The organism is Phyllobacterium sp. 01N428, from assembly GCF_056399405.1.
Genome location: NZ_JBFTRH010000007.1, coordinates 224824 through 279643, shown reverse-complemented (window position 1 = coordinate 279643; position 54820 = coordinate 224824). Strand labels below are relative to the sequence as shown.

The 54820-nt window shown below is 59.6% G+C and carries 58 protein-coding genes (2 of these 58 running past the window's edge); 33 read left to right on the top strand and 25 right to left on the bottom strand.

Translation table 11 applies throughout. The features are described from left to right. Positions 1-545 carry the final stretch of a hypothetical protein gene (locus tag AC1DNI_RS18330; RefSeq protein WP_477692871.1) on the top strand. 679 nt of this gene lie to the left of the window's left edge, so the window shows 545 of its 1224 coding nt (coding positions 680-1224); its start codon lies beyond the left edge, outside the window; the stop codon is at positions 543-545. 10 nt (positions 546-555) lie between these two features. On the opposite strand, the gene AC1DNI_RS18325 is transcribed toward AC1DNI_RS18330, so the two are convergent. Further along, the gene (locus tag AC1DNI_RS18325) at positions 556-1602 is read right to left on the bottom strand and encodes an LLM class flavin-dependent oxidoreductase (RefSeq protein WP_477692870.1); all 1047 of its coding nucleotides are present in this window, start codon (positions 1600-1602) and stop codon (positions 556-558) included. Between the two features lie 145 nt (positions 1603-1747). Continuing rightward, complete coding sequence (locus tag AC1DNI_RS18320) at positions 1748-2389, bottom strand: NAD(P)-dependent oxidoreductase (protein WP_477692869.1); 642 nt, start codon at positions 2387-2389, stop codon at positions 1748-1750. 147 nt (positions 2390-2536) lie between these two features. Here AC1DNI_RS18320 and AC1DNI_RS18315 point away from each other — a divergent pair, with 147 nt between their 5' ends. The 3 genes from AC1DNI_RS18315 (at position 2537) to AC1DNI_RS18305 (ending at position 3974) form a co-directional block, all read left to right on the top strand. Further along, positions 2537-2953, top strand: coding sequence for a winged helix-turn-helix transcriptional regulator (locus tag AC1DNI_RS18315; RefSeq protein ID WP_477692868.1), 417 nt, complete (start codon positions 2537-2539; stop codon positions 2951-2953). A 153-nt stretch (positions 2954-3106) separates the two neighbouring features. Continuing rightward, entirely contained in the window at positions 3107-3649 is a 543-nt protein-coding gene (locus AC1DNI_RS18310) for a DUF992 domain-containing protein (RefSeq protein WP_477692867.1), read from the top strand. A gap of 136 nt (positions 3650-3785) precedes the next feature. Then, the gene (locus tag AC1DNI_RS18305) at positions 3786-3974 is read left to right on the top strand and encodes a DUF3008 family protein (RefSeq protein WP_027231638.1); all 189 of its coding nucleotides are present in this window, start codon (positions 3786-3788) and stop codon (positions 3972-3974) included. 18 nt (positions 3975-3992) lie between these two features. On the opposite strand, the gene AC1DNI_RS18300 is transcribed toward AC1DNI_RS18305, so the two are convergent. Beyond that, the gene (locus tag AC1DNI_RS18300) at positions 3993-4922 is read right to left on the bottom strand and encodes an extensin-like domain-containing protein (protein WP_477692866.1); all 930 of its coding nucleotides are present in this window, start codon (positions 4920-4922) and stop codon (positions 3993-3995) included. 367 nt (positions 4923-5289) lie between these two features. Between AC1DNI_RS18300 and rpsD the strand changes: the two genes are divergently transcribed. From rpsD to ttcA, 3 genes are all read left to right on the top strand, one after another. Beyond that, positions 5290-5907: a 30S ribosomal protein S4 gene (rpsD, locus tag AC1DNI_RS18295; RefSeq protein WP_027231636.1), complete on the top strand. Its 618-nt coding sequence runs from the start codon at positions 5290-5292 to the stop codon at positions 5905-5907. 70 nt (positions 5908-5977) lie between these two features. Beyond that, positions 5978-6907, top strand: a complete 930-nt coding sequence (locus tag AC1DNI_RS18290) for a glutaminase (protein ID WP_477692865.1) — start codon at positions 5978-5980, stop codon at positions 6905-6907. Positions 6908-6974: 67 nt separating this feature from the next. Next, positions 6975-7817 carry a tRNA 2-thiocytidine(32) synthetase TtcA gene (gene ttcA / locus AC1DNI_RS18285; RefSeq protein WP_477692864.1) on the top strand — a complete coding sequence of 281 codons (843 nt, stop codon included), beginning with the start codon at positions 6975-6977 and terminating at the stop codon, positions 7815-7817. Between the two features lie 197 nt (positions 7818-8014). Here ttcA and AC1DNI_RS18280 read toward each other — a convergent pair whose 3' ends face one another. Continuing rightward, the gene (locus tag AC1DNI_RS18280; protein ID WP_477692863.1) at positions 8015-9430 is read right to left on the bottom strand and encodes an aminotransferase-like domain-containing protein; all 1416 of its coding nucleotides are present in this window, start codon (positions 9428-9430) and stop codon (positions 8015-8017) included. Positions 9431-9523: 93 nt separating this feature from the next. Between AC1DNI_RS18280 and AC1DNI_RS18275 the strand changes: the two genes are divergently transcribed. Both AC1DNI_RS18275 and AC1DNI_RS18270 read left to right on the top strand, forming a co-directional pair. Then, positions 9524-9757: a DUF1127 domain-containing protein gene (locus AC1DNI_RS18275; RefSeq protein WP_477692862.1), complete on the top strand. Its 234-nt coding sequence runs from the start codon at positions 9524-9526 to the stop codon at positions 9755-9757. 65 nt (positions 9758-9822) lie between these two features. Further along, a complete protein-coding gene (locus AC1DNI_RS18270; RefSeq protein ID WP_477692896.1) occupies positions 9823-10062 on the top strand; it encodes a DUF1127 domain-containing protein in 240 nt (79 codons plus the stop codon). A 255-nt stretch (positions 10063-10317) separates the two neighbouring features. On the opposite strand, the gene AC1DNI_RS18265 is transcribed toward AC1DNI_RS18270, so the two are convergent. The 7 genes from AC1DNI_RS18265 to purC all read right to left on the bottom strand — a co-directional run bounded on the left by AC1DNI_RS18265 (position 10318) and on the right by purC (position 14241). Then, positions 10318-10734: a hypothetical protein gene (locus AC1DNI_RS18265; RefSeq protein WP_228018147.1), complete on the bottom strand. Its 417-nt coding sequence runs from the start codon at positions 10732-10734 to the stop codon at positions 10318-10320. A gap of 104 nt (positions 10735-10838) precedes the next feature. After that, on the bottom strand, positions 10839-11498 hold the full coding sequence (locus AC1DNI_RS18260; RefSeq protein ID WP_477692861.1) for a glutathione S-transferase family protein: 660 nt from the start codon (positions 11496-11498) through the stop codon (positions 10839-10841). Between the two features lie 469 nt (positions 11499-11967). After that, positions 11968-12198 (bottom strand): AbrB/MazE/SpoVT family DNA-binding domain-containing protein, encoded by a 231-nt coding sequence (locus AC1DNI_RS18255; RefSeq protein WP_477692860.1) that lies wholly within the window; start codon positions 12196-12198, stop codon positions 11968-11970. Between the two features lie 62 nt (positions 12199-12260). After that, positions 12261-12929, bottom strand: a complete 669-nt coding sequence (gene purQ / locus AC1DNI_RS18250) for a phosphoribosylformylglycinamidine synthase subunit PurQ (RefSeq protein WP_477692859.1) — start codon at positions 12927-12929, stop codon at positions 12261-12263. Beyond that, positions 12926-13183, bottom strand: coding sequence for a hypothetical protein (locus AC1DNI_RS18245; RefSeq protein WP_091921908.1), 258 nt, complete (start codon positions 13181-13183; stop codon positions 12926-12928). Before AC1DNI_RS18245 ends, purQ begins: the two co-directional genes overlap by 4 nt. 19 nt (positions 13184-13202) lie before the next feature. Next, positions 13203-13442 carry a phosphoribosylformylglycinamidine synthase subunit PurS gene (gene purS, locus AC1DNI_RS18240; protein ID WP_027231627.1) on the bottom strand — a complete coding sequence of 80 codons (240 nt, stop codon included), beginning with the start codon at positions 13440-13442 and terminating at the stop codon, positions 13203-13205. A gap of 34 nt (positions 13443-13476) precedes the next feature. Next, positions 13477-14241, bottom strand: coding sequence for a phosphoribosylaminoimidazolesuccinocarboxamide synthase (purC, locus tag AC1DNI_RS18235; RefSeq protein WP_027231626.1), 765 nt, complete (start codon positions 14239-14241; stop codon positions 13477-13479). 315 nt (positions 14242-14556) lie between these two features. Between purC and AC1DNI_RS18230 the strand changes: the two genes are divergently transcribed. Both AC1DNI_RS18230 and AC1DNI_RS18225 read left to right on the top strand, forming a co-directional pair. Then, entirely contained in the window at positions 14557-14874 is a 318-nt protein-coding gene (locus AC1DNI_RS18230) for a DUF1476 domain-containing protein (protein ID WP_027231625.1), read from the top strand. 119 nt (positions 14875-14993) lie between these two features. Further along, positions 14994-15761: an HpcH/HpaI aldolase family protein gene (locus AC1DNI_RS18225; protein WP_477692858.1), complete on the top strand. Its 768-nt coding sequence runs from the start codon at positions 14994-14996 to the stop codon at positions 15759-15761. Here AC1DNI_RS18225 and AC1DNI_RS18220 read toward each other — a convergent pair. Next, on the bottom strand, positions 15758-16306 hold the full coding sequence (locus AC1DNI_RS18220) for an RBBP9/YdeN family alpha/beta hydrolase (RefSeq protein ID WP_027231623.1): 549 nt from the start codon (positions 16304-16306) through the stop codon (positions 15758-15760). The genes AC1DNI_RS18225 and AC1DNI_RS18220 overlap by 4 nt on opposite strands. A 231-nt stretch (positions 16307-16537) precedes the next feature. Here AC1DNI_RS18220 and AC1DNI_RS18215 point away from each other — a divergent pair, with 231 nt between their 5' ends. Continuing rightward, positions 16538-17431: a VOC family protein gene (locus AC1DNI_RS18215; RefSeq protein WP_477692895.1), complete on the top strand. Its 894-nt coding sequence runs from the start codon at positions 16538-16540 to the stop codon at positions 17429-17431. Positions 17432-17480: 49 nt separating this feature from the next. Here the strand turns inward: AC1DNI_RS18215 and purB are convergent, their stop codons facing one another. From purB to AC1DNI_RS18190, 5 genes are all read right to left on the bottom strand, one after another. Further along, positions 17481-18785: an adenylosuccinate lyase gene (gene purB / locus AC1DNI_RS18210; RefSeq protein WP_477692857.1), complete on the bottom strand. Its 1305-nt coding sequence runs from the start codon at positions 18783-18785 to the stop codon at positions 17481-17483. 90 nt (positions 18786-18875) lie between these two features. Beyond that, positions 18876-19613, bottom strand: a complete 738-nt coding sequence (locus AC1DNI_RS18205; RefSeq protein WP_477692856.1) for a DUF2259 domain-containing protein — start codon at positions 19611-19613, stop codon at positions 18876-18878. Next, the gene (gene rpe / locus AC1DNI_RS18200) at positions 19610-20275 is read right to left on the bottom strand and encodes a ribulose-phosphate 3-epimerase (protein ID WP_477692855.1); all 666 of its coding nucleotides are present in this window, start codon (positions 20273-20275) and stop codon (positions 19610-19612) included. Before rpe ends, AC1DNI_RS18205 begins: the two co-directional genes overlap by 4 nt. 70 nt (positions 20276-20345) lie before the next feature. Further along, the gene (locus tag AC1DNI_RS18195) at positions 20346-21353 is read right to left on the bottom strand and encodes a P1 family peptidase (protein ID WP_477692854.1); all 1008 of its coding nucleotides are present in this window, start codon (positions 21351-21353) and stop codon (positions 20346-20348) included. Further along, positions 21353-22432 carry a branched-chain amino acid ABC transporter substrate-binding protein gene (locus tag AC1DNI_RS18190; RefSeq protein ID WP_477692853.1) on the bottom strand — a complete coding sequence of 360 codons (1080 nt, stop codon included), beginning with the start codon at positions 22430-22432 and terminating at the stop codon, positions 21353-21355. The genes AC1DNI_RS18195 and AC1DNI_RS18190 overlap by 1 nt, the downstream gene beginning before the upstream one ends. Positions 22433-22657: 225 nt before the next feature. Here AC1DNI_RS18190 and AC1DNI_RS18185 point away from each other — a divergent pair, with 225 nt between their 5' ends. From AC1DNI_RS18185 to AC1DNI_RS18150, 8 genes are all read left to right on the top strand, one after another. Continuing rightward, complete coding sequence (locus AC1DNI_RS18185; protein ID WP_477692894.1) at positions 22658-23113, top strand: flavin reductase; 456 nt, start codon at positions 22658-22660, stop codon at positions 23111-23113. Between the two features lie 7 nt (positions 23114-23120). Continuing rightward, the gene (locus tag AC1DNI_RS18180) at positions 23121-24068 is read left to right on the top strand and encodes an AAA family ATPase (protein WP_477692852.1); all 948 of its coding nucleotides are present in this window, start codon (positions 23121-23123) and stop codon (positions 24066-24068) included. Continuing rightward, on the top strand, positions 24058-25335 hold the full coding sequence (locus AC1DNI_RS18175; RefSeq protein ID WP_477692851.1) for a vWA domain-containing protein: 1278 nt from the start codon (positions 24058-24060) through the stop codon (positions 25333-25335). Before AC1DNI_RS18180 ends, AC1DNI_RS18175 begins: the two co-directional genes overlap by 11 nt. A 20-nt stretch (positions 25336-25355) precedes the next feature. Continuing rightward, positions 25356-25688 carry an XdhC family protein gene (locus AC1DNI_RS18170; RefSeq protein ID WP_027231614.1) on the top strand — a complete coding sequence of 111 codons (333 nt, stop codon included), beginning with the start codon at positions 25356-25358 and terminating at the stop codon, positions 25686-25688. A gap of 2 nt (positions 25689-25690) precedes the next feature. Further along, the gene (locus AC1DNI_RS18165; protein ID WP_477692850.1) at positions 25691-26404 is read left to right on the top strand and encodes an XdhC family protein; all 714 of its coding nucleotides are present in this window, start codon (positions 25691-25693) and stop codon (positions 26402-26404) included. Then, on the top strand, positions 26401-28020 hold the full coding sequence (locus tag AC1DNI_RS18160; protein WP_477692849.1) for an NTP transferase domain-containing protein: 1620 nt from the start codon (positions 26401-26403) through the stop codon (positions 28018-28020). Before AC1DNI_RS18165 ends, AC1DNI_RS18160 begins: the two co-directional genes overlap by 4 nt. 8 nt (positions 28021-28028) lie before the next feature. Then, entirely contained in the window at positions 28029-28904 is an 876-nt protein-coding gene (locus AC1DNI_RS18155; protein ID WP_477692848.1) for an alpha/beta hydrolase, read from the top strand. 120 nt (positions 28905-29024) lie between these two features. Further along, complete coding sequence (locus AC1DNI_RS18150; RefSeq protein ID WP_036814356.1) at positions 29025-29468, top strand: hypothetical protein; 444 nt, start codon at positions 29025-29027, stop codon at positions 29466-29468. A gap of 54 nt (positions 29469-29522) precedes the next feature. Here AC1DNI_RS18150 and AC1DNI_RS18145 read toward each other — a convergent pair whose 3' ends face one another. Both AC1DNI_RS18145 and AC1DNI_RS18140 read right to left on the bottom strand, forming a co-directional pair. Further along, positions 29523-30425, bottom strand: coding sequence for a diacylglycerol/lipid kinase family protein (locus tag AC1DNI_RS18145; protein ID WP_477692847.1), 903 nt, complete (start codon positions 30423-30425; stop codon positions 29523-29525). Positions 30426-30553: 128 nt separating this feature from the next. Then, entirely contained in the window at positions 30554-31819 is a 1266-nt protein-coding gene (locus AC1DNI_RS18140) for a glucoamylase family protein (protein WP_477692846.1), read from the bottom strand. A 136-nt stretch (positions 31820-31955) separates the two neighbouring features. On the opposite strand from AC1DNI_RS18140, the gene AC1DNI_RS18135 reads away from it, so the two are divergent. From AC1DNI_RS18135 to AC1DNI_RS18120, 4 genes are all read left to right on the top strand, one after another. Continuing rightward, positions 31956-32651, top strand: a complete 696-nt coding sequence (locus AC1DNI_RS18135) for a fumarylacetoacetate hydrolase family protein (RefSeq protein WP_477692845.1) — start codon at positions 31956-31958, stop codon at positions 32649-32651. 263 nt (positions 32652-32914) lie between these two features. Then, the gene (locus tag AC1DNI_RS18130; RefSeq protein ID WP_477692844.1) at positions 32915-33394 is read left to right on the top strand and encodes a hypothetical protein; all 480 of its coding nucleotides are present in this window, start codon (positions 32915-32917) and stop codon (positions 33392-33394) included. A gap of 186 nt (positions 33395-33580) precedes the next feature. Next, a complete protein-coding gene (gene mprF, locus AC1DNI_RS18125; RefSeq protein WP_477692843.1) occupies positions 33581-36211 on the top strand; it encodes a bifunctional lysylphosphatidylglycerol flippase/synthetase MprF in 2631 nt (876 codons plus the stop codon). A 5-nt stretch (positions 36212-36216) separates the two neighbouring features. Next, positions 36217-37590 (top strand): virulence factor family protein, encoded by a 1374-nt coding sequence (locus AC1DNI_RS18120; RefSeq protein WP_477692842.1) that lies wholly within the window; start codon positions 36217-36219, stop codon positions 37588-37590. A gap of 14 nt (positions 37591-37604) precedes the next feature. Here AC1DNI_RS18120 and AC1DNI_RS18115 read toward each other — a convergent pair whose 3' ends face one another. Then, a complete protein-coding gene (locus AC1DNI_RS18115) occupies positions 37605-38606 on the bottom strand; it encodes a bile acid:sodium symporter family protein (RefSeq protein ID WP_477692841.1) in 1002 nt (333 codons plus the stop codon). A 217-nt stretch (positions 38607-38823) separates the two neighbouring features. Here AC1DNI_RS18115 and AC1DNI_RS18110 point away from each other — a divergent pair, with 217 nt between their 5' ends. The 4 genes from AC1DNI_RS18110 to AC1DNI_RS18095 all read left to right on the top strand — a co-directional run bounded on the left by AC1DNI_RS18110 (position 38824) and on the right by AC1DNI_RS18095 (position 43167). Then, positions 38824-39840, top strand: coding sequence for an iron ABC transporter substrate-binding protein (locus tag AC1DNI_RS18110; protein WP_477692840.1), 1017 nt, complete (start codon positions 38824-38826; stop codon positions 39838-39840). Between the two features lie 200 nt (positions 39841-40040). After that, entirely contained in the window at positions 40041-41546 is a 1506-nt protein-coding gene (locus tag AC1DNI_RS18105; RefSeq protein WP_477692839.1) for an ABC transporter permease, read from the top strand. Next, on the top strand, positions 41543-42574 hold the full coding sequence (locus tag AC1DNI_RS18100; protein ID WP_477692838.1) for an ABC transporter ATP-binding protein: 1032 nt from the start codon (positions 41543-41545) through the stop codon (positions 42572-42574). The genes AC1DNI_RS18105 and AC1DNI_RS18100 overlap by 4 nt, the downstream gene beginning before the upstream one ends. Before the next feature lie 20 nt (positions 42575-42594). Then, positions 42595-43167 (top strand): DUF1349 domain-containing protein, encoded by a 573-nt coding sequence (locus AC1DNI_RS18095; RefSeq protein WP_477692837.1) that lies wholly within the window; start codon positions 42595-42597, stop codon positions 43165-43167. A gap of 27 nt (positions 43168-43194) precedes the next feature. Here the strand turns inward: AC1DNI_RS18095 and AC1DNI_RS18090 are convergent, their stop codons facing one another. Then, entirely contained in the window at positions 43195-43899 is a 705-nt protein-coding gene (locus tag AC1DNI_RS18090; RefSeq protein WP_175498983.1) for a GntR family transcriptional regulator, read from the bottom strand. Positions 43900-44010: 111 nt separating this feature from the next. On the opposite strand from AC1DNI_RS18090, the gene AC1DNI_RS18085 reads away from it, so the two are divergent. The 4 genes from AC1DNI_RS18085 to AC1DNI_RS18070 all read left to right on the top strand — a co-directional run bounded on the left by AC1DNI_RS18085 (position 44011) and on the right by AC1DNI_RS18070 (position 48404). Then, positions 44011-45567 carry a sugar ABC transporter ATP-binding protein gene (locus AC1DNI_RS18085; protein ID WP_477692836.1) on the top strand — a complete coding sequence of 519 codons (1557 nt, stop codon included), beginning with the start codon at positions 44011-44013 and terminating at the stop codon, positions 45565-45567. Positions 45568-45605: 38 nt separating this feature from the next. Next, the gene (locus AC1DNI_RS18080; RefSeq protein ID WP_477692893.1) at positions 45606-46880 is read left to right on the top strand and encodes an ABC transporter permease; all 1275 of its coding nucleotides are present in this window, start codon (positions 45606-45608) and stop codon (positions 46878-46880) included. A 28-nt stretch (positions 46881-46908) separates the two neighbouring features. Beyond that, on the top strand, positions 46909-47874 hold the full coding sequence (locus AC1DNI_RS18075; RefSeq protein ID WP_091921865.1) for a substrate-binding domain-containing protein: 966 nt from the start codon (positions 46909-46911) through the stop codon (positions 47872-47874). Positions 47875-48005: 131 nt separating this feature from the next. Further along, the gene (locus AC1DNI_RS18070) at positions 48006-48404 is read left to right on the top strand and encodes a hypothetical protein (RefSeq protein WP_477692835.1); all 399 of its coding nucleotides are present in this window, start codon (positions 48006-48008) and stop codon (positions 48402-48404) included. A gap of 6 nt (positions 48405-48410) precedes the next feature. Here the strand turns inward: AC1DNI_RS18070 and trhA are convergent, their stop codons facing one another. Then, on the bottom strand, positions 48411-49067 hold the full coding sequence (gene trhA, locus AC1DNI_RS18065) for a PAQR family membrane homeostasis protein TrhA (RefSeq protein WP_477692834.1): 657 nt from the start codon (positions 49065-49067) through the stop codon (positions 48411-48413). 240 nt (positions 49068-49307) lie between these two features. Between trhA and AC1DNI_RS18060 the strand changes: the two genes are divergently transcribed. Continuing rightward, complete coding sequence (locus AC1DNI_RS18060) at positions 49308-51017, top strand: cache domain-containing sensor histidine kinase (RefSeq protein WP_477692833.1); 1710 nt, start codon at positions 49308-49310, stop codon at positions 51015-51017. Positions 51018-51077: 60 nt separating this feature from the next. Here the strand turns inward: AC1DNI_RS18060 and AC1DNI_RS18055 are convergent, their stop codons facing one another. The 3 genes in view from AC1DNI_RS18055 to AC1DNI_RS18045 are tightly spaced (at most 46 nt apart) and all read right to left on the bottom strand, a layout consistent with a single transcriptional unit that may run on beyond the window. Further along, complete coding sequence (locus tag AC1DNI_RS18055) at positions 51078-52676, bottom strand: bifunctional aspartate transaminase/aspartate 4-decarboxylase (RefSeq protein ID WP_113280655.1); 1599 nt, start codon at positions 52674-52676, stop codon at positions 51078-51080. A gap of 10 nt (positions 52677-52686) precedes the next feature. Beyond that, on the bottom strand, positions 52687-54378 hold the full coding sequence (aspT, locus tag AC1DNI_RS18050; protein WP_113280656.1) for an aspartate-alanine antiporter: 1692 nt from the start codon (positions 54376-54378) through the stop codon (positions 52687-52689). Positions 54379-54424: 46 nt separating this feature from the next. Then, positions 54425-54820: the end of a formylglycine-generating enzyme family protein gene (locus AC1DNI_RS18045; RefSeq protein ID WP_113280657.1), read on the bottom strand. The gene runs 594 nt beyond the window's last position; the window shows 396 of its 990 coding nt (coding positions 595-990); its start codon lies off the right edge, out of view; it ends in the stop codon at positions 54425-54427.

Here is a 54820-nt window from a genome sequence, read left to right as displayed (position 1 = left end):
TCGACCAGTATGAAGCGCTTTTCATTCAAGTGCTCTCCGAACTCATCAAGATCGCAAGGGAAGAACCACGCCTCGAGACAAACAAGAAGTTGAATGTCGCCGCATTTGAGACTGCGAGCCGGTCGAAGACGTGGCCGAGGCCGCCCGGCATGGGCTATCTGCGCTATCCACGGCCGCAAGCCTTTGGCGATAATTGGTGGATAACGCTGCCCGGACATTTCATTCTGGGCTGGGACAATCGTTTCAAACAGAATGTGTTCAAGAGTATCGGCTGCATCGTCGTGCCGGCCGCGACGACCATCGAACATGATGACCGCCGCCCGCCGGAAGGTTTTACCGGCAAGCTCGACATTTCAGTCGTCAAGGACACGCTCAGCTTTTACGGCATATGGAACCACAAGAAACAGGAAAACGGTAAGACCGATCAATGGCTCGAGGGCTGCGCCGTCGCGACCGACGGTGTGACCTACCTTTTTATCCTGATGGACGACCTCGGTTTAAAGCAATGGGCGGTTGAAACGCTACTGTCGATCGAGCATCGCTAAAGCAACCTCCTCAAGATGGCTTCGCGCCGCCAAGCTCCTTGCGGATGACCGGTGCGACTTCGGTCCCGTAAAGTTCGATGGCCTTCAGGGTGTTTATGTGCGGCAGGCTGCCGAGATCGATCTGCAGCATGAAACGGTCATGCTTGAAATAGGTATGCTGCAGCATGATCTTGTCGATCACCTCCTGAGGCGAGCCGACAAGCAAGGCACCACGCATTGTGCGGCCGGCTTCATACTGGGCGCGATTGCTCGGCGGCCAGCCGCGTTCGCGGCCGATCTTGTTCATCACGACTTCATAGGACGGCCAGTACTCGTCGGAGGCAGCCTGCGATGTCGCAGCAACATAACCGTGCGAGTTGATGCTGACTTTGAGCTTATCCGGGGAATGGCCGGCCTTGGCTCCCGCCTCGCGGTAGAGCTCGACCAGCGGCGCAAAACGATGCGGCTCGCCGCCGATGATAGCGACGGCAAGCGGGAGACCGAGCGTTCCCGCGCGGATCACCGATTGCGGCGTCCCGCCCACGGCAATCCACACGGGCAGGGGATTTTGCAATGGGCGCGGATAGACGCCGAGATCGTTCAGAGAAGCGCGCAAATTGCCCTTCCAGGTCATACGCTCGCTTTCCCGCAGCTTGAGCAGAAGGTCGAGTTTCTCCGCAAAGAGTTCATCGTAGTCATTGAGATCATAACCGAAGAGCGGAAAGGATTCGATGAAGGAGCCCCGGCCGGCCATGATCTCGGCGCGCCCGGAGGAAATCAGATCAAGCGTCGCATACTCCTGAAATACCCGGACCGGGTCGTCGGAACTCAGCACCGTGACGGCACTCGTCAGGCGGATGTTCCGGGTGCGCGCCGCACCGGCGGCGAGAGCAACCGCCGGTGTCGAGATGACGAAGTCCGGCCGATGATGTTCGCCGATGCCGAAGACGTCGAGCCCCACCTGGTCGGCCACTTCCATCTCCTCGAGGAGATTCTGCATGCGCTGGTGCGCGCTGATGGCGACGCCGGTTGCAGGGTCGGGACTCATCCCGGCAAATGTATAAAGACCAAGTTCCATTTTTGACGCCTCGTTCAAACCTTGTCGCACAGGTAAGCACAGAAAGTGGTTCTGTGAAGAACGCACATCACGGTGTCCGAGGCACAAAAAGGATACTGGCGGGCCGCGTGGCGCCTGAAAGCAACGCCACGCACCTCGCGTGCGGTCAATAGCCGACGGTAAAGCGCTCCCGCGCGTGCGCCGGCTTTTCAGCCTCGTCGAGAATTGCCACCGCCAGGTCGCTGGTGCTGATCGTGCTCTTGCCGTCGGCACCAAAGACAGGCTCGTCCTTGCCTTGGCGGTATTTGCCCGTCCGCTCGCCGGGAACAAGCGCGAAGGGCGGCGAGACAAAGGTCCAGTCAAGTGCGGTTTCGCTGCGAAGATCCTCGAGTGCCTGGCGTGCACCCAAAGCGCCTTCCTTGTACTCTGCCGGGAACGCGGCGCCATCGACAAACTGGGAACCATCTGGCGCACGCAGGCTACCGGCACCACCGACCACGATCAGGCGCTTGATGCCGGCCTTTTTCGTGGCTTCCGTGATCGATTTGCTGCCAGCGATATGAACAGCCTTGATATCGGGATTGCCCCAGCCGGGATTATAGGCTGATATGACGATGTCGTTTCCCTTCAGCTTGGCTGCGAGATCGGCGGTGTTGAGCGCGTCCGCTTCCACAGCGGTGATGCCATCGCGCTTCTCTACCTTATCGACGTTGCGTACCAGCGCCGTCACGTCATGACCGCGCGACGAAGCCTCGTTCAGTATCTGCGTGCCGACGAAACCGGTGGCGCCAATCAATGCGATTTTCATGGGATGCTCCTTTGATGCGGGTACGCATCGTTTTGTAGTTACGATTGATAACTACCTATGCTAGGAAAGGTGTCTTGGGAAGAACGCACTTTTTCCGTTTCAGGGCACATCCAGGTAACCGCCTGCCACAGCAAGGACATCGAGCGCATGAGCATTCACGCGAAAACCGAAGGCAAGACGCCGCTTCTCGCTTCCATGGCGGCAATGGAATCGGACGGCAGTGGCTCATGTCCGATGCGCGAGGTGCTCGATATTATCGGCGATTCGTGGAGCCTGCTTACAATCATCAATCTCCAGGGGGGACCGCGTCGCTTCAATGTGCTGCGGCGAATGATCGAGGGTATTTCGCAGCGCATGCTGACGGTGACGTTGCGTTCGCTCGAGCGCGAAGGGCTTGTGTTGCGGACGGTCAAGCCGACCTCGCCGCCGGAAGTTACCTACGCGCTTACCCCGATGGGCCATTCGATTGCGGTGCCGATCGGCTCGCTTGGCGAATGGGCGGTAAAAAACCGTGACAATCTTAGGGACGCGCGCAAGGTGTTCGACGCGGCGCCAATGGGCTGACACACGGCAATTGCGAAATTGGTTGCACACCCGCCGGAACCATCCAAACATTTGAACGTTTAAAGCAGCCCTCGGGATTTTCCGGGGAATGGTTCATTGAGGCGCGTCATGTGCCGATAGTGATTTCATTAAGATCAACGGAGAAAGACAATTATGGTACGATTCATTCCGGCGCTCATTGTGGCGGCGACCGCCCTTACCGGTGGCACGATGGCAGCAACTGCCAAGACGACGAAAGCCGAAACACCAGCGAAAGCAACCCATATCGGAATCCTGTCGTGCCAGGTCGATGGCGGCGTCGGGCTGGTTTTCGGGTCGAACAAGGCGATCAACTGTGCCTACAAGCATCGCGACGGTTCGGTTGAAAATTACAGGGGCCGCCTCGGTAAACTCGGCCTTGACCTGGGTATAACGCAAAAAACGTATCTGAGTTGGACCGTTGTGACGACAGCCGACAACAAGCCGGGCGCCGATGCGCTTGCCGGCAAGTATGTTGGCGTGTCGGCGGGTGCTTCCGTCGGGCTCGGCCTTGGCGCCAACGCCCTTATCGGCGGATCCAACAAGAATATCGGCCTGCAGCCGTTCAGCACCGAAGGCACGCAAGGTTTTAATGTCGCCGTCGGTGTCAGCAGTCTGTCGCTGGAGCCTGTAGAAGCGGCCAAGCCGGTTAAGAAGCAGCATAAGCATCGCAGCTAACAGATTAGCCAGAGGTGAACGAAGGGGGCCAGCGTGCCCCCTTCATACTTTCCAAGTCAGCGGAAATGTGAACGTGGAACCGAGCCATAGCGCTTGCGTTTCTTTCCTTGTGCAACCACCCACAGGGAGAAATCCAATGCCCGCAAAATCCCAAGCCCAGCAAAAGGCCGCTGGTGCTGCACTTTCGGCCAAGCGCGGAGAAACCAAGAAGAGCGAACTCCAGGGTGCCTCGAAGAGCATGTATGACTCGATGAGCGAAAAGCAGCTGGAAGAATTTGCCGAAACCAAGCGCAAAGGCCTGCCGAAGAAGAAAACCAGCGAGTAATAGATCGAGGCGCGTTTCTTACTGACAGATGCGCGCCTCGCACTTCTTTCCGTGACAGCCCTGATCGAGGTGCAGGTTGCCTTGGTGTGCGGCATCGCCGTCGGGGCCGATGACGGTCATGAAGCGGTCGCAGCTTGCCTTGTGCAAGGCGCGCCAGAAGGTCTGTTCCTCAGGCGAACCTTTCCAGCCTGAACCGAGTTCCGTCTTCTTGCCATTCTTGAATTTGAACGCAACGATATCGAGGGCGTTGGCAAAGGCATGCTCCGAAACACGGCCCTTGTGCCCGTTGTTTACCTTGCGGCACTGGTAGTCCGAGCCGGTGGTGATGCTTTCGATTTCCGCTCCGAAATCCTTTTGGGCTTCCGCCTGCACCTCGACGATCCAATTGGCCAGTGAACCCGCCATGGCGCAGTTGGTGGTGATCGCGGCCGCAAATTTCACCGGATTGTCCTTGCCGATCGCCGTAATCTTCAAAGGCGAACGTTCGCCGCAGATGCCCTCCGACAATGGCGCAATGAGCGAGCCCTCGACTTCCCCGTTCATCAACGCTGGACAGGCGTTCTGGTAGACACGGTCCGGCGAGATCGAAGGATCGACTTTTTCGACATTCTCTTCCTGATCGCCTTTCTCGGTGTTTTTGCCGTCTTCTTCCGGTTTTGGCAGCGGATTGGGCCCCAGTTGCTCGCCAGCCTTCACGTCGGGGTTCGACGCTGGTTCGGGCTTGCTTTCTCCTGCAGCAGGTTTTTGCGAAGGAACCGGCGTTTCAGGATCCGCTTTCTGGATTTCCTCCTTGGGCTTTTCTTCCGGTTTAGGCGCTTCGGTCGATTGTGCCGCCCGGGGGTTGGATTCGGGGATCGGCGGTACGACAGGCAGTGGCGCTGCCGTTGTGAGCGGACGGGGTGGACGCCGGCGCCGTGCATCGGCGTCGTCGGACGTCGTGATGATCATTGTGCTTGCGATAAGGGCGGTGAAGGATAAAAGAAGTACGGACCTGCGAGAATGCTGCGAGAATAGGGTCATTATCGGCTCTACTCCTGTTGAGCGTCTAACCTAACGCCTCAACCGGGCCATGGGTTTCAAATAATGTGAGCCGCTGAAACAGGCGCGCCCCCGCTTGACATCCCTGGCCCTTCCCACTAGAAGCCACCCAGCGCAGGGCCCAACGGCTCTGCGTTTCATTTGACGTGTCCCGTGAGTGATTTCGCAATGCGTGCGTGAATCATTCTGTCAGTCTTCACACAAAGGAGGCAGAGGAGGGCGCGTTTCCTTGAACCGGCGCGTGAGCTCCGGTTCGTATTTGTTGAAAGGAAATGCGATGAGCAAGCGCGAATCGTCCAAGTATAAAATTGACCGCCGTCTTGGCGAAAACATCTGGGGCCGTCCGAAATCCCCGGTAAACCGCCGCGAATACGGCCCGGGCCAGCATGGCCAGCGCCGCAAGAGCAAGCTTTCCGACTTCGGTGTGCAGCTGCGCGCCAAGCAGAAGCTCAAAGGTTTCTACGGCGACATTTCGGAAAAGCAGTTCCGCAAGACCTATGAGGAAGCTGCACGCCGCAAGGGTGACACCGGCGAACAGCTGATCGGTTTGCTCGAGTCGCGTCTCGACGCGATCGTTTATCGCGCCAAGTTCGTTCCGACGATCTTCGCCGCGCGCCAGTTCGTCAACCACGGCCACGTCAACGTCAACGGCCGCCGCACGAACATCCAGTCCTATATCTGCAAGGCTGGCGACGTCATCGAAGTTCGCGAAAAGTCGAAGCAGCTCGTGATCGTTCTGGAATCGGTTCAGCTCGCTGAACGCGATGTTCCCGAATATCTCGAAGTCGATCACAACAAGATGGTTGCCAAGTACAGCCGCGTTCCGGCTTTCTCCGACGTGCCATACGCTGTACAGATGGAACCGAACCTGGTCGTCGAATTCTATTCGCGTTAATCAGTTCTGAATTTCAGAAAAAGCCGCCCGGAGAAATCTCGGCGGCTTTTTTTTCAACCGGAGTCCGGCCATGACCGACCTTCAGGCTATCGTCGACAGTGTCTATAGCGACCTTTCCGGCCGCATCGGCGAGGGCAAACTTGCCGATTACATTCCGGAACTCGCGACGGTGGACCCGAAACAGTTCGGCATCGCCATGATAACGGTTGACGGGAAGGTCCACGTCGCCGGCGATGCCGAAACCAATTTCTCCATACAGAGCATTTCCAAGGTGTTCACGCTGACGCTTGCGCTCGGCAAGATCGGCGACGGGCTGTGGAAGAGGGTCGGCCGTGAGCCTTCCGGCAACGCCTTCAATTCCATTGTCCAGCTTGAGCAGGAGAAGGGGAAGCCGCGTAATCCCTTTATCAATGCGGGTGCGATCGCCGTTGCGGACGTGGTTCTTGCCGGGCATCAACCGAGGGAGGCGATCGGGGAAATCGTGCAGTTCATTCGCCACGTCGCCGATGATGAAACTATCGCCATTGATGAGAACGTTGCGCGTTCCGAAACGCAGACCGGCTATCGCAATATCGCGCTTGCCAATTTCATGCGCGCTTTCGGCAATCTCAATCATCCCGTCGAGCATGTCCTCGGGGTCTATTTCCACCATTGCGCTATCGCCATGTCGTGCCGCCAGCTCGCTCATGCCGGGCTTTATCTTGCGTCGACCGGCCGCAATCCGCTCAATGGCGGCAGCGTCGTTTCACCGGGCCGGGCGCGGCGTATCAACGCGCTGATGCTGATGTGCGGGCATTATGACGGCTCCGGCGATTTTGCCTATCGCGTCGGCCTGCCGGGCAAGAGCGGTGTTGGCGGCGGCATTCTTGCCGTGGCGCCGGGCAAAGCCTCGATGGCCGTCTGGTCGCCGGGACTGAACGAGAACGGCAACTCGCTGCTCGGGTCGGCCGCGCTCGAATTGCTGGCCCAGCGCACCGGCTGGTCCGTCTTCGGACAATGAAGGACTTGCCTTCGGCGATCCTGCGATGCAATGAAGGCGACGAACCGGATCGTAGCGGGATACTTCCATGACCATCCATGAGCTTGACCTCACCGACGCAAGCGGCTGCCATCCGATGTTTCTCGGCGTGCCGTCCTCCGTCGAGTTCAACAAGTTGCGCAAGCGGCTCCTGCGCCAAACGCGCCAGGCGTTCGAGGATTTCGCCATGGTCAAGCCCGGCGAGCGCTGGCTGATCGGACTTTCCGGCGGCAAGGACTCCTATGGGCTGCTGGCCTTGTTGCTCGACCTCAAATGGCGCGGTCTGCTGCCTGTCGAACTCCTCGCCTGCAATCTCGACCAGGGGCAGCCGAATTTTCCCAAGAATATTCTGCCGGATTTCCTGAAAGCCAACGGTATCGAGCACCGCATCGAATATCAGGACACCTATTCGGTGGTCACGGACAAGATCGCCGAAAACCAGACCTATTGTTCGCTGTGCTCGCGCCTGCGTCGCGGACATCTCTACCGCGTCGCGCGGGAAGAGGGTTGCGCTGCGCTGGTCCTCGGCCATCACCGCGAGGACATTCTCGAAACCTTCTTCATGAACCTCTTCCACGGCGGACGGCTCGCAGCAATGCCGCCAAAGCTTCTCAACGACGAAGGCGACCTGATGGTGCTGCGGCCGTTGAGTTATTGCGCGGAAGATGATCTGGAAAAGTTTGCGGGCGCCATGCAGTTTCCGATCATTCCTTGCGATCTGTGCGGCAGCCAGGAGGGCCTGCAGCGCAACGCCATGAAGGCCATGCTGGCCGACATCGAAAGGCGCATGCCGGGCCGCAAGGAAACGATGATCCGCGCCCTCGCCAACACCCGGCCGAGCCATCTGCTCGACCGCAAGATCTTCGATTTTGCCGGGCTGGTGACGGGTTGAAGGTGGATCCTCGGGTCAGGCCCGAGGATGAAGGAGAGTGGGAGGGTAACGGCGAGGTGCCATTTGGTCCGAGGGTGGAGGGGCGCGGGTAAAGGTGCCAGTCGGTCGGAGGAGGGAGAGGTCACGCACGCACCGACAGGTGTCCACCTACCTACCCAAAGACGCCCTCGCTTGACTACTCACTACTCACTCGCTCACTACGAATAGCTATCGTAGCTCGCGTTGTCAGACTCCATCAGGCGGCGCAACACCGACAGACCCTGGCCGAGCTCTTGGCGGGTCGTCGGGACGGTCAGGCCGACGCGCACACGGTGAAACACCTTTTCGCTGCGTCCGGCCTTGAACTCGTCCTCGTCGTCAATCATTACGCCCTCATTGAGCGCGGCGTTCTTGAAAGTGCCGGAGAGCCATGGATCAGGCAGTTTCATCCACAGGAACGGAGAATGCGGCTGCGACGCGAATTCCATGCCGGTAAAGACGGAGCGCGCCAAAGCCTCGCGTGCGTTCACTTCGGCGCATACCTCGTTGCGGATACTATCAGCTTCGCCGGTATTGACCAGTTGGGCGCTGAGTTCCATCATCATGAAGGGAACGCCGCCGCTGACCATCTTGTGGGCCGTGAGGACGCGGGCCGAGAGGTGAGGCGGGCAGGCGACCCAGCCGCTGCGAATGCCGGCGGCCACGGATTTCGACAGCCCGCCGATGTGAAATGTCCGCTCCGGCGCGAGTTCGGCAAATTTGACGTGATCGTGGCGGGTGAGCGAACCGTAGATCTCATCTTCGATGAGCCAGACATTGTAGCGCCGCGCAATATCGACAATTGCGCGCCGGTCGTCTTCCGGCATGGTGACGGCCGTTGGATTGTGCAACGAAGGCATCAGGAAGACGAGCTTCGGGTGCTGCTGGGCGCAATGCCGTTCGAAATCGCCAGGGGTGAGCGAGCCGTTCTCGGTCTGTATGATGATGCTTCGCCGTCCCATGAGGTTGGCGCTGCGGGCAGCCGAGCAATAGGTCAGTTCCTCGAAAGCGATGCGGTCGCCGGGAACCGTCACAGCGGCGATGATTGCGAGAATCGCAGAGTGAGCACCGAGCGTCGGGACAATCGACGCGGGCTCCGGCACCCATCCAACTGCTGAAAGCCAGCGGCTGCCGGCTGCCTGCCAGGAGGCGGGCAGGGTGCGAGAGTAGCTTGCGATTTCCGAGGGATATTGCTTGGTTACGCCGGCCAGCAACCTTGCCATCGCTTCCGATTGGCCGACGTCGATGGCGGCCGTGCTATCGAGCCGTATTCTCCCAGGTTCGACCGCCTGGTTGCGCGTGCCGCCAAACGTCTCGGTGCGTGGGGACGGGTGTTCAAGTACCGATTCCCTGCGCTCGGTGACATATGTCCCGCGACCGACTTCGCCGCTGACTAGGCCTCGCTCCCGAATGAGATTGTAAGCACGCCCGACGGTGCCAATCGTGACACCGATATCGAAGGCAAGGTTGCGCTGCGGCGGAAGCTTCGTGCCGGGGGCGAGCACGCCTTCGGCAATGTCGGATTCAATACGCTCGGCCAACTGTAAATAAAGCGGGCCTTTGCCAGGTTCAAGATTCGGAAGCCAATTTGTCATGGTGACAATTAATATATTGCGCTTCCAATTGAGTCAATACATAGAGACAATCATACAAAATAAGAGTCAATGACCGGCTTAAAGGAGCCAATTATGAGCACAATAGAGACAATAGGCGCGGATTGCGCTGGCACGAGCGAAATTCGTCGGTTATCGACACCCTCGCGGACCGTGACAATTGTTGCGCTCGTCAATTGGTTTGGTCGTGCAATGCTGAAGCGGCGTACGCGCATCCATCTCAGCGAGCTGAGCAACGATCTTCTCGAAGACATTGGCATTGCACCCGCCGAAGCGCGACGCGAGGTCAAGCGCTTCTTCTGGGATTGATGCAACCTGCGGGCGCCGCACGCTTTTGTGTGGCGCAACGCTTATGACGAGATATTGCGCAAGTGATGACATTTGGAGGCAGTAATGGGTACGACCTATATCGATCCCGCCAGGCCCGTTCATCCAGGCTTGGCAGTACATGCGCACAGCAACCGTTTCGGCCGTCTATTCGGCTGGGGGGAAATGCAATCGACCGGCGGCGGTCGCGGCTTGAGCTTGGCTCCCTCGGCGAAGACGGGCTTAAGGACCTCGGCCTGACGCGCGATCACATCGAAGCCGATCTCGGTAACTACTTCTCGGGATAAACCTCGCCGTTATCGGTCCTACCGACGTTCTTCGGACTGTAGGTCTGAGGACCCATCTGAAAAACCATTTCGCGGTATATTCACCGCCCTTTCCCTCATCCCTGGGCCCTTGGTCCGAGGATCCACGTGGAAGCTGTTGACCGTCGAAAGGAAAAATGGGTCCTCGGGTCAAGGGCCCGAGGATGACGGTGGAGAGGGAGGCGCGTGCACGACGGAGGAGAGGGAGGTCCGGGCAACGCGACGATGACGGCGACTCTAGCCGCTCGCTGCGCAGGACGATTGTCCGCCCGCCCAGCGGCGAACGTCTGCTGCGATGCGGTTGCCGGAAGAATGCATCATCAGCGGGCCAAACGCCTCGACCTTTGCAGGGTTGCCCTCGGCATGAACGACGAGCAAAGGCCGTCCGCCGGGATTGCTAGCCGGTACGACGAGGATGCGCGGCCTTCCCGAATAGGAATCGAGTTCAGGGGCAAGACGGTAGGGCTTGAACGTTGCATCGCCGGACTTGAACCAGCAAGCATTCGCGGCGAGCGCAACGCGTTCCATCGTCGGCAGCGCGGCCTTCTCAGAATTGAAGGCAAGGCTGCCCGGTCCGGGCTTGCTCTTGGATTGGCATCCGGCGAGTGCAGCGAGCGAAATCATCAGGGCAATACCGATCGTCGGCGTCTTCATGCGGCGTTCTCCACGACTGCGCCACTTCGCGTGGGCGCAGAGGACATCTATGCATAAGCTGTCCGGAACCACTGTTCGGCACCGGGATTATGCGGGAATGGGGATCAGGCGGTTTCGAGCTCCCCGAGGAATATTTTGAGGCCGTCCACCATCTCGTACCAGACGAGCGATAGCACCGGATCCTGAATAATCCGTTGCTCAAGCGCGTCGAACCTCGGGTAGGAAGCTAGCAGGTCAGGACGATTTGCCAATTGGCGGAAGGGGTTCATGACAAATCGGGTCGGCGTCAGCCATGCATCGGCGAGCGTCATCTCTTCACCGAGTGCATAAGGTCCATGGCCGAGCCGGTTTTCTACTTCCGCAAGACCGATCTCCATCTGCTTGAACAATTTGCTGATGCGCGCCTCGTCCTTGGACTTCATGAACAGCAGTTCAAGGAGTTCCATGGTGGGCGCGAGCACCTCGAGCTCCGCCGCGCGCGCCAGCATCCGCACAATAGCGCGGTCGCGCGAGTCCGCCGGCAAAAGCGGCGGTTCGGGAAAATGCTCTTCCAGATACTCGGCAATGACGGTGGCTTCGATCACCGTAAGGCCGGAGCCGGTAATCAGGACCGGGATTCGATTGAAAGGCGAAATCGCCCGGAATTCCTCCGGAATCGGCGAGCCGGGCGGCGGGGCAACGATCTTGATCGGCGCCTGCTTGTAATAGGCAATGCAACGGATGATGGAGGAATAGGGAGATAGCGGCCGGGAATATAGCTTCATTGAACGTTCCTCCATTTGAGCCGGCTATTTCTGTGATTTGCCGGGCTCCTGTAGGAGCCTAACGAAATGGCGGGCGATATCAAGGACGACCAAACGGATTGCTGATTGTCAGGCGATCTATGGTGATTCCATCCCCCATACCTTCGGACCAGAGCGCCGAACTGCCGCTATTGATGGCGCAAGCGACAACTAGGGAATCGAAGAGCTGAAGATTATAACGACGCGCAATCCTGATCGCAGCATCGTGCATGGCTACATCAAGTGACACGACAGTGGGGCACAGACGGCGTACAAGTGAAAGCGCCTCCTCGGTTCTGTCCAATCCATGCGCAGCTCGCGGCGGGCGACATGCGTGAACTCGTTCAGAATCTGGACGCCGATGACGCAGCCTTTGCTCAGAAGTTCTTGAGCGCGCCGCCCTTTCGGATCGTCGGTGAAGGCATAAACAAGAACGTCGGTATCCGAGAACTCAACGGGCATTCGCGTCGTCGCGATCGAACTTCCAATCAGGTGGGAGCTTCTTCTGGAAGGTGCGGATGCGCTCGAGCGCCCGTTCACGGGTTTGATCGGAAGATACTTCGAAGGTGCGATCACCCGCTATGCGTATCTCGATTTCGCTGCCCTCCTGAAGTTCGAGAGCATCGACAACGTGGGCTGGAAGGCGAATCGCCAGACTGTTGCCCCACTTTGCTACACGCATATGACCCGACCCCGCTGGATATAGGTCGATTGTATATCCGGCAGAGGGTTCGTCAATAATTGCTAGGCAGCCACTCCGAGGATACCGGCAAAAAGGGCGCGTCCGTCAGTGCCGCCATGCGCAGCTGCGATAAGGTTTTCCGGATGCGGCATGAGGCCGAGCACATTGCCCGCTTCGTTGACGACCCCTGCAATATCGTTGATCGAGCCGTTGGGATTGGTGCCCTCGGCGTAGCGGAAGACAACCTGGCCATTGCCTTCGAGACGGGCAAGCGTTTCCGCGTCGGCAAAATAGTTGCCGTCATGATGGGCGACGGGGGTGCGGATGATCTGGCCCTGCGAATAGCCGCGCGTAAATGCGGTGTTGGCATTGGTGACTTCGAGCTTCACCTGGCGGCAGACGAATTTCAGCGACGCATTGCGCATAAGCGCGCCAGGCAGGAGGCCAGCCTCGACGAGAATCTGGAAGCCGTTGCAAACGCCCATGACCATGACGCCCTTGTTCGCCTTCTCGCGGATTGCCTGCATGACCGGCATGCGCGCCGCAATCGCGCCGCAGCGCAGATAATCGCCATAGGAGAACCCGCCAGGAATGACGATAAGGTCGACATCGGGGATCTCGGTGTCCGTCTGCCACACCGTTTCGGGCGCGACTCCGGAGACGTCGGTCAAGGCCGCGATCATGTCGCGGTCACGATTGAGGCCGGGGAGAAGAACGACTGCTGATTTCATGGGTGTGGTTCAAACCTTGCTTGTGCTTCTGCGAGTTCCCGAAGTTCGAGACGGTTTTCGATGCGATCGAGACGGTCGTGAAGCGAGGACATCGACGCCCTGAGATTGTTCATCTCACCCTCGAGCAGGTGCAGATGACTGCGGACGCTAATACTATCCTGGCGCTGTTCGCGCCCGTTTTCCTTCAACGACGCAATGTCGCCCTGCATCTTCCGAAGAATTTCGTAAATCAGATCGGGCGATATACCGTCCATGGCGAATCCTCAAAAGTGATCAATCAATCGCCACACTATAATCTTCGATCACCGTATTTGCGAGAAGCTTCTCGCACATCGCCTTGAGGTTGGCCTCAGCCGCGGCGCGGTCGGAAGTGTTGAGCTCGACGTCGAACACCTTGCCCTGGCGCACGGAACCAACGCCATCGAAACCGAGACTGCCCAATGCGCCGACAATCGCCTTGCCCTGCGGATCGAGAACGCCATTCTTCAGGGTTACAGTGACACGTGCCTTCATCGACTTGTCTTCTCCGAGCTGATTGGATGAGTGCTTACTTGACCAGAACCGGTCCCGCGGGGCGGGTCGGCTCGTTTTCATTCATGATGCCGAGACGGCGCGCGACTTCCTGGTAGGCTTCGATAAGCCCGCCCATGTCGCGGCGGAAGCGGTCCTTGTCGAGTTTCTCGGCGGTCTGGCTGTCCCAGAGCCGTGCCGAATCCGGCGAGAACTCGTCCGCGAGAACGATCCGCATGAGATCGCCTTCGTAGAGACGGCCGCATTCGATCTTGAAATCGACGAGTTGGATGCCGACACCGAGGAAAAGGCCGCTCAGGAAATCATTGACGCGGATGGCAAGCGCCATGATGTCGTCGATCTCCTGCGGTGCAGCCCAGCCGAACGCCGTGATGTGCTCTTCCGAAACCATAGGATCGTCGAGCTCGTCATTCTTATAGTAGAACTCGATGATCGACCGTGGAAGGACGGTGCCTTCCTCGATGCCGAGCCGCTTGGCCAGCGAACCCGCGGCGATATTGCGCACGACGACCTGGAGCGGAATGATCTCGACTTCCTTGATCAGCTGTTCGCGCATGTTGAGCCGGCGGATGAAATGCGTCGGGATGCCCATGCGGTTGAGCTGGCTGAAGATATACTCGGAAATACGGTTGTTGAGGACGCCCTTGCCGTCGATCACTTCCGATTTCTTGGGATGCAGCACGGTGGTGTCGTCTTTGAAGTGCTGGACGAGTGTGCCTGGCTCTGGTCCTTCATAAAGGATTTTGGCTTTGCCTTCGTAGACACGGCGGCGACGGTTCATTGCAAATCTCGGTATTGGAGTTATCGGTCGGCCCCGGTTCTTAGCAGCGCCGTCATGTTGGCGCGCTAACTATCGTAAAAGCAAGCATTCTACAATGATCCTTTGTTAAGGTGCGCTGATTTGTGGAATATAGGTGCTCCATGAACGATCTACGACAAATTGATTCCAGCGGTTCATTTCGGTCTTTCGATTTCGTGCAAAATGGCTATATGAACCCAAGAAGCGAAAACATTGGGGAACTGCCTGAAAAACGCCCAAGGCCCGGATGTAGTTTAAGCATTGAACCAACCGATCATATTGCGGGAGCAACTGAGGATGACAATGGAAGATCGCAAAAACGCCTTTGAAAACAAGTATGCGCATGACGCAGAACTGCGTTTCAGGGCGGAGGCCCGCCGCAACAAGCTCCTCGGTCAATGGGCGGCCGAAAAGCTTGGCAAGAGCGGTGACGAAGCGGATGCCTATGTAAAGGAAGTCATCAAGGCGGATTTCCAGGAAGCTGGTGACGACGATGTCTTCCGCAAGATCCGCGCTGATTTCGACACGGCAGGTATCGACACGTCCGACCATCGTATCCGCCGCACCATGGAAGAACTGATGGTCGAGGCGATCCGCCAGATCGAAGGTTCCTGAACCGAGCCTTATGACCCAAAAGCCCGGCCACAGCGCCGGGCTTTTTTTATGGCGGCGACTTGACCCGCCGTGGCGGCGTTTCCCATACTCCGCCGCGAAATCGAAGAAGGATAAGAAACATGTCATTTGCGTCGCGCCTAAGGGCTGGGGAGACACTCTATTCCGGCTGGTCGAGCGTGACCGACCCACTGCTCATGGAAGCCTTGTGCCGGACCCCGCTCGATGCGGTGCTTCTCGACATGCAGCACGGCGCCCACGACACGGCGAGCGTCGTTGCGCTGACCGGCGTCCTGCGCGCAAACCAGAAGCCGGCATTGGTGCGTATCCCGGTCGGACGTTTCGATATGGCGAGCCGCGCGCTCGACATCGGGGTCGATGCCGTGGTGGCGCCAATGATCAACAGCGTCGAGGATGCACGGCTTTTTGCTGCTTCGATGAAATATCCGCCGCTGGGCGAACGGTCGTGGGGACAATTGCGCGGTCGGCCCGCGAGCTATGGTGCGGGCGGCTCTGGCGCCTATCTGCGCGAGTCAAATGAGTCGACGGTCGCCTTTGCAATGATAGAAACCATCGCCGCCTACGAGGTATTGGACGACATTCTCGGCGTCGAAGGCATCGACGGCATTTTCGTCGGCCCGTCGGATTTTTCCATCGCCTGGAGCAAGGGCGCCGAGGTCAATGCAGCTTCGGACGCAATCATTGAGCCACTGACTAAAATTGCCGCCAAGACCAAGGCTGCCGGCAAGTTCGCCGCGATCTATGCAGCGAACGCCGACATGGCCAACCGCTTCAGTGCGCTCGGCTATACTTACCTGGCGCTTGCCGTTGATACAGGCTACCTGACGCTCGGCGTGCAAAGCATCCTTGACGGGCTGAAGAAACCCTAAAGCCGCGACAGGAACTGCGCAAAGACCATGGAGCCTTCCGGCCAGGGGCCATGGCCGGATTCGGCGTTCAGGTGGCCGGATTCGCCGGCATCGATGAAAAGCGATCCCCAGGCGGCGGCAAGGTCTTCGGCGACCGCATAGTCGCAATAGTGATCGTTGCGGCTGGCAACCACAATCGAAGGAAAGGTGAAAGGTTCGCGCGGGTAGGGCCCGAACGTCATCAGGTGCTTTGGCCGAATCTTCGGGTTCGAAACGTCGGGCGGGGTGACGAGAAACGCGCCCTTCACCTTGTCGCCGATCTCCGGAATTGCGTGGACGAACGTCGGAACGCCAAGCGAATGCGCGACGATCACCACGGGTTTTGTCGCCGCATCGACCGCCTTGACGACCGCGGCCACCCAGTCCTCGCGCACCGGTTTCGTCCACTCCGCCTGCTCGACGCGGCGCGCCGTGGATAGCTTGGCTTCCCAGCGGGTCTGCCAGTGATCGGGGCCGGAATTGGTGTAACCGGGAACGATGAGAATATCGACGTCTTTGACTTTCATGCGGCGTATTTAGGAGAATCACTTCGGGATCGCAACATTGCGCAAGTGTAGCACCTCCGCAAAATCTCAGGAATAATGGCGCCGCCGCTTCACCTCACCGGGCTCGCATTGTTAGTAAACAATCATGGCTCTAAAGTTCAATATTTGTGAACAAGCTGTTCGCTGCTTTCGGCTTGTATCAAGTGCCGATAAATCCGACCTTACCGGGAACGAGATTTTTTCGAGGAAAGCATCGCGATCACACGCCGGGAACTGGTTGGCGGGTCTATTGCTTTCGTCGCAACAGCGGGAACTGCCCGCGCGGAGACGAGAATGGAGAACACATCCTTTGCAGCAACGGCGCCGGTCCACGTGTCGAAGGTCGGCATTAAGGCCAAGGACGCCGACACGCTGGCAAAATATTATCAGGAGGTCGTGGGCCTGCGCGAGATTTCGCGCAAAGGTCAATCGGTCACTCTCGGAGCGGGGGAAACGCCCTTGCTTGAGATCGAGCAGGCAGATGCGGTGCGCGCGGACGATCCGCACAGCGCCGGACTTTACCACACCGCATTCCTTTTGCCCGCCCGCGCTGATCTTGCGCGCTGGGCCAAGCGCGCCATCGAAAAGCGCACGCCTATCGTCGGTGCTTCCGACCATCTCGTCAGCGAGGCGATCTACCTGACCGATCCCGAGGGCAACGGCATCGAGATTTATGCGGATCGCCCGCATGAAAGCTGGACCTGGAACGGTTCGTCGGTGGCAATGGGCACACAGGCGATCAATGTAGGCAGCCTCGTTGCGGAACCCGGCAGCGAGACGCCCTGGTCCTCGGCTCCCGACGGCACGATGGTCGGACACCTGCATTTGCGCGTCGGCAATGCCAAGGACGCGGAGGCATGGTGGCACAAGGAGCTTGGTTTCGAAACCGTGGCAGGCTTCGGCGGCAGCGCCGTATTCATGTCGACGGGCGGCTACCACCATCACGTCGCGGCAAACTCATGGCAAAGCCGCGGCGCGGGCCGTCGGGACAATGACCGCTCCGGGCTTGCCTGGGCGGAATTCAGCTCGGCTACGGCCAATGACGAACGCGAAATCGTCGACCCCTGGGGCAATGTGATCCGCATCGTTCCTGCGAAACGCGGCTGATCACCGATACTTCGGCAACGCTCGGCCTTTAAGGTCGAGCGTTGTTGCGTCAGCTACCGAACACGCGCTTGAAGATCGTATCGACATGCTTGGTATGGTAGCCGAGGTCGAACTTCTCGCGGATTGTCTCTTCGGGCAGGGCGGCACGCACGTCCGCATCGGCCAGAAGTTCTTCGAGGAAATCCTTGCCCTGCTCCCACACCTTCATGGCGTTGCGCTGCACCAGACGGTAGGAATCCTCACGCGACACGCCGGCCTGGGTGAGGGCGAGCAGCACGCGCTGCGAGTGAATGAGGCCCCGGAACTTGTTCATGTTCTTGAGCATGTTGTCCGGGTAGACGAGAAGCTTCTCGATGACGCCGGTGAGACGGGCCAGTGCGAAGTCGAGCGTAATTGTCGCGTCCGGACCGATCATGCGTTCGACGGACGAATGCGAGATGTCGCGTTCGTGCCAAAGCGCAACATTTTCCATCGCCGGCAGGGCGAAGGCGCGGACCATGCGGGCAAGGCCGGTCATGTTCTCGGTGAGGACGGGATTGCGCTTGTGCGGCATGGCCGAAGAACCCTTCTGGCCCGGCGAGAAATACTCTTCGGCTTCGAGGACTTCGGTGCGCTGGAGGTGGCGGATTTCAACGGACAGCCGTTCGATCGATGAAGCGATGACGCCAAGCGTGGCGAAGTACATGGCGTGGCGGTCGCGCGGAATGACCTGTGTCGAAACCGGTTCCGGCTGCATTCCCAATGCCTTGGCCACATGTTCTTCAACGTATGGATCGATATTGGCAAATGTCCCGACCGCACCGGATATGGCGCAGGTGGCGATCTCAACCCGCGCCGCGACGAGGCGGCTGCGGCAGCGTTCGAACTCGGCATAGGCTTGGGCGAGCTTCACGCCGAAGGTGGTCGGCTCGGCATGGATGCCATGGCTGCGCCCGATGGTGACGGTATCCTTGTGCTCGAAGGCACGGGTCTTCAGCGCGGCGAGAAGCTTGTCGAGGTCGGCGAGAAGGATATCGCTTGCGCGCATCAGCTGCACGTTGAAGCAGGTGTCGAGAACGTCCGAGGACGTCATGCCCTGATGGACGAAGCGCGCATCCGGACCGACAATCTCGGCAAGGTGGGTCAGGAACGCGATAACATCGTGCTTGGTCTCCCGCTCGATATCGTCGATGCGGTCGATGTCGAACGTTGCCTTGCCGCCCTTTTCCCAAATGGTTTTCGCCGCTTCCTTGGGGATGACGCCGAGTTCGGCAAGCGCATCGCAGGCATGGGCCTCGATTTCGAACCAGATGCGGAATTTCGTTTCCGGGGACCAGATGGCGACCATTTCCGGCCGCGAATAGCGCGGGATCATATGTGTTCCTGTCGGCGAAGAATTAAAAGTTGAGTGCGGTCTATCAGACCTTTGCCGATCGCTCAACGCAGGTTTTTGTCGTCGGCGCAGCTAGCGGCGCGTGGTCACGGCCATCCAGCGGTGATCGGGACCTTCGAAGCCGAACGCCCTAATGGCGACAAGAACGGCAACAACCGGCGATGCGCCTTGAGGATAATAGGTTTGCACGGCGCCGATGCTGTAACCGAGCGGACAGCCCCGGCTTGTCGGCACCGTTTCGTCGGCATGGAGCAACTGCGGCGGAGCGCCGGGCTTGTCTTCGGCAAGTGTCAGGCGAAACCCCTTGATATCTCCCATGTTCTGGCACATCTCGCTTGCCGGCGCGGCGATTTCCTCCAGCGTGATGGTGAGGGCTGGATCAAGCGCCGGAAAAATCGGCCGGGGGTTCACCCTTACCTTAAAGGGATCGGCAGAAAGCTCGGTTACCGGATTCGAACCTACGGTAAAGCCGATGTTTGCCCGCAGCTCAACGTCGGTGAGCGATGTCAGGCCCTGCGCATCCCGCGCTGCCTTGTCGCGCGCCTCCTCGAGCGAAGAATGTTCATCGTCGAGGCGGACGCGCACCGGCGTCTTCGGGAGGAACTTGTCGTTCGCGGTATCGATGTAGAACCGGTTGGCATAGGGAAACCCGGAACCGTCCTGAATACCGTATTCCTCGAAGGCGAAAACGCCGCCATCCTTGGAGAAACCGAGAATATTGAGCTTCGCCGCATCGCCCGCATATGATGCAGTTGCCCCTGGAAACAGACCGAGCAGCAAACCAATGGCAAGGCGGCGATACGGGCTCACGCGCTGTTCACGCAGGCATTGCGAATGAGATCGATGTTATCGCGGTAAGATGCGCCCTTGAATACTGAGGACCCGGCAACCAGGGCGTTTGCGCCGGCCGCCGCGGCAAGCGCTGCGGTTTCGGCGGTGACGCCGCCGTCGACTTCAAGATCGATCGGCCGATCTCCGATAATCGCCTTGATTTTGCGTATCTTTTGCAGCGTCTCGTGGATAAATTTCTGGCCGCCGAAGCCGGGATTCACCGTCATGACCAGGATGAGATCGATATCGTCCAGGACGTACTCAATGGCCGATTCCGGGGTTGCGGGGTTCAGCGCAACGCCAGCCTTCTTGCCAAGTGCGCGGATCGTTTGCAGCGAACGGTGGAGGTGCGGGCCGGCTTCGGCGTGAACGGTCAGAATATCGGATCCGGCCTTGGCGAAGGCTTCAAGATATGGATCGCAGGGTGCAATCATCAGGTGCGTATCGAAAACCGCGTCGGTCAACGGCCGGATGGCCTTGACCACTTCCGGTCCAAAGGTGATGTTCGGAACGAAGTGCCCGTCCATGACATCAATGTGCACCCAATCGGCCCCCGCGTCGAGGACGCTCGTTACCTCCGCGCCGAGCTTGGAAAAATCCGACGCGAGAAGGGATGGGGCAATGACGAGCGGACGGCTCATGTTCAGTCTCCGGAATTTAAAACTTGCGCGCCGTTACCATGCGCGTTCCGGTGGCACAACCGAAACCGGTCTAGATCAGCGATTTCCACACTGGATAGGGATCGTTCGTGGCTGGCGCCGCGGCATATATGCCGCGGGCAATCGCCCGTGACATGGTCGAAGCGGCTGCCGCGCAAAGATCGATGAATTCGCCAACCTCCGGCATGCGGCCGCTCGTGCCGGTGGCCAGTGTGAATATGAGGTCGCCGTCAAACGGCGTATGGGAAGGCCAGATGGCACGGGCAAATCCGTCATGGGCGGCGATAGCCAGGCGCTTGGCCTGCGCCTTGGTCAGCACAAGATCGGTCGCGATGACGCCGATAGTGGTGTTCGAGCCCGCTGCCTCGCTGAATTTGGTTCTGATCTCACTGGTATTGGTGGGAAGCGGATGGGGCAGGCCATGACCGCCGAACTCCTCACCGATTTCAAAAGGCGCGGCCCAGAAATGCTTACCTTGTCCTAGTGTTACCGACCCAAGCGCGTTGACCGCAACGAGCGCGCCGATGGTCGCGCCGCTCGCCAGCATTGAAGAGGCTGAGCCGAGCCCGCCCTTCAACCCGGCCACAGTGGCCCCGGTACCAGCTCCGGCGGTTCCGATTTCGAATGCGGGCGATGCCGACTGGACGGCGGCGTAGCCAAGTTCGCGATAGGGCGGGAAGCGTCCCCAATCCTTGTCGCCCCCATTCATCATGTCGAAGAGGATCGCAGCCGGAACGATCGGGATGCGGTGACCGCCGACCTCGAAGCCGACACCCCTTTCGCGCAGCGCCGCCTGAACGCCCGAGGCTGCGTCGAGCCCGAAAGCAGAGCCACCCGACAGTACGAGCGCGTTGATCGATTCAACCGTATTGTGCGGTTCGAGAAGGTCGGTTTCACGCGTTCCCGGAGCACCGCCGAGAACCTGCACGGCGGCGGTCGCCGGCGTATCGCAGAGGATCACAGTCGTGCCGGACTTTACCTTTTCGTCGCTCGCATTGCCGACACGCAGGCCAGCCACATCGGTGATGAGGTTGCGGGGACCTGTCTTGACGCTGGACATCACTTCGCCTCCAGGACGAATTGCGTTCCGTCGAACTTCTGCACCCAGTAAGTATCCGCGATACGCTCGCCCAGGGCGTCAAACTGGACGGTGCCCAGCGCTGTCTCAAAAGCATTCTTGTGCAGGAGTTCGCTGAGGGAACCCGGCTGCGCCTGCGCACCGGCAAGAACCTGCAAGGCGATCTCGGTCGCGGCATAGGCCGGTATGACGTAGCCTTCCGGGACTTTCCCGGCAAGTTCGACAGCGTTTTTCGCGTTGCGGGCGCTGTCGAGCTTTTCCGCGTCGCGCGGTGCTATCATCAGGGTTCCGGCGGCAAGGTCGCTGCCGTTGCCGACAGTGCCGAGCGCCTCGCCGCTGACGATGGTGAGCGGGTAGGACAGGGCGACGGCGCTGCGCCCGATGGCAGCAACGTCGTCGCGCTCGCCGCCGACGAAAACCTGCGTGGCGCCCGCGCGCTTGAGCCGGCCGACCAGTGCGTTCTGATTGTCGAGGCCGGGGCGATACGTATCGGCGAAAACAGGCTTCAGACCCTTCTCCTCAAGCCGCGCGCGCACGCCGGAGGCAAGTTCACGGCCGAAGATGGTGCCATCGTCAATGATCGCGAAGGGTGTGGAATGCCATAGCTGCGCAAGAATATCGCCGGTTTCCGTTACCTCGCTCTGTTCGGACGGCGCGAGCCGGAAAACGGCATAGGGTTGCTCGGCTCGCCGCTCGGTCAGCGTTCGCGACCGCACCCCCGGACTAATGACCGGAATGCCCTTCTGGTTGAGGATCGGCAAGGCGGCCTCCAATGCGTCGGCGCAAAGGAAACCGACGACGATCATGACGTTGGCCTGTACCATCTGCCTCGCGGCCGCTTCACCACCGGCTGCGTCGCATTTGTCGTCGGCGGTGGTGATCGATATCGCCTGGCCTTTTCCGACAGTATTCACCGCTACGGTGCTACCATCGACCACTTGCATGCCGAGGCGCGCAAAGGGACCCGAAAGCGGCGCAATAACGCCAATCCTGTCCTCCGCATGTGCGACACTCGAGACCAGAAGGCCAAGGAATGTTGCGGCGCGTAGCAAGCGATTCATCAAGAGGGGGCCATTTCGTGTTGTATGGTAACCAGTTACATTATTTCGGTAACTGTTTCCTTCATTCCGCGCAATTGGGGTCTATATAATAATAGGATCGAACAAAAATTTGTCCGCACTCTTTGGTTGTGGCGATTGTTGCGATACTGATGCTGCAGATACGGAATTGAAAATTTGCTTATAGCCAAGGATCAGAAGATCGAGCCGCTCGCGTTCCGCAATGCGATGAGCCATTTCGCGGAAGCCGTGCATATTATCGCGACCGATGGTCCGGCCGGACGTCGTGGCGTGACGGTTTCGGCTGTCTGTTCCGTTTCCGACAATCCTGCAACGATGCTCGTCTGCCTCAACCGCGAGCATGAACTCAATCATCTCTTTATCGAAAACCAGGTCTTTGCGCTGAACACCCTCTCGCTTGGCCAGCAGGCGCTGTCCGAAGCCTTTTCCGGCAGGGGCGATCTTGCGCAGCAGGACAGGTTTTCCCTCGGCCACTGGCACACCTTGCAGACAGGTGCGCCCGTTCTCGTCGATGCATTGGCAAGCTTTGACTGCCGCATCGTCGCCACGCACGAGGTCGCCACCCACTACGTGATCTATGGCAAGGTGACGGCGCTCAACATGGGTGATCCGGCCAAATCCCTGATCTACCTGAACCGATCTTACCACTCCGCCGGAGACTAGGACCAGCATGGGCAAGCAAGCCGTTTCGTCCCTGCCGCAATCGATCGAGGCCACCTTGGCCCTGCTCGAATCCGGCGGGTACGTTGCGGACCGGGCCTTGGCGACCGTCTTGTTCCTGAGCTTGCGCATGAAGCGGCCGCTGTTTCTTGAGGGCGAGGCGGGCGTCGGCAAGACGGAGATCGCCAAGGTGCTGGCGACCACCCTCGGCCGTCCTCTTATCCGGCTGCAGTGCTATGAGGGCCTCGACGTATCCTCGGCCGTCTACGAGTGGAACTATGCGGCGCAGATGATCGAGATCCGGCTCGACGAGGCGAGCGGCGTCATCGACAAGAATGCGATCGAGCGCAACGTGTTTTCCGAAAAGTACCTGATCCGGAGGCCGGTGCTGCAGGCGCTTTCGGGCGAGCAGGGCAAAGCGCCTGTCTTCCTGATTGATGAACTCGACCGCACGGACGAGGCGTTCGAAGCCTTCCTGCTTGAAGTTCTGTCGGATTATCAGGTGACGATCCCGGAGCTTGGCACCATTCGGGCGAACGAGCCGCCGCTTGTCATCATAACCACCAATCGTACACGTGAAATCCATGACGCGCTGAAGCGGCGCTGCCTCTACCACTGGGTGGATTACCCCTCGGCGGAACGCGAGCTCGAAATCGTCCGCCGCAAGGTGCCGGCCGCCAATGAGCGCCTCTCGGACGAGATCGTCCGCTATGTCCAAAAGCTGCGCGAAGTCGACCTCTTCAAGCTGCCTGGCGTAGCCGAGACCATCGACTGGGCCGGGGCCCTGACGGAGATGGACAAGCTCGCCCTTGATCCTGAAGCCGTATCCGACACGATCGGCGTACTCCTGAAATATCAGGACGATATTGCCCGCATCGCCGGCGGCGAGGGGCGCCGCATCCTTGACGAAGTCAAGTCGGAGATACGCCAATCGGCCGCCAGCTTGAATGCCGTCTGACATGGCGGCGCTCGAACCATCACTGCAGGCGGCGGGTTCGGGCAGTCATCTTGCGGACAATATCGTCTATTTCGCCCGGACCCTGCGCAAGGCAGGCATGCGCGTCGGTCCAGCCTCCGTCCAGGATGCAATCCAGGCGGTGCTCATCGGCGGTATCGGCTCGAGGGATGACTTCTACTGGACGCTGCACAGCGTTTTCGTAACGCGCCGCGAGGACCATGCGACATTCGATGAGGCGTTCCGCCTTTATTGGCGCTCGCGTGAACTGATCGAAAAGATGCTGGCAATGTTCTCCCCTGTCGCGATGGCGCAGGACCGTGAACGGGCAAGGGCAGCCGAAGCGCGGGTCGCCAAGGCGTTGCTCAGGGGCAATGGTCAGCCGGAGCCGGGTCAACGCCCGCCGGAGATTGATATCGACGCCCGCTTTACATTTTCCGGCAAGGAAGTCTTGCGGGCCAAGGATTTTGCGCAGATGAGCGCCGCTGAGCTCGGTCAGGCGCGACGCGCCATGCGCGAACTAACCCTGCCGCTCGATGAGGTCGAAACCAGGCGCTACCGCAGCGATCCGCGTGGGAGGCGCATCGATCCGCGGGCCATGATGCGGGCAAGTCTGCGCACGGGAGGCGATCTCATCCTGCCAAAGTTTCGATCGCGCCGCGTCGTCCACCCGCCGCTCGTCGTGCTTGCAGATATTTCCGGCTCGATGAGCCAGTACACGCGCATCTTTCTGCATTTCATGCATGCGATCATGGAGAGGCGACGGCGCGTTCATTGCCTCGTCTTCGGCACGCGTCTTAGCAATATCACGCGGCCATTGCGCTACCGTGATCCTGACGATGCCATTGCGCGGTGCACCGATGTTGTAAAAGACTGGTCCGGTGGCACGCGCATCGGTGAGACATTGCATGAATTCAACAGGCAATGGTCGCGCCGCGTCCTGACCCAGGGCGCCGTGGTCCTGCTCATTACCGATGGTCTTGAGCGGGAGGATACAAGCGAACTCGAAGCGGAGATGGAGCGGCTGTCGAAATCGTGCCGGCGTCTGATCTGGCTCAATCCCTTGCTGCGCTTTGAAGGCTTCGAGCCGCGCGCCCGGGGCGTTCGGGCAATGCTTCCCTATGTCGATGACTTTCGCGCCGTGCATAACCTTGAAGCGCTGGACGATCTGTGCAAGGCGCTCGGCCGGCCCCGCGACCGTAACGACGATCCGAAACGCTGGCTTGACCGGGCGACCCCTTCCCATGCGCCGGGATCGCACCCATATTGAGCCTGCTGGAGGGCATGACGATGCTGGAATCCAATCAACAAACACTTGATCCCTTGATGACTGCGCAGGATTGGATGTCCGATGGCCGTGATGTCGCCATCGCGACTGTCATCGAAACGTGGGGGTCGGCGCCAAGGCCGGTCGGCAGCCATCTGGTCATCGATCGCTCCGGCAATTTCGAAGGTTCGGTATCGGGCGGCTGCGTCGAAGGCGCGGTTATCGCTGAGGCCATGGAGGTGATCGAGAGCGGCCAGCCGCGCATGCTCGAGTTCGGGGTTGCCGATGAAACGGCATGGCAGGTCGGGCTTTCCTGTGGCGGACGCATTAGGGTTTATGTGGAGCGGCTGGGCTGATCGTGGATCCCTTTTGCCTCAAGAAACTCAACGAAGAGCGCCGCGCACGACGGGCCGCGATCCTCTTGACTGATATTGGGGATGGCCGGGACCGGGTGATCCGTCAGGGCGATCCTGTCGCCGGTGCGCTGGGCCACGCGGTTCGAACTGCATTCCTGTCGGGCCGGTCCGGAATTGCCGATGTGGATGGCCGGTCCTTTTTTCTGAATGTGCATCTGCCGCCGCCACGCCTCGTTGTTATCGGAGCGGTCCACATCAGCCAGGCATTGGCGCCCATGGCGAAGGTTGCCGGCTATGACATGGAAATCATCGATCCGCGCACGGCCTTTGCGACACAGGAGCGCTTTCCGGATGTCGTGCTTCACGCCGAATGGCCGCAAGACGTGCTGGTAGCCCGCCCGCTCGACCCCTACACGGGCGTGGCCGCAGTGACCCATGACCCGAAGATCGACGATCCGGCGCTCGCGGCGGCGTTGACGTCCGGCTGTTTTTACGTCGGCGCGCTCGGCAGCCGCAAAACACATGCAAAGCGGGTGGAGCGGCTCAAGCTGCTGGGGCTTGCTGACGAACAGATCAGCCGGATCAGCGCGCCAATAGGACTTGATATCGGGGCCTCCAGTCCCGCGGAGATCGCCGTCGCGATTATCGCCGAGGTCGTCAAGACATTCCGTGCGCGCGAACTGCAGCCATTGCAGCAATTGGACCGAACCGTATGATATTCGGTGAAATGCCACTCGACGGTGCGTTCGGCGCGATACTCGCCCATTCGACCCATGCGGGCGGGCTCAAGCTGAAAAAGGGGCATGTGCTTACAGCCGCGGATATCACGGGGCTACGGGCGGCAGGCGTCAGGCACGTCATTGCAGCGCGGCTGGAAAGCGGCGATCTCGAAGAGAATGCCGCCGCCGAGCAAATCACCAAATCGCTTGAAGTATTCAATGTCCGGCTGGGGACCGCAACGACGGGCCGCGTCAACTGCTACGCCGAAAAAGCCGGGCTTTTTGCTGTCGATGCCGATCTCGTCAATGCCGTCAACGCGGTTGATCCGGCCGCAACGATTGCAACCTTGAAACCATTCGAGCGCGTTGAACTCGGCCAGATGGTTGCGACGATCAAGATCATCCCATTCGCAGTTCCGGCGCAAGTCATTGATCGCATCGCAATGCTGGCGCGCGGGCGCGTGGCGATTGGCGTCCATGCCTTTACCGGCGCGCGCGTCGGCCTGGCCCAGACGACCTTGCCGTCGGTGAAGACGAGCGTACTCGACAAGACCCGCCGCGTCATCGAAGCGCGCATAGCCGGAAATCATGGTGAACTGACGGCCGAGCGGCGGACCACCCATTCCGAAAGCGCGCTTGCGGAGGCCATTCGCGACCTGCATCGATCGAACGACGTTGTCATCGCATTCGGCGCATCGGCGGTGGTCGATGCCGGCGACGTCGTGCCGGCGGCCATCAGGCAGGCCGGGGGCGTGGTGCATCATGTCGGCATGCCGGTCGACCCAGGCAATCTTCTGGTGCTTGGCGAACTCGGCGGCAAGCCGGTCATCGGTGCGCCGGGCTGTGCGCGCAGTCCAAAGGAAAATGGCTTCGACTGGGTGCTCGAGCGCCTCATGGCAAATGTCCCCGTCACCAAGGAAGATGTCATCGGCATGGGCGTAGGGGGCTTGCTTATGGAGATAACATCTCGGCCGCAGCCGCGCGATCCACGACCATCCGCGTCGCGCGCCGATGTGGCGATCGCGGTGCTCGCGGCGGGACAGTCGACACGCATGAACGGCTCAAACAAGCTGCTCGCGACTTTCGCCGGCATGCCTTTGATCCGGCGCTCGACCCTGACTGCGATCAAGGCCGGCGGACATCCGGTCATTGCCGTTCTCGGCCATATGGCCGGGCAATGCAGCGCGGCGCTCGAGGGCCTCAACGTTGTCATCGCGCTCAACAAGGACTACGCAAGCGGCCTTGCATCCTCGCTGCAAACCGCAATCCGGCATGTGCCCGCTTCGGCGGACGGAGTGCTGATGTTGCTCGCCGACATGCCGGCGCTTTCGAGCGAGCACGTCGAGACAATGATCAGGCGTTTCAGCGAGGCAGGGGGCCAGTCGATCGTGCGTGCGACCTTTGACGGTAAGCGCGGCAACCCCGTGCTTTTGCCACGCCAATTATTTGACGAAGTCTTCACGCTTGCCGGTGATGTCGGTGCTCGTCATCTGATCGAGCGGGGCGATTTTCCGCTGATCGATGTTGAACTTGGCGAGGCAGCGGCTATTGATGTGGACACCCCGGACATGCTCAATCGCGCCGGCGGCACGATCGCCCTGCCGAACCCTTAGGACTAACATTGCTGAAACCCATCCTCTTCGCCGCGTTCGCTCTGCTGTGCCTCGCCGCGCCCGCTTCCGCCGTGCAGCTCGATCCGTACAAGGACGATCTCTTTGCCTATCCCGGTATTCTGAAAAGCGCGGATGGCGGCGACTATGCGGTTGTGGATTATAATGAACTGCGGGATATCAATGGCCGCGACACGGTGCCGGAACGGCGGGTCAAGCCGAACTACGTGTCCTTGCAGCCGAAACGCTCGCAAAAGGATCTCGTAGTCACGACCGACAGCGGGTCGGTCAAGGTCATGGCGGCCGGCAATCTCGACAGCCCGGCCATCATCACGATCTACCTGCACGGGCAAGGCGGAAATCGGCAGCAGGGGATGAACGATTTCACGTTCGGCGGCAATTTCAATCGGCTGAAGAACCTCATGGACCGGAACAACGGTCTATACCTCACGCCGGATTTCAACGATTTCGGCGAAAAGGGTGCAGCGCAAGTTGCTGGCTTGATTGCCCATTTCAAGGCGCAGTCGCCGCAAGCGAAACTGTTCGTTGCCTGCGGATCGATGGGCGGAATGTTATGCTGGCGGCTCGCGGACGATCCAAAGGCGGCAAAGGATATTTCCGGATTGCTGATCCTCGGATCGCTTTGGGACGATCACTTCGTCGGCTCCGCTTCGTTCAAGCGCCGTATACCGGTCTTCTTCGGCCACGGTAGCCGAGACCCTGTCTTTGCCATCGACAAGCAGGAAGCCTTCTATCAGCAGATCCGGGCTTCCGCCAAAGGCTATCCCGTGCGCTTTACCCGGTTTGAAAGCGGCAACCACGGCACACCTATCCGAATGACGGACTGGCGCGGTGCGTTAAACTGGATGCTGTCGGTCGCACCCTGAGCTTCCTCATGTTGTGGCAATAAAGTCCCATTGTGGCAGTTGTGCCACTAGACAAATGGCGAAAAGCGAATAGTTTCCGGCCTATATCCAATACTGCGATGAGACTTTGCGGAGAGACCCATGCGCCTGCCTGAAATACTGAGCCGAATTGCCCCTTTGGCGGTTCTTATTCCCCTGGCAGCATGCTCCACGACCGGCCAGCCTCCACTGGTTCCGATGATCCCGACTTTCGCGCCGGTTCGCCCGCCGGTGGATTCAGCGCTGGCCGAACCCTGCATCCAGGCGGCGGCAGTCAAATACTTCCTCTCCGAAAGCAACATTAAGGCCGTTGAAGCGGAATCGATGGGCGGTGGCGTAAGTCAGGTGCGCCTCAAAGCGGATATCCGCGATGCCATGTGCACGGTAACCGACAAGGGCAAGGTCCGCTCGATCGTCGACACCATGCCGAAGAGCGCCGACCAGGCTGCAGCCGACGAGGCCGCGGCACGCAAGGCCACGAACCCGGCCCCAGCGGCAGCGCCCGCTGCGACGCCGGCAAAAAAGAACAAGAAAACCAGCAGCTAAGCGGTCTTTCCTTTATAATCTCAGCAGCGCGGCCATCGCCGCGCTGTTTTCATTTCAGGGAAGCTTCGGCGCAAGCACTTTGAGTTCGCCGGCGCGAACGGCAATCTTGACGTCGCGCGGCAGCGGGATCAGCTCGCCATCGATCGTGGCCTTGGCGCCGCGCCGCAGGTGCGGGAAGTGAAGCTCGACCTTTCGGGCCACAACTTCATCGACATCCGGGTTGCTGCGCCACGAGCCGGTGAGCACCGTGAAAGCCAGCTTGAGAAGGGCGGCCGGCGTCAGTTTTCCAGCAATATAAACGCCGAGCTCGCCACGGTTGACGACCTCGGGAACCGGCAGGACGCCATGGCCATAGGCATTGTTGGCGACGGAAATCGCGGAAACGGTTCGCTCGATGGTGGTTCCGTCGATGACCATGCGAACGAGGAATTTGGGCGGACGGCCCATGGCCTTGGCAAAGGCGCGCGTGCTGGCGAGCCGCTTGCCCCAGCGCGAGCGATATTCCAGCGTGTTGCGAACCTGTATCATCTGAGGCTGGAAGCCGATCGAGAACTGATGGACGAAACTTTCGTCATTGGCCGTTGAAATATCAACAGCTTCGATCGATCCGGTCGCAAGGCTTTCAAGCGCAGCGTTGAGGTCGAGCGGGATCTTCAGCGCCCGGGCGAAAAGGTTCATCGTGCCGGCCGGCAGGACGGCGAGGGGTATTTGCGACTTCCATGCGAAATCCGCGGCCGCGGAAATCGTACCGTCACCGCCGCCGGCCATGAGCACATGGTCGCCCGGCTCGGCGCAGACGCGTTCAAGCGCTTTGATTAGCTTCTTGCCCGGGATGATCTCGCTTTCGAACGTATGCCCATGGCTTTCGAAGATGGACTTTGCCGTCGCTGCGAACGCTTCCATGTCCATCGTGCGAAAGGTGCCGCCATCGCGGTTGAAAACGGCATGGACTTTCATGTCTGATCCTTGTTCAGCGGGAAGCGCGGCGAGGTGAGCGGAAGATTGTCAATTGCCCCACTAAAAACAATCCCTCAGGCGTGTTTTCGTTCCTCGACTTTCGTAGGGCATAGGGGGCCATAATGGGCCTACACCAGTGACACGTGCGGGCTGACAAAGCCAAGCTTGCGCAGCCCATCCCTGATTTCCGGCGCGCTCATGAAGAGTTCCCAAAGCAGCCCGCTGCGGTGGTTCTCGATCATGGCGACAATCGGACCTTGATTGATCGCAAGATAGGTGCGGGCATACCAGTTGCGCGCCGGTGCAAAAGCATCGACGAACCCGAAACGCCCGGCCATCCGGCCTTGCGGCAAAGTCATGAAATGGCGCAGCGCCCGCATCGACTCGTAAGGCGTGTAGGGAAGGCTGCTCAGGGCCGCTGTCGGTGCAATCAAACCCATGTCGGAAACCGGTGAACTGACGGCGTAACCCTTGGGCGCGTGGCTCGCAGTCAGCCCCCAGCAATCGTTGGAGTGGGTTTTTTCCACGCTGTGCAGATAGTTGATGCGCGTGTGATTGCAGTTCTGCTCCCAGTAATCGGCGTAGCGATCCTTAAGGCCGCGCGGGTCGAGGCCGCAGAAGGAGTAATGGGCAAAGAATAGGGGGCCGCCATAGTCCGGACCCAGCGGCAGCGTTACTCCAAAGTACTCGCGCCCGTTGGCGATTGTGCCGTTGCCAGCAAAGCCCTCGTGGTAAATCCGGGGTTCGATCGCGTAGTCGGGGGAGGCGGCGGCGAGAACATACGTGATCAGCGCCTCGTTCCAACCGCGGATCGGCACATTGCGCGCCCAGCCATGTTTCGGGCTGTGATGCCAGTAAAGCGCATTCGTTCCGGGCTTTACGTGCGCTCTCCAGTTGACCGCGCGCCAGAGACGATCGATCCGGGCCCTCAGGTTGAAGCTTCCCGCATGTTGCGAGGCGAGATACTGGCGGACGCAGATAAGCCCCTGAAACAGCAATGATGTTTCGACGAGATCGCCGCCGTCATCAAGGCGCGAGAAGGGGACCGTCGAGCCGTCGCGGCCGTTGATGAAATGCGGATAGACGCCCTGGTAGCGCGTCGCTTGCTCGAGGGTCGATACCATTGCATCGAAACGGGCAAGCGCATCCCGGCGTTTGATCCAGCCGCGTTCAAGGGCGACAATGATCGCCATGAAGGCAAAGCCAGAGCCGCTTATCGAGACGAGGTCATTGTTCGGATCGGCCGTCCGGCCAGACCTGTCGCGGGCAAGGCCGCTATGGGGATGCGCGCCATCCCAGAAATAGCCGAAGCTGGCGCGCTGCACCCGCTCAAGCAGTTCTTCATCGCTGTCCTCGCCATGAAACGCTGGGGCCGAGTCAAATCGAAGATGCATGGGAGGCGCAATATCCTTGCCAAGGGCATTATGCCGCTGCATATGCCGGGTTGCATCAGGCGGGCGTCTCGACTCTATAGTACGCATGGCGCTGAGTGAGAAGGCGCAACCGGTAAAACCCGAAAGAGGCGAATAGATGTTTGAAGCCCGTTTTGTTTTTGACCCGCTTCCGCAACCGGCATTGCCCGTGGCCGGTCTGGACAAGCTTTTCCCTGTCCACCGCATCTATTGTGTTGGACGCAACTATGCCGACCACGCCATCGAAATGGGACATGACCCGAGCCGCGAGCCGCCATTCTTCTTCCAGAAGAACCCTGATAGCCTCCTGACCGAGGGGCGCGATTTTCCGTATCCCACAGCGACCAACGATGTTCATTTCGAAATGGAGCTCGTTGTGGCGCTTGCCAAGGGCGGCTCCGACATCAGCGTCGAATATGCGCTGGATCATGTCTACGGCTATGCCGTCGGGCTCGACATGACGCGGCGTGACTTGCAAGGTGAGGCCAAGAAGCTCGGCCGCCCCTGGGAGGTCGGCAAGGCGTTCGAGGCATCGGCTCCATGCTCGCCGATTGTGCCGGCGGCGTCGATCGGCCACCCGGTCGCCGGCGCCATCTGGTTGAAGGTCAACGGGACCGAACGCCAGCGGGGCGACCTCGACCAGATGATCTGGAAGGTTCCAGAGACGATTTCTTACCTCTCGACACTATTCACGCTGCAGCCGGGTGACCTGATCTTTACCGGCACGCCGTCTGGTGTCGGCGCTGTGCAACGCGGCGATGAAATGCATGGCGGCGTTGATGGAATCGGTGAAATCCAGGTTCGGGTCGTCTAGGGCGGCCTGCAACCCAACACAATTTTGCCAACGAACCGAACTTGTTTCTTCCGAGATCGATGGCGACGGCGAAAATAATTTTTTGCGAAATGTGGCGGGCCGTTGCGGGGATTTCCACGCTATTGGCGCAGCTTAGGCAAATATGTGCCGGCTAAGCGGAAACCCCTCGCATTTCCGTGAAAAGTTGCGGCCTTGTGTTTGAAAATAAATGAGGTATTTGAGATCCATCTTCTTCTATTTCGCATCTCAGAGCGCCGATTTTGATGGAACACCGCATTCTCTTTGGCTCCTATCCCATTCCGCGATTCGGCGGGATCGCCAGCCACAACTTTGTGGTCTGGACGGATGAGGCCGGGCGTCCGTTGTTCGAAATCAACGGTGGCGCCGCAAATCCGGACGGAAGTTTCAACTATTGCGCGATTGGCGGCCCGCTGACTGCTGTCGTCACCGACTATGCCAAGCGCGATCTCGTCTATTTCCCGGAATTTTACGTGCGGCCGACTTCGCGGGCGACGATGATGCTGGAGGGCAGCTACGCGACGATTGCTGCGCGCTGGCGGGCGGCAATCGACGTAGCGAACCGTATCCGGCAATCGGATCTGCGCTACTCTTTCCTGTTTCAGAACAGCAACTCGGTAGCAACCGCCATTGCCAAGGGAATGGGTCTCAACCCGCCGCGAAAGGCCGTCGGCCGCGTCCGTGCGCCGGGGAGCCATCGGCAACTATTGCTCGACGCTGCATGATCCAAGATTGATCTCCCAGTAAGACTGTAATAACTGATCGCATATCGTCATCCGGGCTACCGGAAGATGAAAGATTATTTAGCCTTTATTCTGGGCTCAATCCCGCCATTATTGCAGGGCTAATGCGCCAACCTTGAAACGGTGCAATTCGCTTCCTTCAGATCCATTCTGATTTTGGAATAACCCATGACGACGGCTGTCGCAGATCACGAAAAACAGATGCAAAGGCTGGAAGCCCGCGCGAAGTCTCGCCTTCCCTGGTGGGGCAAGAAGGCCAGATCGGCGATGTTCGCCGCGCTGGGCATTGGCGTGGCCATCGTCAGCCTGCTCGTCCTCGCCCATTTTTCCAGCGAGATTTCGCTGCATGACGTGAAGCGGTCGCTGCATGCCATTCCGACAAGCACGCTGCTGGTCGCGCTTGTTTTCACGATCGTCAGCTTTGCCGCCGTTGCACTTTACGACGTTGTTGCAGTTGAGACGATTGCGCCGAAACGCGTTCCCTATCACATTTCCGCCATGGCCGGCGGCGCCGGCTACGCCATTTCCAACGCACTCGGCTTCTCGCTTCTGACCGGCGGAGCCTTGCGCTACAGGGTCTATGCCGCCGAGGGCATCGATATCGCCGATATCGGTCGCATCATCGGCACGTCGTGGCTGGCGATCTGGTTCGCGTTTACGATCCTCATCGCCGTTGCATTGGTCATCGACCCGACACGCATTCCGTGGGTGGTCTCGTTCGGCCCCATCGTCGATCAGGTAATTGGCACGGGAATTCTTATTGCCGTCGCGGTGCTCCTCTATTGGCTGTCGCGCCGCGAGCGTACGCTGCGGATCGGCCGCATGTCGGTGCGCCTCCCGTCGTCGCAGGGCGCTCTGCTGCAGATCATCGCCGGGCTTGTCGATGTCGCCGCCGCCGCTGCAACCCTCTATGTTCTCTTGCCGGCGGGCTCGGTTGGAAGCATTCCGGCCTTCGCGCTCGTATACGTGGTCGCAGTCGCGCTCGGCATCGTCAGCCATGCACCAGGCGGCATCGGCGCTTTCGAAGCGACGATTATTGCCGGCCTGGGCCTTGGCCAGAATCCCGACGCTATCGCCGCGCTCGTCGCCTACCGCCTGATTTATACGCTTATCCCTTTTCTGATCGCGATCGCCGGTTTCGTCGTTTCGGAGATTTTGCGCAAACGCCATCTGCTCGCCGCGCCGACGATGATGGCTGCGCGCATGTTCGAGCCGCTGATACCGCCGCTTTCAGCCGGCATCGCGTTTCTTGGCGGCATCGTTCTTCTGATTTCTGCGGTCATTCCCGGCCTGCACTCGCGCCTCGAAGTGCTGGCAGACATCCTGCCCATGCCATTTCTCGAAATGTCGCATCTTGGCGCGAGCTTCGTTGGCCTCGCGCTGCTCATCGTTGCTCGCGGCCTTGCGCGGCGGCTCTGGCGCGCCTGGTTCCTCGCCCTCATTCTGTTCAGCCTAGGCGCCATCTTCGCGCTTACAAAGAGTCTCGCCTGGGAAGAAGCGCTCATATTGACCTTGATGGCGGGAACGCTGCTCCTGTTCCGCGATTCCTTCTATCGCAGGCCGCTCAACGAACGCTTCACACTCACATGGGGCTGGCTCGCAAGCATCGGGACCACTGCTTTTGCGGTGATCTGGCTCGGATTCTTTGCCTATCACCATGTCGAATATGCCAACGAACTCTGGTGGGAGTTCGCCTGGGATGCCCAGGCCTCCCGGTTCTTGCGGGCGACGGTACTGGTCCTCACCATTCTTGCGGCCGTCACGATCAACACGGTCATCAATGGTGTTGGCCGCAGCAAGCTCAAGGCCCAGCCCATTCCCGATCAAGTGCCTGAGGTCGTCGCCACATCACCGCGTGCCTCAGATGCGCTGGCACTGCTCGGTGACAAGCGCTTCCTGATGGATCCGCAGGGCAGGGGTTTCGTCATGTATGCCCGCTCTGGCGGCAGCCTCGTCTCGATGGGCGAGCCCGTGGGCAACGACGGAACCGTCATATCGGATCTCGCCTGGGCGTTCCGCGGTCTTGCCGACCGAACGGGATCGCGCACGGTGTTCTATGGCGTAGGTCCTGAAAGGCTGCCACTTTTCCTCGATATGGGCCTGACGGCGCTGAAGCTTGGTGAAGTTGCACGCGTAGACCTGACCGACTTTTCGCTTGAGGGCTCGAAGCGGCAGCCGCTGCGTTACGCGGCGCGCCGCCTCGAAAAAGAGGGCATAACATTCGAAGTCATTGCGAGGGACAATACGCCGGACATCATGGACGAGCTGCGCGAGGTCTCTGACGCCTGGCTTGAGATGAAATCCGGTTCGGAGAAGCGGTTCTCGCTTGGTTCGTTTGAAAACGCCTACCTTGCCAATTTCGACGTTGGTGTCCTGCGCAAGGAGGGCAAGATCGTCGCATTCGCCAATATGTGGCGCGGCGCCAACAAGGAAGAAATTGCCGTCGACCTGATGCGCCATGTACCGGATGCCTCCAGCGTCGTCATGGACGGGCTTTTTGCCAATCTGCTGATGGCGGCAAAGAACGAGGGCTATCATTGGTTCAATCTCGGCGCGGCGCCATTGTCGGGCTTGTCCGACAGCCATCTTGCCTCGCGATGGAACCGGATCGGCTCCTTCATCTACCGGCGCGGCGCCGAGTTTTATCGGTTTGACGGATTGCGCGCTTTCAAGGATAAGTTCGGCCCGAAATGGACACCCTATTACCTGATTTGCCCACCGGGCCTCGCGACGCCCCGCTCGCTCATTGATGCGACGAATCTGGTGAGCGGCAGCCCCTTTGAGGTCTTTAAACGATGAAATTCATGCGCAGGCGCACCCTGCTCGTCATTCTTGCTTTGCTGATCGTCAGTATCGGTCTTTCTGCAGCACTTCACTACCTTCCGCGGTTCGGGTTCGGCGGCGGAGGCAAGCGCATTCTTGTTTCGTCCGAACGGCTCACGGACGTGCCGTTGCTACAGCCGGATGGCAAGCCGTCGGGTATCGCTATCGTCGTTTCGCAAAAGGGTGGCTTGGCTGCCGACGACGAAGCGCTGAGCAAGCTCCTGCTCGACCGCAACTTCCTGGTCTTGACCGTCGATCTTGAGAAGTGGCGCAAGGAACTCGATCAGGATACCGGCGATTGCACTTATTTCGTCTCCGACCTCGAAGGCATTGCCAAGGAGGCGCAGCGCATGATCGCCGTCGATACCTATATGCATCCGGTAGTCGTTGGCATCGGCGAGGGCGGCGTGATGGCCTATGCCTCGGTGGCCGATACGCCGGCGGCAACACTGGCCGGAGCGGTCGTTATCGATCCCTCGGTCGGGCTCAAGACCAAGCTTCCGTCCTGCGAGGGCGCCGATTATGAGGCCGTGGGCAATGACGGCTTCAGCTACTCCTACGATGCCGATCTGCCCAATCCGGCAACGATCGTGCGCGAGAAGCCGGATGCCGACCCCAAGGGCCCGCCCAGCACCGGCTTTTTCCTCGCGCAGGAAAAGCTCGGCGCAACGCGTCCCGAGCGGCTGCAAATCGCGGCGGACGCGGCGGTCGAAATCGCCAAGGAAGATGCTTCGGCTGAGTCGCTGCCGATCATCGACGTGCCGGCAACAAACGGCGATCCTAAATATCTCGCCGTCTTCTTCTCAGGCGATGGCGGGTGGCGCGATATCGACAAATCGGTCGGCGACATCATTGCCAAGGAAGGTGTCCACGTCGTTGGCGTCGATTCGCTTCGCTATTTCTGGACGCTGCGCAAGCCCGAGGACATTGCCAAGGATATCGGCCGGATCGTCGCGAAAGCCGATCCTTCCGGCAAGCTGCCGGTGGTTCTCCTAGGCTATTCATTTGGTGCCAACACCATACCCTTCTCGTGGCCATCCATGCCCCAGCAATTGCAGGACCGGGTGCGGATGATCGGCCTGATCGGCACGGAAGAGACGACGCCGTTTCAGGTGTCGGTCGGCGCATGGCTCGGGCTCGGCGGCGACAACGAGGTTGCGCCTGCAGTCGCCAAGCTGCCGCTGGACAAGGTTCTATGCGTTTACGGTTCCGAGGAAGACGATACGGCGTGCAACGATCCATCGCTTGCCTCAGTCGAGAAAATCGAACTTCAGGGCGACCACCACTATGACGAGAAGTACGACATGCTGGCCGCAAAGCTGATGCAGGCGATCGCGGCGCGCCAGCCCAAATAGTCTTGGATTTTCCGTCAGGTCTGCGCGGCTCGATGTGCTTCCTTCGCGCGGGCCCGCTTTCCGACATCCGCATATTTCTGGGCAATGACAGCGCACACCATCAGCTGGATTTGATGAAACAGCATCAGCGGCAAGACTATGCTGCCGATGCTTTGCCCGGCAAAAATGACCGTTGCGATGGGAATGCCGCTGGCAAGGCTCTTCTTCGAGCCGCAGAAGGTTATTGCAATCTCGTCCTCGCGTGAAAATCCGGCCCAGCGGCTACCGAACATGGTGACCGCAAGGACGATGGCAAGGATTGCAATGTCGAGCAGGATCACGACGGCAAGATCACGAATCGAAATCGTATGCCACAGGCCCTCGGTCACGGATTCGCTGAACGCCAGGTAGACCACCATCAGGATCGACCCTCGATCGAACGGCATCAGCAGCTTGCGCTGGCTGCGAATGAAATTGCCGATGAATGGCTGGAGGATCTGCCCGAGAACAAAGGGCGCGAGCAATTGCAGGAGAATCGACTGCAGCGCGTCGAACGAAAATCCGCCATGGCCGCCCGCTGTCGAAAAGAGCAGCCCGACCAGAAATGGCGTCAGGAACATGCCGAAAATGTTCGAAGCAGAGGCGGAACAGATGGCCGCCGGTACGTTGCCGCCGGCGATCGAGGTGAATGCGATCGACGATTGCACCGTCGAAGGTAGCACGCACAGGAAAAGAATGCCGGAATAGAGCGCCGGGGGCAGTATCGCGGGCACCAGAATGCCGGCGCAAATACCAAGCAGCGGAAAGAGGACGAAGGTCGCTGCGAGAATCGTCAGGTGCAGTTTCCAGTGCATGAACCCGGCAATGACCACATCGCGTGAGAGGCGGGCGCCATGCAGGAAGAACAGCATGCCGATCGCTATCTTGGTCGCGGTGCCGAAATAATCTGCCGCTACGCCGCTGATCGGAAAGAACGAGGCCAGGATCACGGCCCCGACCAGCATCAGTGTGAAATTGTCAGGTAAAAAGCGACGCATTGCGACTTCCATTCGTGAATTCAATGCGTCCGTCTAACATACGCAGTCCACTCCCGAAACGATGAGGACAATCATATTTGCACACGCATGAGAATTGAAAATATGAGTCGTTCGCTCACATAAATGTCACTGGTCTAAGTTGACGAGTTTTATCATAATTGTTTATCGAGTGAACGGACATCCGGGGGTCCGGATGCTTTTGACAGGGGGATTTTCCATGAAGAAGTCATTTTCGCAATTTGCCGGCACGCTGATCGTTGCTGCCGGTGTCGCAAGCGCGACCATGATGGCGTCGGCGCGCGCCGAGGACGGGATCACCGTCTACAATGCTCAGCACGAGAGCCTTACCCAGGCTTGGGCCGATGGTTTTACCAAGGAGACCGGCGTCAAGGTTACGATCCGCAACGGCAAGGACATGGAGTTCGCCAACCAGATCGTACAGGAAGGTGCAGCTTCGCCGGCGGATGTTTTCCTGACCGAGAATTCGCCGGCCATGGCGCTCGTCGACAATTCGAAGCTCTTTGCACCGCTCAACGCCGATATCCTCGCGCAGGTCCCGGACAACTACCGGCCGGCCAATGGAAATTGGATCGGCGTTGCTGCCCGTTCCACCGTTTTTGCCTATGACAAGAACAAGCTGACCGAAGACAAGCTGCCGAAATCGATGGTCGATCTTGCCGATGAAAGCTGGAAGGGTCGCTGGGGCGCAGCGCCCGCCGGCGCCGATTTTCAGGCCATTGTCAGCGCCTTGCTCGAACTCAAGGGCGAAAAGGTCACGGAAGACTGGCTCAAGGCGATGAAGGAAAACGCCAAGCCGTATAAGGGCAACAGCATTGCCATGAAGGGTGTGAACGCCGGCGAAGTCGATGGCGCGATTATCTACCACTACTATTACTACGGCGATCAGGCCAAGACCGGCGAAAACAGCAAGAACGTCTCCCTGCACTTCTTCAAGAACGAAGATCCCGGCGCGTTCGTCAGCATTTCTGGTGGCGGTGTTCTCGCATCGAGCAAGAACAAGGATCAGGCGCAGGCCTTCCTGAAGTGGGTCACAGGCAAGGGCGGCCAGGCTGTCTTGCGCGACGGCAACTCGTTCGAATACGCCGTGGGCAAGGATGAGGCATCGAATGCCGCTCTCGTTCCGCTGGCAGACCTGAAGGCGCCCAAGGTTGAACCTTCGAAGCTGAACAGCAAGAAGGTGACGGATTTGATGACTGCGGCTGGCTTGCTCTAAGCGTCAGTCACGTTCATAAGGCGTCGTCCTGGCACCCCGGCAACAATGTCGGGGTGCTGTTTCATTCCGTGCGGGCGTGCAGGCGTCTGCTCATAACGAAGAAAGCAATGTCTCCATTGCCGCCAAGCCAGTCAGACCAGCCAGGCGCGTTGTTGTTGCAAGCTCCATTTCCCCTGGTGCGCCGCCGCGGACTGCCACGCATGTGGGTCTTCGCTGCGGCGGCGGCAGTTTCGGCGCTTTCGCTGCTACCGGTCGGGTTTGTCATCTGGATTGCCCTTCAGACCGGTTGGGAAACCGTATCGGCATTGATTTTTAGGCCGCGCGTCGGCGAATTGTTGATCAATACGCTTCTGCTGCTCGCCTTCACCATTCCGATCTCGATCGCTCTGTCGGTGACGCTTGCATGGCTTACCGAGCGGACGGACCTTCCCGGCGCCCGTTTCTGGTCCTGGCTGGCGGTTGCGCCGCTCGCCGTTCCCGCCTTCGTCCACAGCTATGCCTGGGTCAGCCTTATCCCCGGGCTGCAGGGCCTGTTCGGCGGCGTACTCGTTTCGGTTCTCGCCTATTTTCCGTTTCTCTACCTTCCGGTTTCGGCGCAGATCAGGCGCCTTGATCCGGCGATCGAGGATGCTGCAGCCTCGCTTGGCAATGGTCCGTGGCGCGTTTTCTTCTTTGCGGTGCTGCCGCAATTGCGCCTTGCGATCTGCGGCGGTTCGCTGCTGATCGGCCTGCATCTTCTTGCCGAGTACGGCCTCTATGTGATGATGCGGTTTGATACATTCACCACGGCGATCGTCGACCAGTTCCAATCGGCCTTCAACGGCCCCGCCGCGAACATGCTGGCCGGCGTGCTGGTCATCTGCTGCTTCGGCCTGCTTGGCCTTGAAGCCCTCGCTCGCGGCAACGAGCGCTATGCCCGCGTCGGCTCCGGCGCAGCCCGCGTCCCCGTCAAGCGGACGCTCGGCTGGATGGCGGTGCCGGGACTGCTGCTTTGCGCGCTGACCGCAGCCCTCGCAATCGGCGTTCCGTTCACGACGCTTGGCCGCTGGCTTATCCTTGGCGGCGCCGGCGTCTGGCGTCTCGACCTTATCGGCAACGCTCTTGGGCAAACGATCCTGTTCGCACTCGCGGGTGCAGCCCTGACGACGGCGGTGACCTTGCCGATGGCATGGCTCTCGGTCCGCGCGCCCGGCCGTATCCAGCGCGTTCTTGAGTCGTGCCACTACTATGTGGGATCGCTTCCCGGTGTGGTTGTGGCCCTCGCATTGGTCACGATTACGGTCCGCGTCGCCCTGCCGCTCTACCAGACGGTGGCAACGCTGCTCCTCGCTTACGCCCTCCTGTTCCTGCCGCGATCCCTCGTCGGATTGCGCGCCAGCATCGCGCAGGTTCCCGTCGAACTCGAACAGGCGGCGATGGCGCTGGGGCGCACGCCGATCAACGCTGTGGCACAGATCACCATGCGGCTTGCCGCGCCGGGTTTTGCCGCCAGCATGGCGCTCGTTGCATTGGGCATAACCAATGAACTGACCGCGACGCTGATGCTCTCGCCCAACGGGACACGCACGCTCTCCACGCAATTCTGGTCGCTGACCAGTGAGATTGACTACGTTGCCGCTGCGCCTTACGCATTGTTGATGGTTCTGTTGTCACTGCCCATGACTTTGCTGCTCTACACACAATCCAAGCGAATGACCGGACAATGACTTTTCTTTCAGTAAAGACCGTCACCAAACGCTATGGGCGCGTCACAGCGCTCGAAAATGTCAGCATCGACGTCGTTGCCGGCAGTCGCACGGCCATCGTTGGACCGTCGGGGTCGGGCAAGACAACGCTGCTGCGCTTGATCGCCGGCTTCGAGGTACCGGATGCGGGCCAGATTGTGCTGGATGGAGAGTTGTTGGCCGAGGGCAGGGCCGCCACACCACCGTACAAGCGCAGCATCGGCATTGTCGCGCAGGATGGAGCGCTGTTTCCGCATTTGACGGTTGCGGACAATATCGGTTTCGGGCTGGACCGAAAGGCGCCCCACCGCGATCGGCGCATATTGGCGCTGATGGACATGGTGGAACTCGCGCGGGAAATGGGCGACCGGCGGCCGCACCAACTCTCTGGCGGCCAGCAGCAGCGTGTCGCCCTGGCGCGTGCCTTGGCCCGCCAGCCAAAGCTGATGCTGCTTGACGAACCTTTTTCGGCGCTCGACACCGGCTTGCGCGAGGCCATCCGCGTGTCCGTTGCCGAGTTGCTGCGGGCGGAGAAGATCACGGCCATTCTGGTTACGCATGATCAGGCGGAGGCGCTGTCATTTGCCGATCAGGTGGCGATCTTGCGCGAAGGGAAGTTGCTCCAGTCGGGACCGCCGCGCGACCTCTACATGAAGCCGTCCGATCCCGGCATCGCCTCGTTCTTTGGCGATGCGATCATCCTGCCGGCCGAGATTGATGATGGATGGGCCGAGTGCGAGCTCGGTCGCGTCGAGGTATCGAGTTCCTATCGCGGCAAGGGCCGGATCATGCTGCGTCCGGAACAGGTGGTCCTCTCCTTGTCCAACGGCGCGCACCCTTGCCAGGGGACCATCTTGCGGATCGATTTCAACGGTCCGTCCAGCTTGATCGCGGTGTCGCTCGGGAAAGACACAGCGCCGCTGATGGTCAAAAGCGCGCGGCTGGACTTGCCGCCTGTGGGCAGCCATGTTCAGATCAGTTTGATCGGTCAGGCGCACGTCTTCGCCTGATCACCAGCGCGGAGAGCCGAATGAGCAGGCAATTTACCTGGCTGAATGAACCCGCGGTGCATCGCGGCGATGCCGCAGAACTGCAACTTACCACCGATTTGAAGACCGATTTCTGGCAGGAAACCTTTTATGGATTCAAGCGCGATGACGGTCATGCCTACTTGACGCCGGTGGCAGGCGATTTCACGGCGCGGGTCAGGTTCAAGGGCGACTACCGCGAACTTTATGATCAGGCCGGGCTACTGCTGCGGATTGATCCGGAAAACTGGATCAAGACAGGCATCGAGTTTACGGACGGGCAGATGCATTTCAGTGTCGTCGTCACCAATCGCCAGTCGGACTGGTCGGTCATTCCATTGCCCTATGCAGGTCCCGACGATGAGGTTGCGGTGCAATTGACCCGGCACGGATCAGCGGTCCGCGTGCAATTCTGCGTCAACGATGCGCCTTGGCAGATGGCCCGCCTTGCCCCGTTTTCCGATGCCGACGCCTCGGTCGGGATGATGGCCTGTTCGCCGGAGCGGGCAGGATTTACGGCGCGTTTCCGTGGTTTCGAACTTGGTGCCGCCATCGACCGCAAGCTGCACGACTAGAGTCTGTCCGGTTTGAGCAGGACTTCTCTAGCTTTTGAACAATTCCGGTCGCTTGTCGCGCAGATGCAGCAGCATGCGGCCCATCTGGGAAATATGTGTCTCCATGGTCTTTGCCGCCCGATCGGCATCCCTGTCGGCAATCGCGGCAATGATTGCCTCATGTTCGACGAGCGTTTCCGCCATCCGCGCTTCGTAATGGAGAAGGAGACGTCGCACCCGGTCGATCTGGCTGCGCTCACGCGAAGCGATCTCGCGCAGGCCCACCAATCCAGCCGCATCGCTGACCATGTCGTGCAACGCCTCATCGAGTTCATAGAAGTGTTCGAATTCCCGGTGGGCCGCGGCGTGGCGCTGCTGCTCGAGGTTCTGCTGCATCCGCTCAAGCGTTTCCGGCGTCAGCTGCTCCGTTGCCCGGCGTATTGCGGCGGTTTCGAGTGCGACACGGACGAATTGCGCCGTTTCGATTTTCTCGAGCCACAGGCGCGCGACGAACGTGCCGGTCTGCGGATAAATCTCAACCAGTCCTTCATCGGCGAGCCGGTTGATCGCATCACTGACGGGGGTACGGGAGACGCCGAGCTGCGCTGCGATCACTTCCTTGCGGATAGCTTCTCCCGGCGCGAGCTGCGATGAAATGATCGCCTGCCGTAATATCGTATAGACCTGGTCCTTGCGTGTGACGGCGACGACCTTCTGTTGCTTAAAGTCCCTGCTCGCAGAGCGAATCTGCACGGTCGAAACTCCCCCCATTGTTCGCTGAAACCAGTGGTTCCAGCAATTGACTCCCGTGCCAACATCTAACATGTTACATACCAACGGGGAAGAATGTTTTGGGAGGAGCATTTGGACAGCCAGCCTCCAATTGTGTCGCTGCGCGGGATCAGCAAGACCTTCGCTCACGTGGTGGCCCTGCGCCGCATTGACCTCGATATCCATGCTGGAGAAATCCACGCAATCATGGGCGAGAACGGCGCGGGCAAGTCGACACTTGTCAAGATTTTGAGCGGCGTGCATCGGCGCAGCGGCGGACACATGGAAGTTCGCGGCGAGCCGGTCGATTTCGCGACGCCGAAAGAGGCGGAGCGCAACGGCATCGCCATCATCCATCAGGAACTCAACCTCATCCCCACCTTAAGCGTCTCGGAGAACATCTTCCTTGGCCGCGAACCTCTGAAAGCCGGCCTCTTCATCGACTATGCCGAGATTGAAAGACGCAGCGCCGAAATCCTGACGCGCTTCGGTATCGATATCGACCCGCGTGCCGATATCGAGAACCTGCGGGTGGGCGAGCAGCAATTGGTGGAGATAGCACGCGCCCTGTCGCTGAACGCCGATGTGCTGGTGCTCGACGAACCAACGTCGGCCCTGTCGGAAGCCGAGGCGCAAAGGCTTGCAAGTTTCGTGCGCGATCTTGCCCGGCAAGGCGTCGCCATTGTCTACATTTCGCACCGGATGAGCGAGGTCTTTGCACTTGCTGACAAGATCACGGTCCTGCGCGACGGCAATTTTATCGCAACCCGCCGCTCGGGCGAGATCAGCGAACGCGATGTTATCCGCATGATGGTTGGCCGGGACGTGAAGAAGCAGCTTGCTGCAGCTTCCGTATCGGAGCGGCCGATTGTACTTTCGGTGCGCAATCTCGGGCTCGAAAGACCGAACTCGCGCGGCCGAATTCACAGCGTTGTCAATGATGTAAGCTTTGATCTTCACGAGGGCGAGATACTCGGGATAGGCGGGCTCCTGGGGTCGGGCCGTACCGAAGTGCTGGAACTCATTTTCGGCGCTGCCATTGGAAAACGGTCGGGTACAATAGAACGCGGCGGTATCAGGCAGGCGGCGCAGTCGCTAAACCCGCGCCGTTCCGTCGGCAACGGCATCGCCTTCCTGACCGAAGACCGCAAAGGGACGGGTCTGCTGCTTCACGCCGACATCCGTTCCAATGCCGTGCTCCCGTCGCTGCCCTGGCTTGCGCCGCTTGGCTGGATCAGCAAGGCGCGCGAAGACACGGTTGCGGGTCGCATCATCTCGGCCATGCGCGTGCGCTGTCAGGGACCAGACCAAGGTATCGATGAACTCAGCGGCGGCAACCAGCAGAAGATCGTGCTCGGCAAATGGCTGGAGACGCGACCGCGGGTTGTGCTGCTCGACGAGCCGACACGGGGCATCGATGTCGGGGCGAAAGAGGAGATTTACGACCTACTCAAGAGACTGGCCGAATCCGGAGTTGCGATCGTGATGGTAAGTTCGGAGCTTCCGGAACTGCTTTCGCTGTCGAACCGCATTCTTGTCATGTGCGAGGGCAGGGCGACAGGCGTCATCGACGCCCAGGAATTTTCAGAAGAGCGGGTCATGGAGCTTGCAACGCCGCAGGGCAATGCCCTGACTGGAGCAGCTGCATGACCGATACAGGCGAGCGGGCAATGGCATCATCGAACACCATGGAATGGCTGAAGGGCATCGTAAAGGCGACCAAGCTCTATTGGGGCCTCGCATTGCTGTTTGCAGTCGGCGTTCTGTCCTCGCCGGTCTCATCGAAGGGACACAATATCTTCCTGTCCTTCGGCAATCTTTCCGACGTGTTCCGGCAAATCTCCGTGACAGGCATCACCGCTGTCGGCATGACGCTTGTGATCCTTATTGCCGGTATCGACCTTTCGGTCGGGTCGGTGCTTGCACTCGGCTCCGTGGTCTGCGCGATGCTCCTGACCAATGAAGGCTGGTCTTCCGCCTATCTGCTCGGTGTTCCAGCTGTGTTTCTGCTGGCCTTCCTTGTCGTCCTCGGCGTCGCATCGTTTGCTGTCAAGGTGCAGCGGCGCGCAACGCAAACGGGAGCGGTTCCCGGACTCTCCAAGATCGCACTGGTTGCCGCCTTGGCCGTCGCGCTTATCGTCGCCGCCCTGGTCGCGTCGAGTTCCGCAAGCAAGGCCAGCGTCCTGCTCGTTCTGCTTGTCGTGCCCGCTGTCGGTCTGATGCTCGGGGCAATCAACGGTGTCGTTATCGTCGGCGGCAGGTTGCAGCCCTTCATCGTTACGCTCGCCATGATGGTTGCCGGGCTCGGCATTGCCCGTCTGACTGCTGGACAGAACACGGCCGTATGGCCGGTCTATACGGGAAGCAATGCCACCGAGGATTTCGAGGCGCTGCGGGCGCTCATCTTCGGTATCATTCCGGTCCCTGGCGTCATTTTTGCGGGCGTCATCCTGCTCTTCTGGATCATCTTGAGATTTACGAAGTTCGGCCGCTACGTCTATGCGATCGGAGGCAATGAGGAAGCGGCCCGGCTTGCCGGTGTCCCGGTCTGGCGCGTCAAGATCACCGTCTATGCGATATCGGGCTATCTTGCAGCGCTGGCAGGCATCCTCTACGTCGCGCAATACCGCCAGGGTAAGCCCGATGCCGGCATGGGCCTCGAGCTCGATGCGATCGCTGCCGTTGTCATCGGCGGGACCAGCCTCATGGGCGGCCGCGGATCGATGATCGGCACGCTCGTTGGCGTCCTCATCTTCGGTTTCCTCAGCAATATCCTCCAGCTCAACAATATCGACAGCAATACCCAGCTCGTCTTGAAGGGCATCATCATCATTGTCGCGGTCCTGCTGCAGGAACGCCGCTCAAGTGGTTGGATGTTCTTCCTTTCTCAGCTCAAGGTGCGCGACGCACCCGAGAGATCCGTGTCCAGCCAGCAGACGGAGACAGGCCGGCACGGCGAATAATACGCATAACCACAAAGGGAGAGAGAGAATGAAGATTACCCGCAGGCAGTTTGCCACCTGGGCCCTCGCGACGGCCCTGATCGCTCCAGTCGCCTTCCACGTATCCCTGGCTGAAGCCAAGGATAAATACGTCATCGGCTTCAGCCAGGTGACCACCGTCGAGCCGTGGCGTGTCCAGTTCAACAAGGACCTCGAAGCAGAGGCGAAGAAACACGCCAATGTCGAGCTTCTGGTTGCCGACGGCCAGGACAAGACTGAAAAACAGGTCGCTGACGTTGAAAACTTTATCCGCCAAGAGGTCGACGCCATCCTGATTTCGCCAAAGGAATCCGCCGGCCTTACCGGCGTCGTCGAAAAGGCGATGGACGCAGGCATTCCCGTTATTGTTCTCGACCGCAACGTCGATACCGAAAAATATACGCAGTGGATCGGCGGCGACAATGTTGTGATCGGCGAGGCCGCGGGCAAACATGCCGTGGAACTCCTCGGCGGCAAGGGCAAGGCGAAGGGCACCGTCGTCGAGATCTGGGGCGGGCTGGGCACGCAGGCAAGCCATGATCGCAGCGACGGCTTCCACAAATATACGGATGCGGAACCCGGCATCAAATATCTGCTCGACAAGCAATCGGGCGACTGGAAACAGGATCAGGCCTACAACATCATGGCGACCGCCCTGCGCAACCATGAAGATATTACCATGGTCTACGGCCACAACGACCCAATGGCCTATGGCGCCTACCTTGCCGCCAAGGATGCGGGCCGTGAAAAGAATATCCTTTTCCTCGGCGTCGACGGGTTGCCCAATGAGGGCGTCCAATGGGTGAACAAGGGCGAACTGGCTGCGACATTCCTCTATCCGACGCCAGGTGCCGAAGGACTGCGCCAAGCCTTGAAGGTTCTCGCGGGTGAAAAGGTCGAGAAGAAGATCGTGCTTGGAACGGAAACGATCACTAAGGAAAACGCACCTGCGATCCTCAAGGCGAACGGGCTCTAACGCATTGGCCAAGGCGAGCCGCACTTCCACGTGCGGCTCGAATTTCTCCGACATCTTGTTGTTATCGCAGCCTTTTGCGCTATGATTTGGCCTGGCCGCACCTGTGCGCCGCATGTGTTGGAGGTACCGTCATGAAAACGCAGGCCATTGCCGCCGCAATTTTCTTCGCCGCGGCTGCCATATCGACAAACAAGGCCTCCGCCGAACCGCTGCAGACGATGGATGACGTCGGCCAGGCGATTGCCGCCTGCTGGAAGCCAGCCTCGGATTGGAAGGGCACGGTAACGCTCAGCTTCAGCTTCAAGCGTGATGGAACGTTGATTGGGCCGCCGAAGCCGACCAATATCGCTGTCGATGGCGATGACAAGGCGCGTCAAAAGTTCGTGGGTTCAGCAATCGAAGCGATCCAGGCCTGCATGCCATTGTCGTTCTCCACCGATCTTGCGGCCGGAATTGGCGGACAGGTATTCACTATGCCTTTCACCGCACCAATAAGCGGGCAGGATCAGCCGACGGTCGATACGCAGTAGAATTTTTCAGACGACGACTGAATAGACGGCCGCAAAGTGGATGCCGGCCGCTGTGAGGACGAAGCTGTGCCATATCGCATTGTGAAACGGCAGGCGTTCGAGCACGTGAAAGATGACGCCGCAGGAATAGACAATGCCGCCAGCGAGGATCAGCCACAGCACCGATGCTGACAAGGCCCCTTCAAGCTGGTGATAAGCGGAAACCCCGCTCCATCCAAGCAAGAGATAAAGCCCGATGGCGAGGCGATCAAAGCGTCCTGGCATCACGAGTTTAAGGCCGACACCGACCACGGCCGTGGCCCAGACGCCTGCGAGCAGCCACCATGTGCCCGACTTCGCCATGAAGGGCGTATAAGTGCCGGCAATCAGGAGATAGATCGCCGAATGATCGAAACGGCGCAGCAAGTACTTGATCGGCGATTCCGGCCAGATGTTGTAGGTGGCTGACAGACCCATCGAAAGCACAAGTGTTCCGACGTAGATGGCGGTCGCGGCCGAGGTGCCGATCGCTGACTGACCGAGCACGATCGTCAGGAGTATGATCGATCCGACGATGGCGAGCGTGGTGCCCAGAACGTGCACAACGCCATCTGCCCAAAGCTCGGCTACCGAATAGCGCCGGAAGATCGTCACGGGTAGGGCTCGTAGCTGTGGTCCGGTCAAAGGGGCTCCTGCAATCTCGATCATGGCGTCCAGCGTATTTCATTCTTCGCTTTTGACAACCCGAAATCCCCTGACCCAGGCATTGCGCAGGGCGGTCAGGAGAATTCCCGATGCGGGCGATGGGAAAATGTGTAACAATGATGGGCAATTACATTCGTAATTACTTTCCTTTTTACTTGATAGAATTGCAGTATAAACAGGCGGATCCGCTGTGGCGGACGTGGTGACTGGGGACTGGTGTTGAGCATTCTGCGCAGAAGTGGTGATCGATGGGCGCTTGCGGGACTTCCTGCACTCCTGCGCCGCCTTGGCCTGATGGCGCCCGCCGGTAAAGCGCTGAGCGGCGTCCGCTCACATTCGCGTCCGCTGGAACTGCTGCCTTACGGACTTCTCCTCTTCCTCAGCGTCGCCGCGATCATTCTCGTCTTCATTATCGGCGTGGGTGAGAGCAGGGACAGGATGATCTCCGAATCGACGGTTCAGTTGCGCCAGAAGACGGCGCTGCTTGAAGCCTATGTCAGCAAGATCCTCGAAGCCAATGAAATGGTCTTGCGCAACATCTCTTCTGAAATCGATCCGATGCCCTGGAGCGACATCGTGGCGTCGCCGAAAGTGGCAAGCCTTCTCGCCGACCAAAAGCAATTCCTGAAGCATTCTGGCGTCATTGCCCTCGTCAACAGGGAAGGTTCGCTCGTCGCCTATAGTGAGGGCTTTCCGGCAAAGTCGTTCAGCGTCACTGACCGCGATTATTACCGCTACCTACACGATAATCCGTTGAGCGAGACATTCATTGGCGAGCCGCTCATCGGGAGGGTCCATGGTAAACTCTCGCTGACCATGAGCAAGGCCCTGCACCGGCAGGATGGCTTGTTCGACGGCCTGATATTGATCACCATGCCGCTCGAGTATTTTTCCAACCTGTTCAATGGCGCGGCTTCGCCGTCCGATGTTGCCCAGCTCCTGCGGAACGATGGCAGGGTCATCGTCAATGTCCCCTTTGCCCAAGGTGGCAACCAGGCGCCCTTGTGGTTCGCGTCTGCCGTGGGAGCCAATCCGGCCGCAGGAGTGGTCAACAGCGTGTCTGCAAACGACCAGACGAACCGGCTGGTGGCATACCGAAAGGTTGAGGCGTTTCCGTTTTACGTGAGCTACGCCATCGATGAAGGCAAATTGCTGAATGGCTGGTGGCAATCGGTTTTCGTCTATGGCGCGGTTCTCGCGACTGCCCTTGCAGCATTCATGGCGACGGCATGGATGGCGCGGCGCAATTCGATAGCGCTGCTTCATTCCAACGAGTCGCTTCGCGAGGTCAGCGAGCGCGTGCTTGTCTCGCAGGATGAGGAGCGCCGTTCGATAGCGCGCGATCTGCACGATTCAACCGGCCAGCATCTGATCGGCGCGGCAATGGAACTCGACAGCGCCCGTTCCCGCATTTCGGAGACTGACGATGACACGTCGCGGGCACTGCACCGCGCCGCCGCGTTGATAATGCAAAGCAATGAGGAATTGCGAACGCTGTCCTACCTGCTTCACCCGCCGATGCTCGACGAGTCCGGGCTGCCCAATGCGCTCGAACTGCTCGTCGTCGGTTTCGAGGAGCGGAGCGGTCTTGAGATCGAGCTGCGAGTGGCGCCCGAAATTGGCACGAAGCGGCCGCCGGCCGGCGTGGAGCTTGCGATATTTCGCATTGTCCAGGAGGCGCTGACAAATATCTACCGCCATGCACGCGCAAGCCACGCCACGATCAGGCTTGTGCGCCAGGGCAGCGATGCATACCCGATGCTGTCTTTGACCGTGAAGGATGACGGCATCGGCATAGAGCGCAGAAATCGCAATACGATCGGCGTCGGACTCTCCGGAATGGAGGCGCGGCTGCGACCCTTCAACGGACTGCTCGATATATCCACCGGCAAGAAGGGAACCACGCTCTCCGTGCGCGTACGGGGTTGATCGCAGCTCATTGCAGTTCTCGGGATTGGCCCCGAGGATGCTGATACAGGACCGGCTAGCTCAACCCTTCTTCTTGCCTTTGTAGTCCGCATAAATCTGGTCGGCCAATTTGCGCAACGACCGCCCGATATTCGCGTATTCGAATTCGTTGAGATTGGCGAGCGAGGCGCGCCCCGAAGGATGCAGGGTACCGAAGCCGCTGCCGGGCAGCAGTACAATGCCGGTGTCGCTGGCAATCCGGAACAGGAGCTCGGTGGGCGCCACATTTTTCTTCACCCAGTCGGCGAATGCATCTCCATAGAGCTTGCGGGCAATATGTTCGAGATCAAGCAGCGTATAGTAATCGACGGCATTGACGTCGTGTTCCGGCGGCAGCCCGAGTTCGCGGTAGAGCGCAGCCTCACGGCGGCGGATGAGCTTCTTCAGCTCCGCCTTGTAGCCGTCGCTCTCGTCCATCAGGGCAAACAGCGAAAACAGCACCATCTGTACCTGCTGCGGCGTGGAAAGCCCGGCCGTGTGGTTCAGGGCAACCGCCCGGCTGTCCGCAACCACCCGGTCGAGGAATTTCAGCTTCGATACGTCAGGAACAAGCGTCGAATAGCGCTCGTCAAGTTCCTTGCGGTCGGACTTGGAGAGCCCCTTGAGCTTGGCGTCGAAGATATTTTCGCGCTGCGTTGCGATGACGCCGAGCCGCCATCCCGTTGCACCGAAATATTTAGAGAAGGAATAGACAAGAAGGGTATTGGCGGGGCAGGTCGCGAACAGCGACTTGAAGTCGTCCGCGAAGGTCCCGTAGACGTCATCGGTAAGGATCATCAGGTCCGGCCGCTTCTCCGCGACCATCTTCGTGATGCGTTCGAGGCTGCGATCATCCATCTTCACCGAGGGGGGATTGCTCGGATTGATGCAGAAGAAGATCTTGATGTCCTTATCAAGAAGCTTGTCGATCTCCTTATCGGGATATTGCCATTCCTGGGTAGGATCGGCGTTTATATGAACCTGCTTCAGGTCGTATTCCTTAAGCTCGGGAATTTCGATGTAGGGCGTGAAGGCGGGCATGCCGATCGCTACCTTGTCGCCAGCCGATATCAGCTTGTTCTGCTTCAGCGAATTGAAGATATAGGTCATGGCCGCGGTGCCGCCCTCTACCGCGAAAAGGTCGATGTCGTCCGAACTGATGAAGCCGCCGATCATCTCCTTGACGATATAGTGCTTCACGATTTCCTCGCTGACGCGAAGCATGCGCGGCGGTACGGGATAATTGCAGCCGAGAATCCCCTCGACAGCTTCATGCAAAAAGTCCGATGCATTGAGCCCGAGCTGGTCGCGGACATAGCTCAAAGCCCGCCCAAGAAACACTACCCCGGGCTGATCGCGATGTTCGTCGACATAGCGGGCAAAGCGCCCCTCGATTCCGGCGATTTTCGGCAGGCCCCCGACACCGTTCTCCATATATGAGAATGAGAGTTCAGCTTCGGCAACCGCAAAGAGCCCGAGGCGGAAAAAGGCGCGTCGCGGCAGGGTGGCGAGAAAGTTCGGGTTGCCGCGTCCGGCATTGAGAATGAGCCGATTTTCCTTGCTGGAGGCAACCTGGATCAACGCATCCTTGAGTTCGAACGGGCTAAGCTTGGCATATTGGCTGTAGTCTGTGCGGGGCATGGAACTCTCCTCAGGCAAATGCCACGACCAAAGGGCCGAGCAGGGTCAGGAATACATTGGCAAGGGCATAGGTAATGGCGAAGGGGGTCGTCGGTATCGTATTGCCTGCCTTGTCGAGGATTTCGCCGAAGGCAGGGTTGGCACTGCGCGAACCGGACAGCGCACCGGCAAAGATCGCCGTGTTGTCATATTTGAGGACATAACGGCCAAAGACCATGGTGATCAGCAGCGGCAGGATGGTCACGACCACGCCGATGAGAAAAATCGAAAGACCGCTTGTGGCGATGGTTTGCACTGCCTGCAGGCCGGATTGAAGTCCGACCACCGCAACGAAGCCTGCTAGACCAAGGTCGCGCAGGAGCGTCGACGCCGCGGTCGGCATGTTGCCGATGGCAAGGTTGCGGCTGCGATACCAGCCGAACAGAAGACCGGAGAGCAGGGCGCCCCCGCCGCTTCCAAGCGTCAGAGGAATCGAGCCGATCCGGATTACGGCGAGGCCGATCAGCAGGCCGGCAACGATGCCAAAGCCGTGGAAGACGAAATCGGTCTTGTCGCTGGGGACGATGACGGTGCCAATGGATTTGGCCACTCTCTGCAAATCCTGGTCAGTGCCGTAAAGGCTGACCACGTCGCCGGTTTCGATGCGCGTGTCAGGCAATAGCGGCAGCGGCTTGTCGGCGCGCTTGATCCCGGTGACATAGATGCCGTGGCGCAGGTCATCGGCGGTCGCCGCCCTGATTTCCGCGACCGTCTTGCCGACCAGCGCCGGACTGTTGATCGTGATATCGCGGGTCACGATGACAAGGTCCATGCCGTCCGACGATTGAAGCTCGGGACCGATGCCTTGTGCTGAAGACACCACGCCCGCACGCCGGCCGACAACCAGGATTACATCGCCGGATTCAAGCCTGAGGTCAGGCTGGACGCCAATCAGCGCGCCGGCGCGCTTGACGCGTTCGATGGTCATCGGCGCGTCCCTCGTCGTCGGCCCTTCTATCTGGGCAATGGTCTTTCCGGCTGCGGACGTCACCCGATAGATGCGGCCGACGAGATCGGGCGCGGCGGGCACTTCGCCCGGCCCGAAGACCTGCGCGCCGGCAAGGAGTTCCGCCTCCGCCTTCATCGCGTCGTCACGAATGCTGCGGCCCATGAACTTCGGCAGAATGTTGACGCAAACGATGATCGCGCCGAACGAGCCGAAGATGTAGGTGACCGCATAGCCAACGGCGACGTTGCCTTGCAGGCGCTGCACTTCATCGGCGGCCAGGCCGAGCTTGCCGATGGCGGCGGAGGCCGTACCGATAATGGCCGATTGCGTAAGGCCGCCCGCGGCGATACCGGCGGCGAGGCCCTTGTCGAGCCCAAACATCCGGGCCAGCACGATGACGGTCAGCAGCCCGCTGAGAGCAAGCACGACGGCCATAGCGATTTCGCGCAGCGATTGACGGCCGAGCGAGCGGAAGAATTGCGGGCCGCTTTCAAAGCCCACGGCATAGATGAACAGCGCGAACAGCACGGATTTTACGCCATTGTCGACGGAGACGCCGACCTGGCTGATCAGCACCGCTACAAGCAGCGATCCGGCAACGCCGCCGAGCTGGAATTTGCCGAATTGAACCTTGCCGATGGCATAGCCGCCCGCAAGCGACAGGAACAAGGCAATTTCGGGCGATTGACGAAAAATCTCATGAAGCCAGACCATCGAGATCCTCCAACGATTGTATCAGCGCGATTGCGGTGTTTGAGCGTCAGGTCGTAGTCGAGCGTTGATCCGAACGCTTGACGCAGCGAAAACCAACGTGACTGGTTGAAGTGTCCTCGGGTTCGGCATGCCGCGCGGCCGGACGGTACCGCCGGCAATAATTCGGTGCGCAAAGATGCGAACCGCCCTTGAGGACGCGCCGGGGAATAAGGATTTGCGGCGTGTGCGGATCATAGCTCGCGTCGATCGGACCGCCGCGCGGGTTAAGCGGGATGCAGCAAGCCTTTGCCGCGGGCTCCTCATGACGTGTGGACCAGAAATCGCCCGTCCACTCCCAGACATTTCCGATCATGTCGTAAACGCCATAACCGTTCGGTGGGAATCTGTGGACGGGCGAGGTCCGGTCGTCGCCTTGGGAGCGAAGGTTGTGATGTGGAAATAT

What these genes read in the sequence shown, in the direction of transcription:
- AC1DNI_RS18325 (WP_477692870.1), bottom strand. Translation starts at nt 1,602, where the DNA reads ATGGAACTTGGTCTTTATACATTTGCCGGGATGAGTCCCGACCCTGCA.
- AC1DNI_RS18320 (WP_477692869.1), bottom strand. Translation starts at nt 2,389, where the DNA reads ATGAAAATCGCATTGATTGGCGCCACCGGTTTCGTCGGCACGCAGATA.
- AC1DNI_RS18315 (WP_477692868.1), top strand. Translation starts at nt 2,537, where the DNA reads ATGAGCATTCACGCGAAAACCGAAGGCAAGACGCCGCTTCTCGCTTCC.
- AC1DNI_RS18310 (WP_477692867.1), top strand. Translation starts at nt 3,107, where the DNA reads ATGGTACGATTCATTCCGGCGCTCATTGTGGCGGCGACCGCCCTTACC.
- AC1DNI_RS18305 (WP_027231638.1), top strand. Translation starts at nt 3,786, where the DNA reads ATGCCCGCAAAATCCCAAGCCCAGCAAAAGGCCGCTGGTGCTGCACTT.
- AC1DNI_RS18300 (WP_477692866.1), bottom strand. Translation starts at nt 4,922, where the DNA reads ATGATCATCACGACGTCCGACGACGCCGATGCACGGCGCCGGCGTCCA.
- rpsD (WP_027231636.1), top strand. Translation starts at nt 5,290, where the DNA reads ATGAGCAAGCGCGAATCGTCCAAGTATAAAATTGACCGCCGTCTTGGC.
- AC1DNI_RS18290 (WP_477692865.1), top strand. Translation starts at nt 5,978, where the DNA reads ATGACCGACCTTCAGGCTATCGTCGACAGTGTCTATAGCGACCTTTCC.
- ttcA (WP_477692864.1), top strand. Translation starts at nt 6,975, where the DNA reads ATGACCATCCATGAGCTTGACCTCACCGACGCAAGCGGCTGCCATCCG.
- AC1DNI_RS18280 (WP_477692863.1), bottom strand. Translation starts at nt 9,430, where the DNA reads ATGACAAATTGGCTTCCGAATCTTGAACCTGGCAAAGGCCCGCTTTAT.
- AC1DNI_RS18275 (WP_477692862.1), top strand. Translation starts at nt 9,524, where the DNA reads ATGAGCACAATAGAGACAATAGGCGCGGATTGCGCTGGCACGAGCGAA.
- AC1DNI_RS18270 (WP_477692896.1), top strand. Translation starts at nt 9,823, where the DNA reads ATGACATTTGGAGGCAGTAATGGGTACGACCTATATCGATCCCGCCAG.
- AC1DNI_RS18265 (WP_228018147.1), bottom strand. Translation starts at nt 10,734, where the DNA reads ATGAAGACGCCGACGATCGGTATTGCCCTGATGATTTCGCTCGCTGCA.
- AC1DNI_RS18260 (WP_477692861.1), bottom strand. Translation starts at nt 11,498, where the DNA reads ATGAAGCTATATTCCCGGCCGCTATCTCCCTATTCCTCCATCATCCGT.
- AC1DNI_RS18255 (WP_477692860.1), bottom strand. Translation starts at nt 12,198, where the DNA reads ATGCGTGTAGCAAAGTGGGGCAACAGTCTGGCGATTCGCCTTCCAGCC.
- purQ (WP_477692859.1), bottom strand. Translation starts at nt 12,929, where the DNA reads ATGAAATCAGCAGTCGTTCTTCTCCCCGGCCTCAATCGTGACCGCGAC.
- AC1DNI_RS18245 (WP_091921908.1), bottom strand. Translation starts at nt 13,183, where the DNA reads ATGGACGGTATATCGCCCGATCTGATTTACGAAATTCTTCGGAAGATG.
- purS (WP_027231627.1), bottom strand. Translation starts at nt 13,442, where the DNA reads ATGAAGGCACGTGTCACTGTAACCCTGAAGAATGGCGTTCTCGATCCG.
- purC (WP_027231626.1), bottom strand. Translation starts at nt 14,241, where the DNA reads ATGAACCGTCGCCGCCGTGTCTACGAAGGCAAAGCCAAAATCCTTTAT.
- AC1DNI_RS18230 (WP_027231625.1), top strand. Translation starts at nt 14,557, where the DNA reads ATGACAATGGAAGATCGCAAAAACGCCTTTGAAAACAAGTATGCGCAT.
- AC1DNI_RS18225 (WP_477692858.1), top strand. Translation starts at nt 14,994, where the DNA reads ATGTCATTTGCGTCGCGCCTAAGGGCTGGGGAGACACTCTATTCCGGC.
- AC1DNI_RS18220 (WP_027231623.1), bottom strand. Translation starts at nt 16,306, where the DNA reads ATGAAAGTCAAAGACGTCGATATTCTCATCGTTCCCGGTTACACCAAT.
- purB (WP_477692857.1), bottom strand. Translation starts at nt 18,785, where the DNA reads ATGATCCCGCGCTATTCGCGGCCGGAAATGGTCGCCATCTGGTCCCCG.
- rpe (WP_477692855.1), bottom strand. Translation starts at nt 20,275, where the DNA reads ATGAGCCGTCCGCTCGTCATTGCCCCATCCCTTCTCGCGTCGGATTTT.
- AC1DNI_RS18195 (WP_477692854.1), bottom strand. Translation starts at nt 21,353, where the DNA reads ATGTCCAGCGTCAAGACAGGTCCCCGCAACCTCATCACCGATGTGGCT.
- AC1DNI_RS18190 (WP_477692853.1), bottom strand. Translation starts at nt 22,432, where the DNA reads ATGAATCGCTTGCTACGCGCCGCAACATTCCTTGGCCTTCTGGTCTCG.
- AC1DNI_RS18185 (WP_477692894.1), top strand. Translation starts at nt 22,658, where the DNA reads ATGAGCCATTTCGCGGAAGCCGTGCATATTATCGCGACCGATGGTCCG.
- AC1DNI_RS18180 (WP_477692852.1), top strand. Translation starts at nt 23,121, where the DNA reads ATGGGCAAGCAAGCCGTTTCGTCCCTGCCGCAATCGATCGAGGCCACC.
- AC1DNI_RS18175 (WP_477692851.1), top strand. Translation starts at nt 24,058, where the DNA reads ATGCCGTCTGACATGGCGGCGCTCGAACCATCACTGCAGGCGGCGGGT.
- AC1DNI_RS18170 (WP_027231614.1), top strand. Translation starts at nt 25,356, where the DNA reads ATGCTGGAATCCAATCAACAAACACTTGATCCCTTGATGACTGCGCAG.
- AC1DNI_RS18160 (WP_477692849.1), top strand. Translation starts at nt 26,401, where the DNA reads ATGATATTCGGTGAAATGCCACTCGACGGTGCGTTCGGCGCGATACTC.
- AC1DNI_RS18150 (WP_036814356.1), top strand. Translation starts at nt 29,025, where the DNA reads ATGCGCCTGCCTGAAATACTGAGCCGAATTGCCCCTTTGGCGGTTCTT.
- AC1DNI_RS18145 (WP_477692847.1), bottom strand. Translation starts at nt 30,425, where the DNA reads ATGAAAGTCCATGCCGTTTTCAACCGCGATGGCGGCACCTTTCGCACG.
- AC1DNI_RS18140 (WP_477692846.1), bottom strand. Translation starts at nt 31,819, where the DNA reads ATGCATCTTCGATTTGACTCGGCCCCAGCGTTTCATGGCGAGGACAGC.
- AC1DNI_RS18135 (WP_477692845.1), top strand. Translation starts at nt 31,956, where the DNA reads ATGTTTGAAGCCCGTTTTGTTTTTGACCCGCTTCCGCAACCGGCATTG.
- AC1DNI_RS18130 (WP_477692844.1), top strand. Translation starts at nt 32,915, where the DNA reads ATGGAACACCGCATTCTCTTTGGCTCCTATCCCATTCCGCGATTCGGC.
- mprF (WP_477692843.1), top strand. Translation starts at nt 33,581, where the DNA reads ATGACGACGGCTGTCGCAGATCACGAAAAACAGATGCAAAGGCTGGAA.
- AC1DNI_RS18120 (WP_477692842.1), top strand. Translation starts at nt 36,217, where the DNA reads ATGCGCAGGCGCACCCTGCTCGTCATTCTTGCTTTGCTGATCGTCAGT.
- AC1DNI_RS18115 (WP_477692841.1), bottom strand. Translation starts at nt 38,606, where the DNA reads ATGCGTCGCTTTTTACCTGACAATTTCACACTGATGCTGGTCGGGGCC.
- AC1DNI_RS18110 (WP_477692840.1), top strand. Translation starts at nt 38,824, where the DNA reads ATGAAGAAGTCATTTTCGCAATTTGCCGGCACGCTGATCGTTGCTGCC.
- AC1DNI_RS18105 (WP_477692839.1), top strand. Translation starts at nt 40,041, where the DNA reads ATGTGGGTCTTCGCTGCGGCGGCGGCAGTTTCGGCGCTTTCGCTGCTA.
- AC1DNI_RS18100 (WP_477692838.1), top strand. Translation starts at nt 41,543, where the DNA reads ATGACTTTTCTTTCAGTAAAGACCGTCACCAAACGCTATGGGCGCGTC.
- AC1DNI_RS18095 (WP_477692837.1), top strand. Translation starts at nt 42,595, where the DNA reads ATGAGCAGGCAATTTACCTGGCTGAATGAACCCGCGGTGCATCGCGGC.
- AC1DNI_RS18080 (WP_477692893.1), top strand. Translation starts at nt 45,606, where the DNA reads ATGGAATGGCTGAAGGGCATCGTAAAGGCGACCAAGCTCTATTGGGGC.
- AC1DNI_RS18075 (WP_091921865.1), top strand. Translation starts at nt 46,909, where the DNA reads ATGAAGATTACCCGCAGGCAGTTTGCCACCTGGGCCCTCGCGACGGCC.
- AC1DNI_RS18070 (WP_477692835.1), top strand. Translation starts at nt 48,006, where the DNA reads ATGAAAACGCAGGCCATTGCCGCCGCAATTTTCTTCGCCGCGGCTGCC.
- AC1DNI_RS18055 (WP_113280655.1), bottom strand. Translation starts at nt 52,676, where the DNA reads ATGCCCCGCACAGACTACAGCCAATATGCCAAGCTTAGCCCGTTCGAA.
- aspT (WP_113280656.1), bottom strand. Translation starts at nt 54,378, where the DNA reads ATGGTCTGGCTTCATGAGATTTTTCGTCAATCGCCCGAAATTGCCTTG.